General features: G+C 58.6%; 53 protein-coding genes, 5 tRNA genes and 2 riboswitches. Of the genes, 25 read left to right on the forward strand and 33 right to left on the reverse strand.

The features are described 5' to 3' along the window. Nucleotides 1-233 precede the first annotated feature (233 nt). A complete protein-coding gene (gene murA / locus HMPREF2787_RS10220; RefSeq protein ID WP_239272592.1) occupies nucleotides 234-1,496 on the reverse strand; it encodes a UDP-N-acetylglucosamine 1-carboxyvinyltransferase in 1,263 nt (420 codons plus the stop codon). A 47-nt stretch (nucleotides 1,497-1,543) separates the two neighbouring features. On the opposite strand from murA, the gene HMPREF2787_RS10225 reads away from it, so the two are divergent. Beyond that, the gene (locus HMPREF2787_RS10225; RefSeq protein ID WP_049173053.1) at nucleotides 1,544-2,143 is read left to right on the forward strand and encodes a cob(I)yrinic acid a,c-diamide adenosyltransferase; all 600 of its coding nucleotides are present in this window, start codon (nucleotides 1,544-1,546) and stop codon (nucleotides 2,141-2,143) included. Nucleotides 2,144-2,214: 71 nt separating this feature from the next. Here the strand turns inward: HMPREF2787_RS10225 and ramA are convergent, their stop codons facing one another. The 5 genes from ramA to HMPREF2787_RS10250 form a co-directional block, all read right to left on the reverse strand. Beyond that, the gene (gene ramA / locus HMPREF2787_RS10230; RefSeq protein ID WP_005511953.1) at nucleotides 2,215-3,051 is read right to left on the reverse strand and encodes an acetate metabolism transcriptional regulator RamA; all 837 of its coding nucleotides are present in this window, start codon (nucleotides 3,049-3,051) and stop codon (nucleotides 2,215-2,217) included. Between the two features lie 475 nt (nucleotides 3,052-3,526). Next, a riboswitch (cobalamin riboswitch) is annotated at nucleotides 3,527-3,784 on the forward strand. Between the two features lie 194 nt (nucleotides 3,785-3,978). Then, on the reverse strand, nucleotides 3,979-4,803 hold the full coding sequence (locus tag HMPREF2787_RS10235) for an energy-coupling factor ABC transporter ATP-binding protein (protein WP_070859185.1): 825 nt from the start codon (nucleotides 4,801-4,803) through the stop codon (nucleotides 3,979-3,981). Between the two features lie 2 nt (nucleotides 4,804-4,805). Beyond that, complete coding sequence (gene cbiQ / locus HMPREF2787_RS10240; RefSeq protein ID WP_070859186.1) at nucleotides 4,806-5,543, reverse strand: cobalt ECF transporter T component CbiQ; 738 nt, start codon at nucleotides 5,541-5,543, stop codon at nucleotides 4,806-4,808. Then, nucleotides 5,540-5,917 carry an energy-coupling factor ABC transporter substrate-binding protein gene (locus HMPREF2787_RS10245; protein WP_070859187.1) on the reverse strand — a complete coding sequence of 126 codons (378 nt, stop codon included), beginning with the start codon at nucleotides 5,915-5,917 and terminating at the stop codon, nucleotides 5,540-5,542. Before HMPREF2787_RS10245 ends, cbiQ begins: the two co-directional genes overlap by 4 nt. 38 nt (nucleotides 5,918-5,955) lie before the next feature. After that, nucleotides 5,956-6,738 (reverse strand): energy-coupling factor ABC transporter permease, encoded by a 783-nt coding sequence (locus tag HMPREF2787_RS10250; RefSeq protein WP_083326701.1) that lies wholly within the window; start codon nucleotides 6,736-6,738, stop codon nucleotides 5,956-5,958. 66 nt (nucleotides 6,739-6,804) lie between these two features. Further along, nucleotides 6,805-7,073: riboswitch (cobalamin riboswitch) on the reverse strand. Between the two features lie 303 nt (nucleotides 7,074-7,376). On the opposite strand from HMPREF2787_RS10250, the gene cysK reads away from it, so the two are divergent. Beyond that, complete coding sequence (cysK, locus tag HMPREF2787_RS10255) at nucleotides 7,377-8,309, forward strand: cysteine synthase A (protein WP_070859189.1); 933 nt, start codon at nucleotides 7,377-7,379, stop codon at nucleotides 8,307-8,309. Between the two features lie 115 nt (nucleotides 8,310-8,424). Beyond that, complete coding sequence (gene epsC / locus HMPREF2787_RS10260) at nucleotides 8,425-9,018, forward strand: serine O-acetyltransferase EpsC (protein ID WP_016421365.1); 594 nt, start codon at nucleotides 8,425-8,427, stop codon at nucleotides 9,016-9,018. A gap of 70 nt (nucleotides 9,019-9,088) precedes the next feature. On the opposite strand, the gene HMPREF2787_RS10265 is transcribed toward epsC, so the two are convergent. The 6 genes from HMPREF2787_RS10265 to HMPREF2787_RS10290 form a co-directional block, all read right to left on the reverse strand. Continuing rightward, on the reverse strand, nucleotides 9,089-9,370 hold the full coding sequence (locus HMPREF2787_RS10265) for a GNAT family N-acetyltransferase (protein WP_048733762.1): 282 nt from the start codon (nucleotides 9,368-9,370) through the stop codon (nucleotides 9,089-9,091). Nucleotides 9,371-9,477: 107 nt separating this feature from the next. Further along, complete coding sequence (locus HMPREF2787_RS10270; RefSeq protein ID WP_070603988.1) at nucleotides 9,478-9,933, reverse strand: hypothetical protein; 456 nt, start codon at nucleotides 9,931-9,933, stop codon at nucleotides 9,478-9,480. A 157-nt stretch (nucleotides 9,934-10,090) separates the two neighbouring features. Next, a tRNA-Phe gene (locus HMPREF2787_RS10275) sits at nucleotides 10,091-10,163 on the reverse strand. Between the two features lie 19 nt (nucleotides 10,164-10,182). Further along, a tRNA-Asp gene (locus HMPREF2787_RS10280) sits at nucleotides 10,183-10,259 on the reverse strand. A 484-nt stretch (nucleotides 10,260-10,743) separates the two neighbouring features. Next, a tRNA-Asp gene (locus tag HMPREF2787_RS10285) sits at nucleotides 10,744-10,817 on the reverse strand. Nucleotides 10,818-10,831: 14 nt separating this feature from the next. Next, nucleotides 10,832-10,907: transfer RNA gene (locus HMPREF2787_RS10290), tRNA-Glu, on the reverse strand. Between the two features lie 200 nt (nucleotides 10,908-11,107). On the opposite strand from HMPREF2787_RS10290, the gene HMPREF2787_RS10295 reads away from it, so the two are divergent. Continuing rightward, complete coding sequence (locus HMPREF2787_RS10295; RefSeq protein WP_070643090.1) at nucleotides 11,108-11,638, forward strand: NUDIX hydrolase; 531 nt, start codon at nucleotides 11,108-11,110, stop codon at nucleotides 11,636-11,638. A gap of 75 nt (nucleotides 11,639-11,713) precedes the next feature. Here the strand turns inward: HMPREF2787_RS10295 and HMPREF2787_RS10300 are convergent. After that, nucleotides 11,714-11,786: transfer RNA gene (locus tag HMPREF2787_RS10300), tRNA-Lys, on the reverse strand. Between the two features lie 216 nt (nucleotides 11,787-12,002). Here HMPREF2787_RS10300 and HMPREF2787_RS10305 point away from each other — a divergent pair. From HMPREF2787_RS10305 to phoU, 6 genes are all read left to right on the forward strand, one after another. Continuing rightward, complete coding sequence (locus tag HMPREF2787_RS10305; protein ID WP_070643088.1) at nucleotides 12,003-13,592, forward strand: cytochrome ubiquinol oxidase subunit I; 1,590 nt, start codon at nucleotides 12,003-12,005, stop codon at nucleotides 13,590-13,592. A gap of 19 nt (nucleotides 13,593-13,611) precedes the next feature. Beyond that, a complete protein-coding gene (cydB, locus tag HMPREF2787_RS10310; protein ID WP_016421374.1) occupies nucleotides 13,612-14,628 on the forward strand; it encodes a cytochrome d ubiquinol oxidase subunit II in 1,017 nt (338 codons plus the stop codon). A 29-nt stretch (nucleotides 14,629-14,657) separates the two neighbouring features. Beyond that, nucleotides 14,658-16,208 (forward strand): ABC transporter ATP-binding protein/permease, encoded by a 1,551-nt coding sequence (locus tag HMPREF2787_RS10315; RefSeq protein ID WP_016421375.1) that lies wholly within the window; start codon nucleotides 14,658-14,660, stop codon nucleotides 16,206-16,208. Further along, nucleotides 16,205-17,944: a thiol reductant ABC exporter subunit CydC gene (gene cydC / locus HMPREF2787_RS10320; protein ID WP_070859190.1), complete on the forward strand. Its 1,740-nt coding sequence runs from the start codon at nucleotides 16,205-16,207 to the stop codon at nucleotides 17,942-17,944. Before HMPREF2787_RS10315 ends, cydC begins: the two co-directional genes overlap by 4 nt. 132 nt (nucleotides 17,945-18,076) lie before the next feature. Then, on the forward strand, nucleotides 18,077-19,234 hold the full coding sequence (dusB, locus tag HMPREF2787_RS10325) for a tRNA dihydrouridine synthase DusB (RefSeq protein ID WP_042388893.1): 1,158 nt from the start codon (nucleotides 18,077-18,079) through the stop codon (nucleotides 19,232-19,234). Nucleotides 19,235-19,324: 90 nt separating this feature from the next. Further along, the gene (phoU, locus tag HMPREF2787_RS10330) at nucleotides 19,325-20,062 is read left to right on the forward strand and encodes a phosphate signaling complex protein PhoU (RefSeq protein ID WP_080969597.1); all 738 of its coding nucleotides are present in this window, start codon (nucleotides 19,325-19,327) and stop codon (nucleotides 20,060-20,062) included. A 436-nt stretch (nucleotides 20,063-20,498) separates the two neighbouring features. On the opposite strand, the gene pstB is transcribed toward phoU, so the two are convergent. The 5 genes from pstB to mshD all read right to left on the reverse strand — a co-directional run bounded on the left by pstB (nucleotide 20,499) and on the right by mshD (nucleotide 25,925). Further along, complete coding sequence (pstB, locus tag HMPREF2787_RS10335) at nucleotides 20,499-21,275, reverse strand: phosphate ABC transporter ATP-binding protein PstB (RefSeq protein ID WP_070859191.1); 777 nt, start codon at nucleotides 21,273-21,275, stop codon at nucleotides 20,499-20,501. 48 nt (nucleotides 21,276-21,323) lie between these two features. Next, a complete protein-coding gene (pstA, locus tag HMPREF2787_RS10340) occupies nucleotides 21,324-22,217 on the reverse strand; it encodes a phosphate ABC transporter permease PstA (RefSeq protein ID WP_048732128.1) in 894 nt (297 codons plus the stop codon). A gap of 77 nt (nucleotides 22,218-22,294) precedes the next feature. Then, complete coding sequence (gene pstC, locus HMPREF2787_RS10345) at nucleotides 22,295-23,338, reverse strand: phosphate ABC transporter permease subunit PstC (RefSeq protein WP_048732125.1); 1,044 nt, start codon at nucleotides 23,336-23,338, stop codon at nucleotides 22,295-22,297. Nucleotides 23,339-23,575: 237 nt separating this feature from the next. Continuing rightward, complete coding sequence (pstS, locus tag HMPREF2787_RS10350; protein WP_070859192.1) at nucleotides 23,576-24,673, reverse strand: phosphate ABC transporter substrate-binding protein PstS; 1,098 nt, start codon at nucleotides 24,671-24,673, stop codon at nucleotides 23,576-23,578. Nucleotides 24,674-25,016: 343 nt separating this feature from the next. After that, nucleotides 25,017-25,925, reverse strand: coding sequence for a mycothiol synthase (gene mshD / locus HMPREF2787_RS10355; RefSeq protein WP_070859193.1), 909 nt, complete (start codon nucleotides 25,923-25,925; stop codon nucleotides 25,017-25,019). A gap of 81 nt (nucleotides 25,926-26,006) precedes the next feature. On the opposite strand from mshD, the gene HMPREF2787_RS10360 reads away from it, so the two are divergent. Both HMPREF2787_RS10360 and HMPREF2787_RS10365 read left to right on the forward strand, forming a co-directional pair. After that, nucleotides 26,007-26,864, forward strand: a complete 858-nt coding sequence (locus HMPREF2787_RS10360; protein WP_070859194.1) for an LmeA family phospholipid-binding protein — start codon at nucleotides 26,007-26,009, stop codon at nucleotides 26,862-26,864. Nucleotides 26,865-26,965: 101 nt separating this feature from the next. Next, entirely contained in the window at nucleotides 26,966-27,646 is a 681-nt protein-coding gene (locus HMPREF2787_RS10365; protein WP_070859195.1) for a heme-binding beta-barrel domain-containing protein, read from the forward strand. 77 nt (nucleotides 27,647-27,723) lie between these two features. On the opposite strand, the gene HMPREF2787_RS10370 is transcribed toward HMPREF2787_RS10365, so the two are convergent. Next, a complete protein-coding gene (locus HMPREF2787_RS10370; protein WP_070859196.1) occupies nucleotides 27,724-28,611 on the reverse strand; it encodes an aminodeoxychorismate lyase in 888 nt (295 codons plus the stop codon). 80 nt (nucleotides 28,612-28,691) lie between these two features. Between HMPREF2787_RS10370 and HMPREF2787_RS10375 the strand changes: the two genes are divergently transcribed. Continuing rightward, nucleotides 28,692-29,846, forward strand: coding sequence for a CAF17-like 4Fe-4S cluster assembly/insertion protein YgfZ (locus HMPREF2787_RS10375; protein ID WP_049173066.1), 1,155 nt, complete (start codon nucleotides 28,692-28,694; stop codon nucleotides 29,844-29,846). A 260-nt stretch (nucleotides 29,847-30,106) separates the two neighbouring features. Then, the gene (locus tag HMPREF2787_RS10380) at nucleotides 30,107-30,289 is read left to right on the forward strand and encodes a DUF3073 domain-containing protein (RefSeq protein ID WP_005511943.1); all 183 of its coding nucleotides are present in this window, start codon (nucleotides 30,107-30,109) and stop codon (nucleotides 30,287-30,289) included. 374 nt (nucleotides 30,290-30,663) lie between these two features. Here the strand turns inward: HMPREF2787_RS10380 and purM are convergent, their stop codons facing one another. The 3 genes from purM to HMPREF2787_RS10395 all read right to left on the reverse strand — a co-directional run bounded on the left by purM (nucleotide 30,664) and on the right by HMPREF2787_RS10395 (nucleotide 33,946). Beyond that, nucleotides 30,664-31,728 carry a phosphoribosylformylglycinamidine cyclo-ligase gene (gene purM / locus HMPREF2787_RS10385; RefSeq protein WP_016421389.1) on the reverse strand — a complete coding sequence of 355 codons (1,065 nt, stop codon included), beginning with the start codon at nucleotides 31,726-31,728 and terminating at the stop codon, nucleotides 30,664-30,666. A 158-nt stretch (nucleotides 31,729-31,886) separates the two neighbouring features. After that, nucleotides 31,887-33,455 (reverse strand): amidophosphoribosyltransferase, encoded by a 1,569-nt coding sequence (gene purF, locus HMPREF2787_RS10390; RefSeq protein ID WP_048732111.1) that lies wholly within the window; start codon nucleotides 33,453-33,455, stop codon nucleotides 31,887-31,889. A 50-nt stretch (nucleotides 33,456-33,505) separates the two neighbouring features. Further along, nucleotides 33,506-33,946 (reverse strand): sterol carrier family protein, encoded by a 441-nt coding sequence (locus HMPREF2787_RS10395; protein ID WP_070859197.1) that lies wholly within the window; start codon nucleotides 33,944-33,946, stop codon nucleotides 33,506-33,508. A gap of 29 nt (nucleotides 33,947-33,975) precedes the next feature. Between HMPREF2787_RS10395 and HMPREF2787_RS10400 the strand changes: the two genes are divergently transcribed. Beyond that, complete coding sequence (locus HMPREF2787_RS10400) at nucleotides 33,976-34,983, forward strand: acyl-CoA thioesterase (RefSeq protein ID WP_016421392.1); 1,008 nt, start codon at nucleotides 33,976-33,978, stop codon at nucleotides 34,981-34,983. Here HMPREF2787_RS10400 and HMPREF2787_RS10405 read toward each other — a convergent pair. Then, entirely contained in the window at nucleotides 34,980-35,687 is a 708-nt protein-coding gene (locus tag HMPREF2787_RS10405) for a hypothetical protein (RefSeq protein ID WP_016421393.1), read from the reverse strand. The two genes, HMPREF2787_RS10400 and HMPREF2787_RS10405, sit on opposite strands and share 4 nt — an antisense overlap. A 119-nt stretch (nucleotides 35,688-35,806) precedes the next feature. Between HMPREF2787_RS10405 and HMPREF2787_RS10410 the strand changes: the two genes are divergently transcribed. Continuing rightward, a complete protein-coding gene (locus HMPREF2787_RS10410) occupies nucleotides 35,807-36,820 on the forward strand; it encodes a hypothetical protein (RefSeq protein ID WP_070859198.1) in 1,014 nt (337 codons plus the stop codon). Nucleotides 36,821-36,827: 7 nt separating this feature from the next. Here the strand turns inward: HMPREF2787_RS10410 and HMPREF2787_RS10415 are convergent, their stop codons facing one another. The 5 genes from HMPREF2787_RS10415 to HMPREF2787_RS10435 form a co-directional block, all read right to left on the reverse strand. Beyond that, nucleotides 36,828-37,319, reverse strand: a complete 492-nt coding sequence (locus HMPREF2787_RS10415; protein WP_070859199.1) for a glutathione peroxidase — start codon at nucleotides 37,317-37,319, stop codon at nucleotides 36,828-36,830. Nucleotides 37,320-37,365: 46 nt separating this feature from the next. Next, nucleotides 37,366-38,160, reverse strand: coding sequence for a polysaccharide deacetylase family protein (locus HMPREF2787_RS10420; RefSeq protein ID WP_070859208.1), 795 nt, complete (start codon nucleotides 38,158-38,160; stop codon nucleotides 37,366-37,368). Between the two features lie 149 nt (nucleotides 38,161-38,309). Next, nucleotides 38,310-38,981, reverse strand: coding sequence for a 5,6-dimethylbenzimidazole synthase (bluB, locus tag HMPREF2787_RS10425; protein WP_070859200.1), 672 nt, complete (start codon nucleotides 38,979-38,981; stop codon nucleotides 38,310-38,312). A gap of 4 nt (nucleotides 38,982-38,985) precedes the next feature. After that, a complete protein-coding gene (locus tag HMPREF2787_RS10430) occupies nucleotides 38,986-41,217 on the reverse strand; it encodes a S9 family peptidase (RefSeq protein WP_371441151.1) in 2,232 nt (743 codons plus the stop codon). 5 nt (nucleotides 41,218-41,222) lie between these two features. Next, nucleotides 41,223-42,116, reverse strand: coding sequence for a phosphoribosylaminoimidazolesuccinocarboxamide synthase (locus HMPREF2787_RS10435; protein ID WP_049173073.1), 894 nt, complete (start codon nucleotides 42,114-42,116; stop codon nucleotides 41,223-41,225). Nucleotides 42,117-42,412: 296 nt separating this feature from the next. Here HMPREF2787_RS10435 and HMPREF2787_RS10440 point away from each other — a divergent pair, with 296 nt between their 5' ends. The 7 genes from HMPREF2787_RS10440 (at nucleotide 42,413) to HMPREF2787_RS10470 (ending at nucleotide 49,404) form a co-directional block, all read left to right on the forward strand. Continuing rightward, on the forward strand, nucleotides 42,413-43,735 hold the full coding sequence (locus HMPREF2787_RS10440; RefSeq protein ID WP_016421400.1) for an acetyl-CoA C-acetyltransferase: 1,323 nt from the start codon (nucleotides 42,413-42,415) through the stop codon (nucleotides 43,733-43,735). 47 nt (nucleotides 43,736-43,782) lie between these two features. Continuing rightward, nucleotides 43,783-45,141, forward strand: a complete 1,359-nt coding sequence (locus HMPREF2787_RS10445; protein WP_070859201.1) for a 3-oxoacyl-ACP reductase — start codon at nucleotides 43,783-43,785, stop codon at nucleotides 45,139-45,141. Nucleotides 45,142-45,194: 53 nt separating this feature from the next. Next, nucleotides 45,195-46,157 (forward strand): MaoC/PaaZ C-terminal domain-containing protein, encoded by a 963-nt coding sequence (locus tag HMPREF2787_RS10450; RefSeq protein ID WP_070859202.1) that lies wholly within the window; start codon nucleotides 45,195-45,197, stop codon nucleotides 46,155-46,157. A 347-nt stretch (nucleotides 46,158-46,504) separates the two neighbouring features. Then, nucleotides 46,505-46,969 carry a class Ib ribonucleoside-diphosphate reductase assembly flavoprotein NrdI gene (gene nrdI / locus HMPREF2787_RS10455; protein WP_081451123.1) on the forward strand — a complete coding sequence of 155 codons (465 nt, stop codon included), beginning with the start codon at nucleotides 46,505-46,507 and terminating at the stop codon, nucleotides 46,967-46,969. Continuing rightward, a complete protein-coding gene (gene nrdF / locus HMPREF2787_RS10460) occupies nucleotides 46,966-47,970 on the forward strand; it encodes a class 1b ribonucleoside-diphosphate reductase subunit beta (RefSeq protein ID WP_083326700.1) in 1,005 nt (334 codons plus the stop codon). The genes nrdI and nrdF overlap by 4 nt, the downstream gene beginning before the upstream one ends. A 42-nt stretch (nucleotides 47,971-48,012) precedes the next feature. Further along, a complete protein-coding gene (locus HMPREF2787_RS10465; protein WP_070859203.1) occupies nucleotides 48,013-48,588 on the forward strand; it encodes an NADPH-dependent FMN reductase in 576 nt (191 codons plus the stop codon). A gap of 120 nt (nucleotides 48,589-48,708) precedes the next feature. After that, complete coding sequence (locus HMPREF2787_RS10470) at nucleotides 48,709-49,404, forward strand: VOC family protein (protein WP_070859204.1); 696 nt, start codon at nucleotides 48,709-48,711, stop codon at nucleotides 49,402-49,404. A 2-nt stretch (nucleotides 49,405-49,406) separates the two neighbouring features. Here the strand turns inward: HMPREF2787_RS10470 and HMPREF2787_RS10475 are convergent, their stop codons facing one another. Together HMPREF2787_RS10475 and HMPREF2787_RS11130 are read right to left on the reverse strand one after the other, a co-directional pair. Next, nucleotides 49,407-49,637 carry a hypothetical protein gene (locus HMPREF2787_RS10475; RefSeq protein ID WP_070859205.1) on the reverse strand — a complete coding sequence of 77 codons (231 nt, stop codon included), beginning with the start codon at nucleotides 49,635-49,637 and terminating at the stop codon, nucleotides 49,407-49,409. 336 nt (nucleotides 49,638-49,973) lie between these two features. Further along, a complete protein-coding gene (locus HMPREF2787_RS11130) occupies nucleotides 49,974-50,141 on the reverse strand; it encodes a hypothetical protein (RefSeq protein WP_168168062.1) in 168 nt (55 codons plus the stop codon). 49 nt (nucleotides 50,142-50,190) lie between these two features. On the opposite strand from HMPREF2787_RS11130, the gene HMPREF2787_RS11350 reads away from it, so the two are divergent. After that, a complete protein-coding gene (locus tag HMPREF2787_RS11350) occupies nucleotides 50,191-50,571 on the forward strand; it encodes a primase C-terminal domain-containing protein (RefSeq protein ID WP_246824306.1) in 381 nt (126 codons plus the stop codon). A 261-nt stretch (nucleotides 50,572-50,832) separates the two neighbouring features. Here HMPREF2787_RS11350 and HMPREF2787_RS10480 read toward each other — a convergent pair whose 3' ends face one another. Both HMPREF2787_RS10480 and HMPREF2787_RS10490 read right to left on the reverse strand, forming a co-directional pair. Beyond that, nucleotides 50,833-51,390 carry a hypothetical protein gene (locus tag HMPREF2787_RS10480; RefSeq protein ID WP_246824307.1) on the reverse strand — a complete coding sequence of 186 codons (558 nt, stop codon included), beginning with the start codon at nucleotides 51,388-51,390 and terminating at the stop codon, nucleotides 50,833-50,835. Between the two features lie 245 nt (nucleotides 51,391-51,635). Continuing rightward, nucleotides 51,636-51,911, reverse strand: a complete 276-nt coding sequence (locus HMPREF2787_RS10490) for a hypothetical protein (RefSeq protein WP_070859207.1) — start codon at nucleotides 51,909-51,911, stop codon at nucleotides 51,636-51,638. Nucleotides 51,912-52,312: 401 nt separating this feature from the next. On the opposite strand from HMPREF2787_RS10490, the gene HMPREF2787_RS10495 reads away from it, so the two are divergent. Next, nucleotides 52,313-52,744, forward strand: a complete 432-nt coding sequence (locus HMPREF2787_RS10495) for a replication initiation protein (RefSeq protein ID WP_083326702.1) — start codon at nucleotides 52,313-52,315, stop codon at nucleotides 52,742-52,744. Here the strand turns inward: HMPREF2787_RS10495 and HMPREF2787_RS10500 are convergent. Further along, the gene (locus tag HMPREF2787_RS10500) at nucleotides 52,702-54,012 is read right to left on the reverse strand and encodes a vWA domain-containing protein (protein ID WP_246824308.1); all 1,311 of its coding nucleotides are present in this window, start codon (nucleotides 54,010-54,012) and stop codon (nucleotides 52,702-52,704) included. The genes HMPREF2787_RS10495 and HMPREF2787_RS10500 overlap by 43 nt on opposite strands. Nucleotides 54,013-54,226 lie beyond the last annotated feature (214 nt).

Consider the following 54,226-nt stretch of genomic DNA (forward strand, 5'->3'; position numbering starts at 1 on the left):
CCAAACACATAAACTGCCTGGCCGCGCTGACCTCCAGATACATTACACACACCCCACCCAAAGACACAAAACCCCAGGTAAAATAGCGAAAACCACCACAAGCCACCACAGGAGAATCACTCCTTACGGTTCTGAAGCATCCAGAACCGAAGACTTGCGATGGTTTTCCGCACCGCGCGTTTAACTAGCACCGTGCGCTTAGCCGTTAGCCATTGACCAGAGGCCAACAATCACTAGCTAACCCGTTCAACAGAAGCGCCAAGAGAATTGAGTGTCTCTACGAAGCCCGGGTAACCACGGTCGATGTGATAAACATCGTGCACCTCAGTGACGTCACCTTCTTCAGTACACAGCCCAGCAAGCACTAGTCCCGCTCCGGCGCGAATGTCCGAAGACCACACAGGTGCGGAACTCAGCGTTTCCTTTCCGCGAATCATCACGTGGTGGCCATCGATAGTCGCGTCCGTGCCGAGGCGAATCATCTCGTCGACAAACCGGAAGCGCGACTCAAAAACGTTCTCGGTAAGCACTGACGTCCCTTCGGACACCGCGGACAGAGCAATGGCCATGGGCTGCATGTCCGTCGGAAAGCCTGGGTATGGCAGCGTTTGATAGTTCACACCCTGCGGACGCCTGTCCATACGCACGCGGAAGCCCTGCGGGTAGGTCTCGACCTGAGCGCCTGCGTTCTTCAGTTTTTCCAGAGGAAGGTGCAGGTACTTAGGGTTAATGCCAACGACCGTAATATCGCCGCCGGTCATCGCTGCAGCATAAGCCCAGGTCCCTGCGATAATTCGGTCGCCGACAACCTTGTGCTCAGTCGGGTGCAGCTTCTCTACGCCCTCAACCGTGATGGTGTTAGATCCCGCACCCGAAATCTTGGCGCCCATCTCCACGAGCATCTCGCACAGGTCGACAATTTCGGGCTCACGGGCGGCGTTATCCAGCACAGTCGTACCTTCCGCTAGTACGGCCGCGGTCAGAATATTCTCGGTCGCGCCGACGGACGGGAAGTCCAGCTTGATGTTCGCCCCCTTGAGTCGCCCCGCCTCAGCCACCACGCAACCGTGGTGAATATAGGTGCGTGCTCCCAATTTCTCCAGGCCAGCCTGATGCATGTCCAGCGGGCGGGAACCAATAGCGTCACCACCGGGCAGTGCGACAATCGCGTTACGGGTACGCGCCGTCAGCGGCCCGAGCACACAGACCGAAGCGCGGAACTGGCGCACGGCATCGAAATCGGCGTGATGCGAGAGTTCTTCGGGCACCGTGATTTCAATCCGGTCGCCCTCGCGCGTCACGGAGCAGCCGAGCCCTTCGAGGACCTTTTGCATCAATGGCACGTCGTCAATTTCAGGGCAGTTCGTCAGTACTGTCGTGCCCTCGGCGAGAAGCGCCGCACCCATCAGTTTCAGAACCGAGTTCTTCGCCCCGGAAATCTGAACCTGACCATTTAGCGTCGCTCCGCCTTTAACCAGAAATCGCTCATTTCCCACTCCCCCAGCCAACCACATTTCGCAATATCGCGCTTAGGCTTGAAGCTATGAGCGTTCATCTAACTCGCATTTACACTCGCACCGGCGACGACGGCACCACTGGATTATCCGATTTCAGCCGCGTTCCCAAGGATGATTCTCGCCTTATCGCCTACGCCACGTGCGAGGAGGCCAACGCCGCACTCGGCCAGGCGCTCAGTTTCGGCACGCTTGACGACGAAATCTCGGCTGTCATTCGCTACGTGCAGAATGACCTATTTGATGCCGGAGCCGACCTGGCAACACCTATTGAAGAAAACCCGAAGTACCCGCCGTTGCGTATCGAGCCGGATTACATCGAGCGACTCGAGCACTGGTGCGACCAATTCAATGAACAACTGCCGAAACTGGATTCCTTCATCCTCCCGGGAGGCACACCAGCCGCAGCACTGCTACACACAGCTCGGGTGATTACTCGCCGAGCCGAGCGTGCAGCATGGGCTGCCTGCCGCGAATTTCCCGAAACCACCTCAGTCCTACCGGCGAAGTATCTCAATCGCTTGTCTGACCTGTTGTTTATTCTTTCGAGAGTGGCCAATGACGGAAACGACGTTAAGTGGATCCCCGGTGGTGAGCGCGAAGCCCAGCGGCAAGCAGGGGGTAAGTAGCGGGTCAAGTAGCAGAACTGACTACCCCAATACCCGCGGGTTTGGGCGCAAAGGAACCGTCGTCAAGCGGTTTACGGCAGTGCGCCGATGCGACGGGCCGCGTTGACGGCCTCGTAGCGAGTGTGGGCGCCCAGCTTGCGCATCACGGAGCGGAGGTAGGACTTAACCGTCTCGGCACCGATGCCCATTTCCTCTGCGGCCTCGACGTTGGTGTGACCGAGGGCGACACAGGCGAGAACATCGAGCTCACGAGCCGACAGCTTGGTGGTCTGCTTGACGCGAACCGGGGTGACCATCTGATCGCAGAGCACCTCGAGCTCCTGGCGCAGCTTCTCATCATCCACACGGTTAGCGAGCATGCGCAGCTTGGAGTGCGTGGAGCGAACCTGCTCCCACTCAGCGCCATTCATGATGCGGCCGCCCTTACCGTTGCCCGAACGATCCATGTTGCGGCAGGCATCGACGACAGCGAGGTCCTGCTCCAGGCAACGGGCGGTCATTGTGACCTCTTCAAGAACCTTGTCCCCCAGGCGCACCGAGGAGTGCACGCCACCGTAGAGCACGCCACGGACAAGACGCGAAACGATCACCGGCACGGCGACCAGCGAGTGCAGGCCTTCGTCACGAATCTTGTCGTCATACTCATGGGTAATAACCTTGGCGCGCAGGTAGTCACTGACACCCACCGGGCGGCGCGTGGCCAACACGCGACCACCGACACCCGCACCCGATTCCACAGTCAGATTCTGCAGGGCCGGAGTACGCAGGCCAACCCAGTTGTTGATCTGCATCTTAGAGTTATCGGTGACTTCCGCATACATTGTGACCGGAATACCAGTCGCATTCTTTAGGGCGACCAAGGACGACTTAATAACCTCATTGTCGTCCAGAATGCGGTGGGGATCCATCTCGCGTCCTCCTGCGTAACGGGCAAATTGCTTCACTGGCACCCACAGAGGCACCATCAGCCTGTGACTTCGCGCCGACTTACACTCCTACGAAATGGCCAACTACCGCTCAGCGGCCACTGACCCTTTCGGGGGCTGTAAACCGTACAAAGTAGATAGTACCCTCCGAACGGGTACACCTGCATTAAGGCATCCGTCACACAATCTTAGGAAACAACTAGGTTTCTCTACAAGTACGTAAAGAAAATACCAGGATAAATCCTGTCATTAGCCCCGCCTCGGCCGAATAAATACAAGGCAGGGGGTAGCTATTTTTCCGCTAACAAACTGCGTGAATGTTGATAACAGAGGGTAATGAACGGCGTTTTACCCCCAATGCGGACATTTTCGAAAAAGACCTTCGCTTATTTTGCATCGTGCGCTATTGTCATACATGCAACAGGTTTTGTTGAGTTCCACTTTCAATGCTACGTCCTCCACGTGGTTGTCCGAAGGTGGTGCACAGCAAACGCAAGAGGGAATCCGGTGCAATTCCGGAACTGTCCCGCAGCGGTAATCTGGAACAAAATTCGCCAACGGCACTGAGGTTATTTCAACCTTGGGAAGCGGCGAAAAGTAGGAAAATTGATAATAAGGATCTGCACGTAAGCATTGAAGCTTGCGGCAGTCGTCATCCCCTTATTGTCGGTCACGCCAGAAAGTCCGAATACCTGCCTGATGCGCCGAGGGCACTGCAAAGTGCCACGGCCACGGAGATCGCCCGCGGACAGGTGTGACGTGAAATGGAAGCGAAGAAATGCGACAGCTTCGCCTATATTTCTAGGCCTATTTTCATAGGCATTACGCCCTGCCCGCGGGCGCTTTTCTCATTTTTATCGTGGTTTAGCTGCACATATCGATGAGCTATTCACCAACCAAACCGCTCGCCTAAACATCCTCTGGATGGCACACATCTCGCCCAATCGCCTTGGAGACCACGGGCGCCCAGGGCAAAGCCAATCGAGCATGTTCGACCAACCGTCGATCGGCCAAAATTTCCTCTTTGGAGCCAACTCGCAGTTTGCCGTCGGCAAGCACTGCTGCCCTATCGGCGAAATTCCACGCGAAGTCGATGTCGTGCGTGGCGACGACGACGGCAGTGCTCTGATCGCGCAATTGATTGAGCGTGTGTGCAAGCTTTCGGGTCGCCTGCGGATCGAGGCCGGCGGAGGGCTCGTCGAGAAGCAGCACACGCGGATGCATCGCCAGCGCACCAGCGAGAGCGACGCGCTTGCGCTGACCATAGGAAAGCTGGTGCGGAACGCGTTCGGCGAGATCGGTGATCTCGGCGGTACCTAGAGCCTGCCGGACGCGCCGTTCGACTTCCTCGTTCTTAAGCCCCAGGTTGACGGGACCGAACGAGACGTCTGCAAACACGCTAGCCGCGAAGATTTGCTCATCCGGATCCTGCGTGACCATCTGCACTGAGCGACGGACCGCATTGCGGCCGTGCCGGGAGTACGTGTAGACGGTGCCGTCAAGGCGGACCTCACCACTATTGGGCTTAGACGCTCCCGCGAGCATACGCAACAGCGTGGACTTGCCAGAACCGTTTGCGCCCAACAGCGCTAGGCGCTCGCCGCCCGAAATTGCCAAATCCACGCCTTTCAGGACGTGGGTTTCGTCGTAAGCGTATGTAACGGCAGCTGCTTCCACAATGGCACCGCTGGCACCATGCGGGTGATCAGCGGTATTTTTCCTGCTGATCGACATCCCTATACACCCCATTTCAGCAGCGCCCAGGCCGCGATCAACGACAACAGTAATGCACTGGATATCACGATGAACTTCGGCTGCCTGGGTCGCGAAATCACTAGTACTTTCATTGCGCTCGGGTCGGCGCGAAGCTCGATTCCCTCTTGCATCTTGCGGGCACGGGTAAAGGCAATGACAAAGAGGCTGGCGGACTGTGCCGCTGCATCTCGGATCATCGCCCGGCGCGTGGAGTGCCCCAGACGTCGTGCTTGGGCCTCAGTCATTGAACGCGCAGAGTGAATCAGCACGCCGGTCATCCGATAAATCACCTCAGCGAGATAAGTGAGGTAGCGCGGCATGCCGTGCTTGTCGAGCCAGGCAATGAGCTCCGAAATCGGAGTGGTCAGCGCAAAGACCATCGTGCAGCTGATACCCGCAAACGAACGCATCACAACCTGCGTCATTCGCTGCGGGCCATCCGGCGACCACGCGAGACCGTCGGGAGTAAGCGCTACCAAAAGCGGAAACGCGCCGACGAGCACAAAAGCCGCCGGCGCCAGCACCATTGCCGCATACAGCTTGCGGGGCACTCGGGCTATGTACGCAATAGACCAAGCAATGACCGCGATGACCGGTGCAAAGGGAATTGGCGGTAGCGCAACCGCCAGAATCAGCAGCCCACCGAGCAGCAGAATCTTTTCACCCACGTTGCGGCGTGCCCAAGCGCTGCGCGCCGCTGCGGCTTCTAGCGCATTCACTGCTCTTTCTCGCGCTTGTCTGAACGCGCAGCAGCCTTCCCTCGGTAGAAGCCAATAACGTAGAACAGGACGCCAGCTCCGATAACGGCCTGGAGCGCGAACAGACCCGACTCAACCTCACCCGGCAGCTCGCCGACGAGTGGCTCGAACCACGGCTCGTAGTTCGGGTCGATTTCCTGAATTGTCTCCGTAGCGGTGGCATCAGTGCCGGCGAACGGCTCCTCGGCGTCGTCGTCCCCGTAGTTGAAGAACAGCGGGAACATGGCAATTACGACTACCAGGACAATGAGACCAACGCTGACCCACACGGAGTTCTTCTTCGGCTGGCTCACTGCCTGTGCGTCGACAATCTGCGCGTTGTTTTTTGCATTCATAATCGTGCTCTCTTTCGCTTCTTTTCGCTTGACGACGGCTACCGCTTCTGGCCGGATACGGATGCAGCTGCCGCATTCTGCGAAGTGGCAGATCCTGCGACAGCGTCGGTCGTGGTGTCTGCAGCCTTTGCGTCCAGCGCCGGTGCTGGCGCATCACCGAAGCGGGACAGGAAGCCGAGATCGAGGAGCTCAGAATGTGCCACGGCCAGCAGGGTGCGCATGAGAATGACGGTGACCAGAGCCTCGATGATTGCCAGCGGAATCTGCGTGATAGCGAACAGGCCGAGGAATGTAGCCAGAGCGCCGCCGACACCGCCCGGGTTTGCCGGGTGTGCAAGAGCGAGCTGCATGGAGGTCACCACGTAGGTGGAGAGGTCAGCGAAGAACGCTGCCATAAACACACCTGGTAGTAGGCCTCCGCCGAGCTTTCGAGTCAATACGTAGAAGGCGTAGCCAACCCACGGGCCGACGATTGCCATGGAGAAGATGTTCGCACCGAGCGTCGTAATGCCGCCGTGAGCGAGCAAGATTGCTTGGAAGAGCAACACGATGGAGCCAAGCAGCGCCATCACCGGAGGTTTGAAGATTACAGCACCAAAACCTGTACCTGTCGGGTGCGAAGTGGAACCCGTCACAGATGGAATCTTGATTGCGGAGAGCACGAAGGTAAACGCACCAGCAGCACCGAGCAGCATGCCGCTACCGGGATGTTCTTTCATAGTGCGCTTGACTTGAATTGCGCCGTGAATGACAAAGGGAGCGGCAGCTACACCCCACCCAATGCAATGAGTAACTGGGAGAAATCCCTCAGCAATATGCATGATGTAAATCATCTTTCTACGGCGCTATTCACCTCGACAGCACCGCTCGACCGCCAATCCGCGGACGCGAATTGGATGATTTACAGTCGGTCTCCTGGCTGATGGGCTGAGGAAAGCTTCACACTTCTATTAATGCCTCGCCTCCTTCCCCAAAGGTTTGAGTCCCTCTGAGTGGCTTCGACGAAGCACCGCAATCGCTGAGTCCATTGTCTGCGTTTTCGGTTATCACATATAACCGCTGTGCAGATAAGGGCCGCAATCGCGCCCAATCACAGTGGCGAGGGCCGCTGCCTATTCACAAGGCATTCCCGTGCACTGTAAATCACGTCTCAGAATAGTGGATTCTAAGAAACTTTAATGCTCTTTACCCTCACAATGGAGGTAAGGACGAGCGAGGCAATGAGACAGCGTTAACGTGGCAATAGCAGGGGCATTGCGAAAATAGCGGTGCGACTGCGACGGCGCCGGCCGCGGCGACTATGACGGTGGCGGCACCGGAACTGACAGCTTCCACTTCCCTACGCAAGCCATAAAATAGACGAACTGGTCTGTACTAATTGCAGGATCAGGCGTACACTACGGCTACACGCGAAAACTCATTAGGAAGTCCTCTGTGATTTCCGGAATGGATAAGATTAATGACTATTTATAACGATGTCACTGAACTGATCGGCAACACCCCGCTGGTTAAGCTCAACCGTGTTACCGAGGGCCTGCCGGGCAACGTGATTGCCAAGCTGGAGTTTTACAACCCTGCCAACTCGGTCAAGGACCGCATCGGCAACGCAATTATCGATGCCGCCGAGCGCTCTGGCGAGCTCAAGCCGGGCGGAACCATCGTCGAGGGTACCTCGGGCAACACCGGTATCGCGCTGGCAATGGTCGGCGCAGCCCGCGGTTACAAGGTCATTCTCACTATGCCGGACACCATGAGCCAGGAGCGCCGCGTCGTTCTGCGCGCATTTGGCGCTGAGCTTGTACTCACCCCGGGCGCGGATGGCATGCGCGGTGCTGTCGATAAGGCCAACGAAATCGTGGCTAACACCGACAATGCAATCCTGGCTTCCCAGTTCGCCAACCCGGCCAACCCGGCTATCCACGAGGCAACCACTGGTGAAGAAATCTGGGAAGCTACCGACGGCAAGGTTGATTACTTCGTGGCTGGTGTCGGCACCGGCGGCACCATTACCGGTGCTGGTCGCACGCTGAAGAAGCACAACTCGGACATCAAGCTGGTTGCCGTTGAGCCGAAGGCCTCCCCGCTGCTGACCGAGGGCACCGCCGGCCCGCACAAGATTCAGGGTCTGGGCGCAAACTTCGTCCCAGAGGTTCTCGATCAGGAGCTTCTCGACGAGATCATTGCGGTTACCAACGAGGACGCTATTGAGGTCTCCCGCAAGGTTGCTGCAGCCGAGGGCATCCTCGGCGGCATTTCCGCCGGTGCAAACATCAAGGCTGCTCTCGAGATTGCAGCCCGCCCGGAGGCTGAGGGCAAGAACATCGTCGTGATTGTCCCTGACTTCGGCGAGCGCTACGTCTCCTCCATCCTGTACGAGGACCTGCGCGACTAAAACCAAGCGCTATAAGCGCCCGTAACCTTCTCTGCAGAGCCCGCTAGCTGGCACTTTCCGTCGGCAAGCGGGTTTTTGCATTGCCCACACTTCCGACCAGATAGAATTGACGCCCATGAGTGACTTTTTCCGAATCCTCAAAGAGGATCTGGACAATGCCCGTGCGCATGACCCAGCTGCGCGCAGTGATGTAGAAAATGCCATTGTCTACTCCGGCCTACACGCAATCTGGATTCACCGATTCTCGCACCGCCTCTGGAAACGAGGCGGGATTTTCAAGGGCATTGCACGAGTACTCGCACAGTTTTCCCGTTGGCTGACTGGTATTGAGATTCACCCGGGCGCTCAAATTGGCCGAAGGTTCTTCATCGACCACGGCATGGGCATCGTCATTGGTGAAACCGCAGAGATCGGTGACGGCTGCATGCTCTACCACGGTGTGACACTCGGCGGCCGCTCACTGGAGAAGGTAAAACGCCACCCAACTCTGGAGGACAACGTCACCGTCGGGGCAGGTGCGAAAGTCCTTGGCCCGATCACAATTGGTGCGGGTTCATCGATTGGCGCCAACTCCGTGGTCACCCACAGCTGCCCACCCGATTCCATCGTGATAGGGATTCCGGGCCGCGTACGCCCTGCCAAGCCCGGCGAACACAAGCCGTTGTGCGATCCGGCGGTGTACGTCCAGGGTGACGGAGACTTCATCTAGCCCCGCCCTAAAACTAGCTCTACATACAAAAGCCGGCCGGCTTCTTTGTGCGTTCTTCGCCCTTCAGCGACTAGCCAGCCAGTAGATCCTGGTATTCCGGGTTTTTCTCCACGAAGTTGGCAACAGCGGAGCAGCTGGTGCGAATCTTTCGGTTGTTCTTCCGAACATCATCCAGCGCGCCTGCGATAAGCGGCTTGGACAGGCCTTGTCCACGGAATTTGCCATCTACAACCGTGTGGTCAAAGTCCAGGGCACCTTCCACCGGGGTGTAAGCGGCAAAGCCGGCCTCTTCTCCCTCTACGGTGAGAACATAGCGCTGACCGGCCTCATCATGCGAAATAGTGTGTGCCATTTTCGGAATCACTTCCCTCTCATGGTTGTGAAGCGTCGTCATTGCAAACGACTCTTAGGATGTAACCCAGATAACAGCTCTCGCTTCGGATTAATTCCGAATTCTGGTTAATTCTGCACTAGCGGGGGTTCGCCCGGGTGCTCGTCGGCACGCCCGACAGCGACACGGCACGGGACATCGCCCTTCGCGACCTTAGTCGCAGCCTCCCCCTCTGCCCACCCCGGGCTGACGGCCTCAGCGAGCGGGCCTGCCAGGTCCGCCATTTCGCAGTGAGACAGCCCCGGAGCCACCACACTGATGCGGTAACGCTTCCGATCCCCCGGATCCATGCCCGGGTTGGCCTCCGCCCACAAATCAGCGAGCGAAGAGGTGCGCCCCACATCGGGCATGACATCCTCGTAGACGTTGACGTCCTGATCCGGAATCAGTTCCGCGAGCACCCCACGAACCTTCTCAGCAGCCGATTGGCTGCCCTCAGCATCCGTGTAGACGAAGATGCGCACGACCCACGGCAGCGTCTTATCGTCGGACAGCGTTCCTGCTGAGGCGAATTCCTTACTCATGCACAACATCCTATCCGCTAGGGTGTGTACGCGGTTTAATTTCCCCCACTTTAAGGTTTTCGCACGGCTCGATGCACTTTGCTTTACGACGATCCCCGCGACAAACACCTGGTAAAACAAAGAATCCCCAGCCCGTTTCCGGACTGGGGATTAATTGTGGCCAGAAGCGGGATCGAACCGCTGACCTTCCACTTTTCAGGCGGACGCTCTACCGACTGAGCTATCTGGCCAGACTTGAAATTAATCAAGTGGCGACCCTGACGGGACTTGAACCCGCGACCTCCGCCGTGACAGGGCGGCGCGCTAACCAACTGCGCCACAGGGCCTTAAATGCCGTGCTCAACTTACTGGGTTACCAGCGCTGTGCACGAGTTGTTACTCTACAGAACAGCGCTGAACATAAGCAAATCGCCAGTTCATGGCAGTTATTTTAAGTTGAAAGCTGACATCCAGCCCCGGGTCTCGGGGCAACCTAGACTGTGGCAAAAGCTCTCCCCACCAAACCCGGGTAAAGCCCCCCCCCTCTCCCCCAGTGTCACTGATGCGAGTTACTGACTACGTTTATGGCTGGCGGCGTTGGGGCGATGCGAGTTACTGACTACGTTTATGACAAAAATGGCCCGAAAAATGGCTTGAAAGTGTCATAAACTCATAAAGTTTCACATTTGCAGCCCGTAGTTTTTGGCTTCTCACCAGTCACCATCTTGAGAGTCAGACACACTTTTTGTCCATTACCCACGCCGACGCCCAGCGCACCACTAACCAAAAGCAAAAAACGCCAGCTCCAACCGGAACTGGCGTTTAGAATTGCGACCCTGACGGGACTTGAACCCGCGACCTCCGCCGTGACAGGGCGGCGCGCTAACCAACTGCGCCACAGGGCCATCATGATTTTTAGTGGTACTCCCAACGGGATTCGAACCCGTGTTGCCGCCGTGAAAGGGCGGAGTCCTAGGCCTCTAGACGATGGGAGCCCGACTTAACGCTGCAAAGAGTTGCCCACTCAGTGGCACACTCCGCGTACACCTGCAGTGTATGAACATTGCATTTGCGCGCGCTCTTGGCAACGTAAAGAACTATAGAGGATAAGTACCCTTTTCCCAAAATCCACGGTTGAACTGGAGTTTCTTACTATTTCCGCGGACGCTACTAGTACTCAGATAAGCTCGCAACTATGGCAATTCCGGATTTCATTGTTCAGCTCCGTGAAAAAGTGGGCCACGCTCCGCTCTGGCTCCCCGGTGTCACGGCTATCGTCATTCGCGATGTTCCGCCGAATGCACCGATGTACGCCTTGCCCGAGGTCTTGCTGGTTCGTCGCTCCGATAATGGTGAATGGACCCCAGTCACCGGAATTATCGACCCGGACGAGCAGCCTCACGACGCCGCCGTGCGAGAGGTAAAGGAAGAAACGGGACTCGATGTCACAGTTGAGGCCCTGCTTGGAACTGGCGCCGTTGGCCCTATCGAACACCTCAACGGCGATGTTTCCTCATATCTGGATATCTCCATGCGCTGCAGTGTTGTTGGCGACGACGTCCCCTATGTCGCTGATGATGAATCCACTGATGTCGGATGGTTCCAGATCTCACAGATGCCACCGATGAAGCCACGCTTCCGCTTGATAGTCGCCGATGCAGTGGCGCAGCTTAAGCACCCGGCGGGCTTCAAGCCACGGATGGGCTACCACAAGCGGGAGAAGTAGGTGCCACAGAGGGCAAATACAGGCAAGATACTACAAAACCCCAGGCTGTTGATGACCTGGGGTTTTGCGTGCTTGTGGGCCCTGCGGGGCTCGAACCCGCGACCTGCGGATTAAAAGTCCGTAGCTCTACCAGCTGAGCTAAAGGCCCGCGCAACAAAATAGCCTAGCAATTACGCGCTTGTTTTTAATAATTGCCCTCCGGAGTTTTGCCCTGCCCGCGTCGATAAGTTCACGCCCCGGAACTTTTTACCCCTCCTGTCCGACTGAATTAATAAGCAGGAATACTGCGGGCACTTGATGCAGGCTTCGACAAATCCGTCGGAGTACACGCATCGTTTATGTCTACTTTTTCAGTCGAGGAAACATGGATGTCGTCGATATATCTCGTTGGCAATTTGGCATAACCACCGTCTACCACTTCATTTTTGTCCCGCTGACAATTGGTCTAGCTCCGCTCGTCGCGCTCATGCAGACACTGTGGGCCACGACGAAAAATGACCTTTGGTACCGAGCGACGCGGCTTTTCGGCACCATCTTCATTATTAACTTCGCCATGGGCGTAGCCACGGGTATCGTCCAGGAATTCCAGTTCGGTATGAACTGGTCGGAGTACTCCCGCATGATCGGTGATGTCTTCGGCGGCCCGCTGGCTCTTGAAGGCCTCATCGCATTCTTCCTGGAATCCACTTTCCTGGGACTGTGGATTTTCGGCTGGGGGCGTATTCCCACCTGGATGCACACGCTCTCGATTTGGATTGTCGCTATTGCGGTGAATATCTCGGCGTATTTCATCATCGTCGCCAATTCGTTCATGCAGCATCCTGTAGGCGCGGTCTACAACCCGGAAACCGGCCGCGCAGAGCTTACAGACTTTGGCGCACTGTTGACCAACTCCACTGCCTTGGCAGCTTTCCCGCATGCCGTGGCCAGCTCTTTCCTTACCGCCGGCACGCTCGTTGTCGGCGTCAGTGGCTGGTGGCTGGTTCAGAGCCGCCGCGGTGGCCAGAGCAATACTGTTCACGAACGGACGTTTCACAAGTCCATGAAGGTCGGGCTCTGGACAACTGTGCTCAGCTCGCTGGCGGTGTTTATCACCGGCGATATCCAGGCCAAGCTTATGTTCGAGCAGCAGCCGATGAAGATGGCATCGGCCGAGTCCCTGTGCCACACGCAGACAGATCCAATGTTCTCGATTCTGACCGTCGGTACGCACAACAATTGCGACTCGGTGCTGCATCTCATCGAGGTGCCATGGGTGCTGCCTTTCCTGGCCGAGGGCAAGTTCAGTGGCGTCACGCTCCAGGGCGTGCAGGACCTGCAAGAAAAAGCTGAGGCGGTCTTCGGCCCAGGCAATTACTCTCCGAATCTGTTCGTCACATACTGGTCTTTCCGCGCCATGATTGGGCTCATGGTCGGTTCTCTGGCTATCGCGTTTTTCGCTTGGCTATTTACTCGCAAGGGGCGCGTGCCGACGGGCAAGCGAGCCCGCATTTTCGCCGCTTGCAGTATCCTCGCGATTCCGTTCCCGTTCTTGGCCAGCAGCGCTGGCTGGATCTTTACGGAGATGGGCCGTCAGCCCTGGATTGTGCACCCGAACCCGGATCACGCGGGCGACCCGCGCACCGAGCTGATTCGCATGACCGTCGATATGGGTGTGTCCGACCACGCACCGGCCACGGTGATTATCACCCTGGTGGGCTTTACCCTGCTCTACCTGATTTTGGCAGTGGTGTGGTTCTGGTTGATTCGCCGCGCAGTTATTGCCGGACCTCCGACCGAATCCGCTGAGGCTATCAACGCCATCGGCAATGACCCCGAGCACGCTGGCCCGTCGTCACCAATCGCTACCAATCTGGGCGCGATCATCTCGTCTCCGGTTCGATTCAACAAGGTCCATGCCCAGTCCGCTGCCAGCCCCGACTCCGAAGTCTCCGCGACTGAGGACACAAAGTAGATAAGGATGTATCTCTGACATGTTCGGATTAGATCTTCCCGTTTTGTGGTTTGTCCTGATCGCGTTCCTGTTCGCCGGCTACTTCCTTCTCGAGGGCTTTGACTTCGGCGTCGGAATGCTGCTGCCGTTCGTTGGCCGCGATGAACCGCGTCGTAAAGCGATGCTCGGAACTATCGGGCCGGTATGGGACGGCAACGAAGTGTGGCTAATTACCGCTGGCGGCGCGCTCTTCGCGGCGTTTCCGGAATGGTATGCGTCTATGTTTTCCGGCTTCTACCTGCCGCTCTTCCTGATTCTGGTGGCGTTGATTGTCCGTATCGTCGGGCTGGAATGGCGCTTCAAAGTCAACGATGAGCACTGGCGCGCCTGGTGCGACCGCGCGATTATCTTCGGCTCCTGGCTGCCTCCAATTCTGTGGGGCGTAGCGGTCGCGAACCTGGTGCGCGGTGTCCCGCTGAATGCCGACAAGAACTTGGACTCCGGCTTTAGTACCCTGCTCGGGTTGCTGAACCCGTACGCTCTGGTCGGCGGGATTGCGTTTGCGGCTGTGTTCGCTCTTCACGCAGTTACGTTCCTGCGGCTGAAGACCGCCGGCAAGCTACGCGACGAGGTCGGCAACGCCGCTCGAATTCCGGCACTGTCGGCGCTGATTTTTGGCGGCGTGTTCCTCATCTGGACACAGTTGGGATACGGAAAGACCTGGCTGTGGGCTGTTGTCGTTATCGCCGTCGCGGGGCTGGTCATTGCCATCTCCGCAACCGTAGGCAACCGCGACGGCATCGCTTTTTCCGCAACCGCCGTCACCGTGACTGCCGTCACCACCGTTGTCTTCGGCGCCATGTACCCGTACCTGATGCCGACGACGCTTGCCGACGGCGTCTCCCTCGATATCTGGAATTCCGCCTCTAACCCTTACACGCTGAAAATCATGACCTGGACCGCGCTGGTGATTACCCCACTGGTGATTGCCTACCAGGCGTGGACATACTGGGTATTCCGCAAGCGGTTGATGGCTGAGCGTAAGGTCTCGCAGTAGACCGTCCGTTGGAGGTTAGTTTCTAAAAAGTGGCACCTGTCGATCCGAAACTATTCAAGCTGTCGGCCCCAGCCTGGCGTTGGGTCATTTTCGCGGGCGCACTGACCGCCGCGAGCACAGGTGCCACAATCGCGTTGGGGCTGGCAATCGGCACTATTACGGCGCAGGTTCTGGGTGAGGCAACTCCTAATTGGACATTATTCGCGCTGATAGCCACGGCCGCTGTACTCGTTCGGGTGGCCTGCTCCTACGCGCTCGTGCGTTTCGGCCAATCTGCGGGTGCACGCGTGGCCACAGACCTGCGCAGCCGGGCACTGCGAGCCCTGGCTCTGCGCGATCCTCGCACTGTCGACACCGCGCACTGGCGCGCATTGCTTTCGGTCGGGCTCGATGGTGTGGCCGTCTACGTGGCGGAATTCCTCCCCGCACTGGTGGCCGCAGCGCTGGCTACCCCGATGGCACTGGTCGCAGTCGCATGGTTGGACCTCCCATCGGTTGCCATCGCGGTTGTCACGCTGCCACTCATTCCACTGTTCATGTGGCTGGTAGGTCGCCTCACTGAGGGCCACACAGAACGCCGTCTGGCCGACATCGGCACGGTGCGTGGTCAGATTCTCGACCTGGTCATCGGCCTGCCAACGCTCAAAGCGCACAACATGGCCGACACCCCCAGCGAGGAAATCAAGCGCCTGTCGACCCGCCACCGGAAATCCACCATGGAGGTCCTGCGCATCGCTTTCCTATCCGCGTCGGTCCTGGAATTCCTCACCACCCTGTCAATCGCCCTCATCGCCGTCGGCATCGGTTTCCGACTTCTGGGAGGCCACATGACGCTGGCAACCGGCCTGGCAGTGCTCATCATCGCCCCAGAAATCTATGGCCCGGTGCGCCAGGTTGGCCAGAAATTCCACGCCGCCCAGGACGGTGTGGTCGCTGCCACCGAAGTCACGGAACTGTTAGACAAGGACGCTGGCCAGACTCCAAACTCCACAGACACCACCTCTGAAACTGTGGAAGAGGTGGCCGAAGGAACGTCGTCAAGCAGTGTCCACAGCGCCCCCACGGTCGTGTTCGAACGCCTTTCCGCGCCGGGGCGAGACGGCGTGCGGCCAAGTGAATTAAGCGCCATCGCGCAGCCAGGCACAGTGACGGTGCTGGCGGGGCCGAACGGCGTGGGCAAGACGACAGCGCTGCTTGCGGTCGCCGGCATCGTGCACGAGGGGTTGGAAGGCTCCGTAACTATTCGCGACGGCCAGCGCATTCTCCGTGACCAGGATCTGCTGCGGCGCATCGCGTGGCTGCCCCAGCGCCCAGTGTTGGACGCAGCGACGGTGGGAGACAATTCGCGGCGCTCGCTCGGGCAACGTCAGCGGGAGGCGCTTCGGCGCGAGCTTGCCGACGACACCCGCGACCTCGTCCTCCTCGATGAACCGACAGCTCACCTGGATGCCGACAGTGCGCAGTCCGTGATTAGGCTCCTGCACGCACGTGCCCGGCGCGGAGCCACAGTGATTGCCACCAGCCATGATCCGCTGTTGATTGCGGCCGCCGACGGCGTGGTGGAGGTGCAGTCGCGATGACTACTCTGCAAGCGCTTCGTCGCCTGGTGAAACCCCGCGACCTGGTGTGGCCGGTGTTGGCGGGCATCATCACGCTGCTGTCCGCGCTGAGTCTGACCGTGGTGTCGGCGTGGCTGATTACGCGTTCTTGGCAGATGCCACCGCTGATGGACATCACCTTGGCGGTGACGTCTGTGCGCGCGCTGGGTATTTCGCGAGCTGCGTTTCGATACCTCGACCGGTTGGTCTCCCACGATGTGGCGTTGCGCACCGCCGAGCGCTCGCGCGTGAAGCTATGGGAGCATTTCGTGGCCGACCGTACGCTGGCGCTGCGTGAGCGTTCCGATATTGTCACAGCGCTTGGGGCGAATATTGACGCACTTGCCGATGCCGTCGTGCGATCAATAGTGCCCGCATTGGTGGCGCTGATGACCTCTCTCATCGCCGTCATTTTTGTGGCTCTACTCTCGCCTGCCGCTGCGGTTCTCCTGGCGGTGGGACTGCTTCTGGCCGGCGGTGTTGCTCCTTACCTGACGTATCGCACCACTGCGCGCTCAAGTCAGCGTCGCGCGGCCGCGCTTCAGTCGCATGCCGCTGCCGTCGAAGCGCTGCTTTCCGACGCCGCCGGCCTGCGTATCCACGGCCAGTTGGATGAGGCAGTCTCTGCCGCGTCATCCTCCAGCAAAACGGTTGCGGCCATCGATGACGCCGCAGGTCGAGCAAATGCCCGCGCCTCCGCACTGAGCACCGCGGCTAGCGTGTTGACCGCTGTCCTGACCGTGGTCGTAGCGTCGTGGTTAGTGACGGATTCGGCCGGGGGCGCTGGCGGCGGTTTGCTGCACTCTCCCGAGTGGCTGACGGTTCTGGTTCTGGTGCCGCTGGCGGCTTTTGAGTCGGTTGGTCCGCTGCCAGCTGCTGCGCAAACACTGGCGCAATCGAGGGAAGCCTTGCTGACGCTCGCGTCAAGTGCGAGTGAATCAGGGGAAGCGGATGCCATGCGCTCAGCCCCAGTCCCCACAGCGCCAATCCACACGTCCCCGCTCGCTCAGAACCACCTGACAGTTCGGCCAACTCTGCAGGTTCAAGACTTAATCGTGGGCTACCCCGACGACAACAGTTCGAATACTGCGGAAGAGCCCGCTGCCCAGCCAGCTCAACTGCCGATGCAAAACTTCGAGGTCACCTTTGGCGACTACCGGGAGATCACGGCGCCGTCGGGAAGCGGAAAGACCACGCTGCTGAAAACAATCGCCGGACAAATCCCGCCGGTTGCGGGCACGGTGACTATCATTGACGGAGACGGACGTGAGCTGTGGCGCAGTGCGGCAAGTGCCGGAGAGCCCCACGTAAACACGGAGCAGTGCGACCTGGTGCGCTTCGTCGCCGAGGATGAGCATATCTTCGCCACGACGGTGCGGGACAACATCTCTATTGGTAACCCGCAGGTCAGCGACGAGGACATTTACTCCGTACTGGACGCCGTGGGCCTGCGCGATTGGGTCGATGCCGCACCCGACGGCCTGGACACGATTCTGGACAGCGGCGCGGACAGTCTCTCGGGTGGTCAGCGGCGCAGGCTCATTCTCACCCGTGCGCTTGTCAGCACAGCGCCAATCCTGCTTCTCGACGAACCCACCGAACACCTCGACGAAGAGTCGAACCACATCCTGGAAATTCTCCGCAATACCACCGACCTGCCCGGTGGGAGGGGTCGCCGAACGGTGATCGTCGTCAGGCATCCGCGGACGAAGCGCTAACCGGGGCGATCCGATCCGCCAGATAAAACAGATTCGAAAACGGCAGTTCAGCGTGACACAATACTGTACGTGTTAGATACCTCCTCGAGTCCACTCAGCGCCGCCAAACCCGCCGATGCCACGTCCGCGCACATGCACATCGGCCCCTTTGAGCTCGCTTCCCCCGTGGTACTCGCTCCGATGGCCGGTGTCACCAACGTGGCATTCCGCACGCTGTGCCGCGAGCAGGAGCTGCAGCGTACAGGCACGGTCTCGGGCCTCTATGTCTGCGAGATGGTCACCGCGCGAGCACTGGTCGAGCACAACGAGAAGACCATGCACATGACCACCTTCGCGCCTGACGAAAACCCGCGCAGCCTGCAGCTCTACACCACTGACCCGAAGTGGACCTACGAGGCCGCAAAGATGATTGTCGACGAAAACCTCGCCGACCACATCGATATGAACTTCGGCTGCCCGGTACCGAAGGTCACTCGCAAGGGCGGCGGCTCGGCACTGCCGTATAAGCGCCGTCTCTTCGGCAACATCGTCGCCGCAGCGGTAAAAGCCACTGAGGGCACGGACATCCCGGTGACCGTGAAATTCCGCGTCGGTATCGACGACGAGCACCACACGCATCTCGATGCCGGCCGCATCGCCGCTGAGATGGGCGCCCAGGCTGTGGCTCTGCATGCCCGCACCGCAGCGCAGCGCTACTCCGGCCACGCTGACTGGTCGCAGATCGCGCGGCTGAAGGAGCACATGGTCGACTCCGGCTACAGCGATATCCCGGTGCTTGGCAACGGCGACATCTTTGCCTCCACCGATGCCCGCAAAATGCTCGACGAGACCGGCTGCGACGGTGTCGTCGTCGGTCGCGGCTGCCTTGGCCGCCCGTGGCTGTTCGCGCAGTTGTCCGCCGAGCTGCGTGGCGAAGAAGTGCCGCCGGCACCAACATTTGGTGAGGTCGCGGGGATTATCCGTCGTCACGCGGAACTGCTCGTGGAGCACGAGGGCGAACGTAAGGGCTGCCGCGACCTGCGCAAGCACATCGCCTGGTACCTGCGCGGTTACCCTGCCGGCAGTGAGGTGCGGAAGTCTCTTGCGCGCGTCGATTCGCTGGCAACGCTCGACGAGATTCTCGCACCGCTTTACGACGGCCCCAGCGCCCACGCCCGCCCGGAGGACGCCGACGGCGCCCGCGGCCGACAGGGGTCCCCTGCAAAGGTGGTCTTGCCGGAGGGCTGGCTGGACGACCCGGAGGACGACACCGTGCCCGAGGGCGCGGAGATTATGCACTCCGGTGGCTAAGCTTCGGTTCTGAGCGAGTGTTTACATAACTTTACGAGGGGTAATTGGGGGCTCCCCACTAACGCGCGACGTTGTTGAGGATTGCCTACTATGGAACGCATGCGCACTGTCTACCGAGAACAAATGGACAACTTGGCCCACAGCCTGATTGTGATGTGTGACCGAGTTGGCTCCATGCACAAGCTTGCGAACAAGGCCCTCTTCGAGGCTGATTTGGTCTCGGCTGAAACAGTTCTTTCCCAGATTGATTCTCTCGAGGACCTGCGCCAGGATGCGGAGCAGCGAGCCTTCGAGCTGTTGGCCCGCGAAGCTCCTGTGGCTGGTGACCTCCGACAGATTGTCAGTGGCCTCTACATTGTCGAGGACATCTCCCGCATGGGCGCATTGAGTGTGCATATTGCCAACGTTGCCCGGCGTCGCCACCCGAACAAGGCACTACCAGAGCCCGTGGAGGGGTTCTTCCGCGAGATGGCCTCCGTATCTGAACAGATGACGCACGAAACCCGTCAGGTGCTCATCGACTACGACGTTGACCAGGCATTGGCCTTGGATAAGACCGATGACAGCATCGATGACATTCACCAGCACCTGTTTACGCTGACCAACGACGATAATTGGCCGCACTCCCCTGCGCAGACAGTGGATGTCACTCTGCTGAGCCGCTTCTACGAGCGCTACGCGGATCACGCCGTCGAGGTTGCCGCCCGAATTATTTACCTGGCCACCGGTTACAAGCGCGATGTCTACCTGGACAAGCTTGAGGACGAACGCGACCAGCGCAGCTTTAACCAACGCCTGCAGGCCTTGGAGCGTCACCTGCGGATGTAGGTTCGTGAAGCTGCAGGCTGTTGGGAGGCTGGGTGTTGGGGGGGTGTTTGGGCTGCGCTGAAGGGATGTTGGGGGTGGCTGCTGGCCTGGGGCGCGGGTTTTTAGGCCGGAGTGGAGCCGTTTTTAAGCCACACCAGGCTAAACACCTCCCCAGCCACAACACCGCCTCAAACCGAGAAACTGACTAGGTTTATGACACTTTACTGTGAGTAAACGCTATTCATCTGACATAAACCTAGTCAGTAACTGCTTGATCCCGCCACAAAAACTGTTTTCCCCGGCACAAATCACCTACGCGGCTAGGTATTCAGTCAGCAAAACGTGTGCGCGACTCAGCAATCAAATAAACCACAACAACAAAAAGAGCCCAGTACCTCGCATGTACACGCGTGAGGTACGGGGCTCTTTTTGGTTATTACGGCATATGCAGAAGCGTTTAACCGAAGCGACCGGAGATGTAGTCCTCGGTTTCCTTCTTATCTGGGTTCTCGAAGATCTTCTTGGTCGGGCCAACCTCTACCAGGCGCCCCGGCTTACCGGTTGCCTCGAGGGAGAAGAATGCGGTCTGATCGGACACGCGAGCTGCCTGCTGCATGTTGTGGGTCACGATGACAATGGTGAATTCTTCCTTCAGCTCGTGAATCAAGTCCTCGATTGCCAAGGTGGAAATCGGATCCAGAGCCGAACACGGCTCGTCCATCAGCAGAACTTCCGGCTCGACTGCAATTGCGCGCGCGATGCACAGACGCTGCTGCTGACCACCGGAGAGGCCTCCGCCCGGCTTGTCCAGGCGATCCTTGACCTCATCCCAGAGGTTGGCGCCGCGCAGGGACTTCTCGGCAACTTCCTTAAGGTGAGCCTTGTTCTTAACACCGGCCAACTTCAGGCCAGCCACGACATTGTCCTCGATGGACATGGTCGGGAACGGGTTCGGACGCTGGAACACCATACCGATGGTGTTACGAACGGAGACCGGGTCGATCTTCGGGCCATAGATGTTTTCGCCGTCGAGAAGCACCTCGCCAGTGACGTAGGCGCCCGGAATGACCTCGTGCATACGGTTCAGTGAACGGAGCACGGTGGACTTACCACAGCCGGACGGGCCAATGAATGCGGTAACGGAACGTGGCGGGACGTGCAGGTTGACGTTCTGCACAGCGTGGAAATCGCCGTAGTAGATGTTGACATCGTTAAGGTCTAGGCGCTTAGCCATGGTCTTTCAAAAACCTTCCTTGAAATAGCGGACGTTAGGCGCCCAGAATTAACTGCTCTTGACGGAGAACTTGGCGGATACGAAGCGCGCCAGAATATTGATGAGGGCAATGATGAGAACCAGTGTGAGCGCTGCGCCCCACATCTTGTCGAATGCCGCACCGGTATTACCGGCCTTATACATGTCCAGCATGAACAGTGGCAGTGAGGACTGCGACTGGCCGAACGGGTTGTAGGTGATGATTCGCGAGGTTGCAACCAGGATCAGCATCGGCGCAGACTCACCCATGACGCGGGCGACGGCCAGCATGACACCGGTGACGATGCCCGACAGTGCAGTCGGGAGCACGATCTTCAAAATGGTCTTCCACTTTGGGACACCCAGAGCGTAGGAGGCTTCACGCAACTCGTGCGGAACGATGCGCAACATTTCCTCCGTGTTGCGGACGACAATGGGCAGCATCAGCAGAACCAGCGCCAGGGAGACGGCGAAACCGGAGCGGCTCATGCCGAACATGACCACCCACATCGAGTAGATGAACAGCGACGCGACGATCGACGGCACGCCGGAGAGGATGTCGACCATGAAAGTGGTGACCTTGCCGAGGCGGGAGTTACCTGCGTACTCGACCAAGTAGATGGCGACGAAGATACCGAACGGCACGGTAATGAGAGTCGTAACCAGAGCCTGAACCAAGGTACCGACGATTGCGTGAGCAACACCACCGGCATCTGTACCAACGGTGACACCGCGCTGGGAAGCAGTCCACCACTCACCACTTAGCAGTGACGGGGTGCCTCGGACGACAAGCTCGAAGAGAACCCACACTAGCGGAATCAAGGCAAGAGCCATGCAGAAGTAAATGAGGACCGTGGAGACCTTGTCCGCCACCTTGCGGGAACCCTTAATTTGGGTGAATGCCGACTCCGTAGTGGGGACCATGTCTGCAGGGCCGTGAGGCGAAGAATCAGTAGTTGAACTAGTCATTGTTACTTCTCGTTTCTTTTCCTACGACCTTGCTACTTCTTCGCAATCATTCGGGCTGCGGAGTTGACCACGAAGGTCAGCAAGAACAGCACCAAACCTGCGGACATGTATGCGCCGGCCTTGAGGTTGTCATTGAATTCCGGTGCCGCATTAGCAATTGCGGTTGCGAAGGTGGTACCACCATCGAAAAACGAACCACGGAATGCCGAAGACGGAGAGATTACGAGGTACAGAGCCATCGTCTCACCGAGGGCACGTCCCAGACCCAGCATCGAGCCGGAGATAAAGCCTGAACGTCCGAATGGCAGAATAGCGAGCTTGACCATTTCCCAACGGGTCGCACCGAGAGCCAGCGATGCCTCAATGTGACCACGCGGGGTCTGAACAAAGACCTCACGGGTGGTAGCCGCGATAACCGGCAGAATCATAATTGCTAGCACAATGCCACCGGTGAAGAGATTTCGACCAGTCTCGAATGCCGGCGAGTTTGGGTATAGGGCGAACATCGGGATAAAACCCAGTGTCTTAGCCAACCACCCGTACAGGCCAGCCAACGCCGGACCGAGAGCCATGAAGCCCCACAGGCCGTAGACAATCGACGGCACTGCCGCCAGCAAGTCCACGAGGTACCCCAGCGGCTTGACCATCTTCTTTGGAGCATAGGCAGTCAGGAAGATAGCGATACCCAACGCAACCGGCATAGCCAGAACCAGCGCCAGGATGGAGACCGCGACGGTCACCAGAAACATGTTCGGAATACCGAAGTACATGGCGGAGGTATCCGCCAGGTTCCATCGTTCGGTGTAGGTGAAGAAGTTCGCTTCGTTACGGGACAGTGCCGGGACTGCGCGCAGGAGCAGGAACACTGCAATTGCGATGATGAAAGCAGTCACCAAGGCGGAAGATCCCACCGCCAGAATCTTGAAGATTCGGTCACCAGGACGAACAACACCAGCCTGAATGGCTTGCTCTTCCGAGCTCTCGTCGCCGGAGGAATCCACCTGCGGTGCTGAGGACTGCAACAGACTGCTGTCTACAGCCTCCTGCTTCCCTTCAATGGGAGTCGAGGAACTCATGATCTCATTTCCTAAGTAGAAGTGATTTGTGCTTCAACGCACATGAAGACCGATTGGCCTCAGTACCTCTCTACGAGCGGTACCCAATCAACTGGGTTGTCGATATATAAAGCCAACCGGTCTACGTCAGGTTTTTCGGCCTACAGCTCAAATCTGCGTGGCCGGCTGAAGTTATCCGCGCGCCAACTGGGTAATAACAGAGCCAACTCTGCTTTCACCCGCGTTGCACGCAACGAATTACTTGATGGCGTCAACCGCTGCGGACAGCTTGTCCTTGAACTCACCCTGAACCGGGATGTAACCCAGCTCTTCGAGCTCTGGGCCCTGGCCCTCTTCCAGAACAACCTTCAGGAAGTTCTTAACCAGGTCACGAGTCTGCTCGTCGTAACCAGCGGAACAGACAATTTCGTAAGTGGTCAGAACCAGCGGGTAAGCGCCTTCCTCATCCATTGCGAACAGAGCGTCGGTGTCAACAACCATGTCGTGACCCTCAGTCTTGAACTTGACGGAATCCAGAGCCTTGCCGACGGTGTCGTTGTTCAGCTCAACCGGGCCATGGCCGAAGTCCATCTTGGCGATGCCCAGGCCCTTGTCCTTAGCGAAGCCAGCCTCGACGTAGGTGATAGCACCATCGATGTTGGAGACCTCGTTGACAACACCAGCCGAGCCGTTAGCGCCCTGGCCAGTAGCGGTCGGGAAGGACTTGGAAGCCTCGTGCTGCCACTGCTCCGGAGCAGCTGCGCTCAGGAACTTCATGAAGTTGTCGGTAGTACCGGACTCCTCAGAGCGGTAGACAACCTTGATGTCCTTCTCCGGCAGCTTCGCGTCCTTGTTGACCTCAGCAATCTTCGGGTCATTCCACTTGGTGATCTTGCCGTCGAAGATCTCAGCAACCAGAGCCGGGGTCAGAGCGACGTCAACGCCCTCGAGGTTGTAGGCAACGGCAACCGGACCAATAACCATCGGCAGGTGCCATGCGTCGTTACCATCGCAGCGCTTCTTAGCCTCTGCGATCTGGTCCTTGCCGTCCTTCTCCTTCAGCGGGGAGTCGGAGCCAGCGAAAGCAACGGTGCCGGCAATGAACTGAGTCTGACCGGAACCAGAACCAGATGCGTTGTAAGACAGCGTCGAGCCGGTCTCTTCAAACTTGGTGGCAAACAGGTCCATGGCGCGCTGCTGCGAGGTAGCACCCTCACCCTGCAGCTCACCGGTGACGTCAGCCAGACCCTCAACGTTAGAAGCGCCTTCGCCGCCCTCTTCAGAGCAAGCAGCCAGGGTAAGGCTTGCAACAGCGGCCAGACCAATGACGGATGCCGCACGGTTCTTCTTCAGCACAGTAAATCCTCCGGGTTTTACACAATGAGTGAAACAGTTCACGTGGAACCGCCACACTCCGGTCCACTGCGCTGAACCTATCTACCGATAGTGACCGGAACCTGTTCAGAACATTAACAATTGGTGAACGGCGCAAGTAATTCTTTATTTATCCTCATTTTCCCTGCAAGAGACCCTAAAATGCGCCCCTGAAACACTGAGGATTGGACAGCATCTCCCCAAAATCACAAGGACCATTGCCCCGCGACAAAGGAAAACCACCTAAAACTGAGATAAAGCTAAGCTCGCCCCCCCAAAAAAAACTCGCCTTCAATAACTCCCCCAATAAACCGAACCGTCACATCTATGCGCCGTACATCACATCACGGCGGGCCACCTCAAAACCGACCGCACGGTACGTGCGCACTGCCGGCGCATTGTCGCCTTCCACATAGAGAATTACCTTTTCCGCTCCCCGGTTCCGGAGATGGGAAAGCCCGACATTGGTCAGCCATCGCCCGAGACCACGTCCGCGTGCCTTCGAGCTCAGCCCAATCACATACACCTCACCAGTTGGCACAGATTCCTCGGCGTGCCACTTCGTCCAGTGGAAACCGCAAATCTCCTCCGCACTGTCGCGCGCCCCGGCCACATCCGCAGCAAAGAACACGCCCTCCGGGTCGAACCACTGCACGTTCCGAGCGCGATCGAGTTGTGGCTGCGACCAACCACCCTGCTCCGGATGCCAGTCAAACGCCTCGTTATTCACAGCCAACCACGCCTCATCCACGGCAGCCTCACCCCACTTTGCACGTGCCGCAGTCAGGGTCAGAGCTTCAACATCATCACGCTTATCGACGTCCCCCGCCGCCTTCTCCAACGCTGAGCCCGAAATGGACATCTGCAACAGCTCGCGGACGACCTTGCGTCCCGTCAACTCTGCCAAACGACTGGCACCGGCAACATCACCGTGAGCCCAGATAGGCAGGCGCTCGCCGACCTCAGCATCGATGTGCGCAAGCAGCTTCGCCCCCACTCCTTGCCTACGAAACTCCGGATCAACAACCATCTCCACTGCATCCGGCGCAACGGCTGCCAGGCCCAAGTAACGGTTGTTCTCAATAATCGCAAAGTGTCGATGTCCGAAAGAGTCGTCGTCAAGCCCTCGGACGAAAGCCTCGCCGAACGCCTCCACGCCGTCGGTGGAGTGGGCGTGCTGCAGCAGCGTACTGGCGGCGGTGGTGTCTACGTCAAGCAGTTCGGTTACGTTCATACGCCCCACCCTATACACAGCAGCGAATTCAACACTTCCCCGATGTCGTCTGGGCCAAAAGCGATGGGGTACTAATAGAGTGTGTCCATTTCCCGACGACAGAAGAAGATCGGTGGCTCCATCCTCGCCGTTGCCGCGCTGGTGATCGCCACCGACATGGGCTTCGCCAGCCATGCGGAGTACAAGCTCTCTGAGCATATTCAGGAGACTGCGCAGCTGGAGATGACCCCATACGTCGCCATTGGCGGCAAGGCCTACTTGTCCTCTTTTGTTACGGGTAAGTGGAGCTCCGTAACTTCGCGCATCCGCGATGTGGAGGTACCCGACTTCGGCTTGGTATCTCTGGAGTACGGAGCGTCCAACGTTAAGGTCCCAGCATCGGCAGTGCTCAGCGGAGATTTCCCAGAGTCGCCGACGAAGCAGTACTTCACCAAGCTCTCGCTCGACGGAGTCTCTCTGGGAAACAAGCTGGGACTGACGGACTTGAGTATCCAGAGCCTGAAGGACTCCTCCCCCACCGGCGGCTGGGAGACCGAGGCTATTTTCGAGGCCACGCCAGCCGGATGGCAGGGAAAAACCCAGGTCACGGCGAAGTTGCGCATTGTCAGCCGCGACGTGGTCATTACGCCGATGGAGATTATTTCTGCGCCCTCGTCCCCAACGGATTCTAAAAACCACATCAAACCTGAGCTGTCTGAGGCTGATACGCAGCACATCATGGACACCTTCGCTCTGACACTGCGGGATTCAGATATACCGATGGGCATGCCGGCGACTCGCGTGTACGTGTCGGGCGGTTCTATCACCATCGAAGGCGAACAGATTCTGTGCACCGTGTCGCCAACAAACTTCATGCCGCCGACATCCCAGCAGGATGCCGAGGCATCAGCTCAATCCACGGAGAAGCTGCCGGAGAAAAACTGTCGGGTGCGCCGCTAAGGCCGTCGTCAAGCATCGCCGTTAAGCGTCGTTGCAGCGTTGGCCCCGTGCGCCAACAGCCCATACATGGCCGCAAGAGCTTCAGCGGTAGAGTGTGAAGCATGACCGAGAACAATGGCAGCAACCAGACAGACGCCGCTGCACAGGAGCCTGCAGCTGCGGAAGCCCCTCGCCTCGACGGTAACGAGGCCATCAACCGCGCGGCCGAGCAGGCCAAGAGCACCGCTACGCGCAACATCACTGACCTTGAGGGGCTCCCAATCCCCGACGAGACCGCGAATCTGCGTTTCGGCCCGAATATTCACGACGGCCTGCTGGCACTACTGCCGCTGGTCGGCGTGTGGCGCGGTGAGGGGCAGGCGAACACTGTCGTCGACGGCGAGTACAACTTCGGCCAGCAGGTTATCTTCAGCCACGATGGCGAGAACTACCTGAAGTATGAGTCGCGTATCTGGAAGCTGGACGAAGAAGGCAAGCCGACCGGCCCTGACCAGCGCGAAACAGGGTTTTGGCGCATTAACAACGAGGACGAGATTGAGTTCATCTGTGTCCACTCCACCGGCGTCACTGAGATTTACTACGGCAAGCCGGTCTCCGAGCGCGCATGGGAGCTGCAAGCAGCCTCCACAATGGTCACTGCTACCGGCCCTGCATCCCTTGGCCCGGGCAAGCGCCTCTACGGCCTAATGCCGAACAACGATCTCGGGTGGGTAGACGAGCGCCTGCGGGATGAAGAATTCGCTCCCCGCATGTCCGCGCAGCTCAAGCGCTACGCGGGCTAGGTTCTCCCCGCTTTACGACGGGCGTTGTGTGGCCATACTGCGGGGCCCTACTGAGTCAAGCCCTACTGTTTGGGGCCCTACTGCGTCGCCAGCGCCTTGTCACACAGGTCGCGGAATTCTTTTTCCGCGATTGCATCCGGCTGCCGGATGGGTTCACCATCGATGGACTTAACCATGACCGCGATACGCACCGAAGACACTAGCCACACCGCATCGGCGGTGAATAGGTCCCCGGGTACCAGGACCGTCGGGGTGACTTTCCAGCCGCAGTTGGCGGCTGTTTCAAACAGCGCTGCCTGAGTCGTGCCCGGCAGCACTCCTTCACCGGGGTTGGGAGTCAGCAGCTCATTGCCGCGCTGAACGATGATGGTCGATGTTGGGCCTTCCAAGAGCTTGCCCTCTGCGGAGGTGAAGATGACATCGTCAAACCCCTTGGACTTGGCATAGCGCAAAGCAGCCATATTAGCTGCGTATGACAACGTTTTCGCGCCGATGAGCGCCCACGGTGCACGGGAGCCAAGGTCGAGCGAGAAACCGCGCTCTGCAAGCATGACCGATACCGGCTTCAGACGGTTTTCCGCCACCTTTTCCGCGGAGCTAGCCAAAACGTAGCCAGTCGGCTCTCCGGTGGACTCGCGACCACGCGAGTACACCCACCGCAACGTCGCATCCCCCTCAATTGACCTATCGCGCAACTCCTGTAGTGCGACCTCGGTAGCCGCCCGCCACTGCTGCAGATCTGGGGTTGGCAAATCCAGCATTAGCGCTGACGATGCGAATCGCTTCTCATGCCGGTCGGTATTACAGGTATGACCACCCCTGACCAGGAGTGTTTCAAAAACTCCGTCGCCGCGAATAGCTCCGAGATCATCCGCGTAGAGGAACGGCTGTCCTGCCTCGACAGCAATCGGGCCGCCGTCTGCGAAGACGTCGATAAGCACTAGAGAAGAAAGCGAATCCGTCATACACACAAGCTTAATCCATGCTTAATTTGAGGATTTCTGGTTAACATGAGGGAGTGAGTGTTGAGTATGTAAGTCCTTTGATGTCTCACGTGGCTGGCGCCGCTGCCCTCGAACTGGGCGGACAGATGGAAGGTTTGGAGAAGGCCTCAGAGAACGCCCCAGACGGAAACTCAGCGAAAAACGTTGAGCAAACCGCAGGGCAAGCTAGCGTGGCATGGCACTACGGCCGTCCGCTGGTAGAGCAACGTCATCTGCAGGAGGACTGCGGCGTAGTAGATCGCTCGTACTACCGCGTTATTGAGGTCACTGGCGAGGATCGCCTGACCTACCTCAACACACTTTTTTCGCAGAAGGTCGACGAAGCCGCTCCCGGCACTGTCACTGAAGCACTGAACCTGGATGCAAACGGTCATGTTCTCCATCACATGACGTTGACTGTTTTGGACGATTCCGTGCTTATCGACGTGCCCCCTGCTGGCTTCGACTCCCTGTTGAAGTACCTGAACATGATGGTGTTCTGGTCCAAGGTGGAAATTGCTGAAGTAGAACGGGCGATTATTTCCGTCATGGGGCCGAATGCCCCTGAGGTACTGGTAGCCGCTGGCCTCGCATTCCCGCAGGTGGGCAAAGCTACGACTGTGGGACATTCCTACGTCCGGCACCTGCCGTGGCCACGCGGCGGGCGTGTGGATGTGCTCGTGCGCCGACAGGATGTAGTCGGCGCTTGGGACGCGTTGGTAGCTGCTGGCGCTTCCCCCGTTGGTCTGATGGGCTGGGAGGCCGAACGCGTAGTCTCCTTGCGCCCAGAGCTGGGAATCGACGTAGACGAGAAGATGATTCCGCATGAGGCTCCGCGCTGGATCGCCTCTGAATTCGACACGGCTGCCGTGCACTTGGACAAGGGCTGCTATCGCGGCCAAGAGACGGTATCACGTGTCCACAATGTTGGTCGCTCCCCACGAGTTTTGGTGATGCTGCAGCTCGACGGCTCGGCCACGCTGCCGGAAACCGGCGATCCAGTGATGATGGGCAAGCGCGCCGTGGGCCGCGTGGGCACCGTCGTGCAACATGCCGATTACGGCCCGATTGCATTGGCGCTGCTTAAACGCTCAGCTCAGGAGCGCGAGGGCCTTGTGGTGGGTGACTGCGCCGTGGCCGTCGACCCCTCCTCCATCGACCGCGTTGAGCAGCTGCCGCCGGGCCGTGTGGCCATCAACCGCCTGCGAGGGAAATAGGTAACAGGAAATAGGTAAAGCCACCAGACAGAGTGGTGAAAAAATAACTTTTTCCATTCTTTTTCAGAAAGGATATTTCCCCAGGTCACTACACATATTGAGTTGCCTGAGCGCGAGGACACAACCCACTATGGGCCTCCCCGCGTAACCCCTTCGTCTAAAAATCGGCTATGGTGTCTTACAGGAATTAACGCAATAAGACATAAGTGGGTCGGCCGTATCCCCGTGCCGTCCCACGGATTACACAAGGGGGTCAGGCCATGGGTCGCGGCCGTGCGAAAGCAAAGCAGGCGAAGGTTGCCCGTCAGCTCAAGTACGATTCACCAGAAATGGATTTGGAACGTCTGCAGCGGGAACTCGTCGGCAAGTCGAACGAGTCCGATCGAGACGACTATTACTCTGACTGGGAGGAATGGGCCTCAGGCGCTGGTCGCGACAGCTAGCGCAAGCTAACCGCTGTCGTATTTTCCGCAAAGCGTTTCTATTTCAATAAAGCAAGCACCCACCAACGATTCCGTTGGTGGGTGCTTGCTTTTGCTTAGTCGACTGCGTTTATGTTCCGCCGATTATGTTCGGCGGTGGCGGATCAATCCGAGTTACTGACTGCGTTTATGACAAAAATCGCCCGAAAAACGGCTCGAAAGTGTCATAAAGTCATACAGTTTCACATTTGCAGCCCGTGTTTTTTGGGGGGGGATCTCCGTTGTGCAACCCAGAATCTAGACCGCCCCGTCGCAGCAGTAGGCCGCCCTCCACGGCAGACCAGCCGGCCCAGTCCCCGGCCGCCCGTCGCAGTAAACCGACGGCCGGCCGACGCTTAGAAGCGCGGGTGGCTGCCGCGCAAAACAGCCCCGTCCTCGCCAGCCTCGCTCTTGCGAACAGTACCCAGCTCCCAAGCGTTGATGTGGCGGGCAGTCAGCAGAGCCAGGGCACGATCGCGGTCTTCTGCAGACACAATCGCAACCATGCCGACACCCATGTTGAAGGTCTTCTCCATCTCCTCGCGGGAGACGTTGCCGAGCTCAGCAATGGTCTTGAAAATCGGACCCGGGGTCCAAGTTGCGCGGCTCATGTCGGCGGTCAGGCCTTCCGGCATGATGCGAACCATGTTGCCAGCCAATCCACCACCGGTGACGTGGCAGAAAGTGCGGACCTCGGCCTCGTTCATGAGAGCCAGGCAGTCCTTCGCATAAATCTTGGTTGGCTCCAGCAGCTCCTCACCGAGGGTGCGCCCGAAGTCCTCGACATAACCGTCGAGCTCCAGACCGGCCTTCTCCAGGAGAACGTAGCGAGCCAGCGAGTAGCCATTGGAGTGAAGTCCAGAGGACTCCATGGCGATAATGACATCGCCCTCACGCACGCGGTCCGGGCCGAGAAGCTTGTCCTCTTCCACGACACCGACGCCGGTAGCGGAGACATCGTACTCACCCGGTTCCATCACACCCGGGTGCTCTGCAGTCTCGCCGCCCAGGAGGGCGCAACCCGCCTGGACGCATCCCTCGGCGATGCCGGAAACGATTTCGGCGACGTGCTCCGGCACGACCTTGCCAATTGCAATGTAGTCCTGCAGGAACAGCGGCTCGGCACCGCACACGACCAGGTCATCGACGACCATGGCGACCAGGTCCAGGCCAATGGTGTCGTGCTTGCCGACGGCCTGCGCCACGGCCAACTTGGTCCCCACACCATCGGAGGATGCGGCCAGCAGCGGCTTTTCGTAGTTGCCCAGTGCAAACAGGCCGGCAAAACCGCCGAGCCCACCACGGACCTCTGGGCGAGTGGCCTTCTTGGCAATCGGGGCGAATAGTTCAACAGCGCGGTCGCCGGCTTCGATGTCGACACCGGCTGCAGCGTAGGAAGCACCAGAAACGTTCTCGGTCATTAGAGGCTCTCGCTTTAAACTTTCTCCCCCGGGCGGCGTTACTGCCGTATCCGGGAGTATTGGCGGACCGGGAACAAAGCAACGGCTGCAATCCACGGCACCGCTTGCGCTTCGTTCTCGGTTCAGTTCTCGTAGTTCATTCTAAGGAGGTTTCGAGGCTAATTGCTCGTTGCGGCTTTGGCAGCCTGGGCTGCCTGCATCCTCTCCACAGCTGCCGCATTCGGATTGCCCTCCGGCAGACCCAGCGGGTACTTGCCATCGAAGCACGCACAACAGACTTCGGTCTTTGCCTGCTCGGAAGCCGCGACCATGCCATCGATGGAGACAAATCCCAGGCTGTCGGCGCCGATCGCGGTTGCGATACCGGCGACAATGTCATTTTCATCCACGCCGTTGGCCAACAGCTCGCCCGGAGAGGCGAAGTCAATGCCGTAGAAGCACGGCCATTTCACCGGCGGCGCGGCGATGCGCACGTGCACTTCCTTCGCACCAGCCTCACGCAGCATGCGAATCAGGGCACGCTGAGTGTTGCCGCGGACGATGGAGTCATCGACCACGACTAAGCGCTTACCGGCGATAACTTCCTTCAGCGGGTTCAGCTTCAGTCGGATGCCCAGCTGACGAATCGTCTGCGAAGGCTGAATGAAGGTACGCCCCACGTAACCGTTTTTGGTCAGCCCCTGACCAAACGGAATGCCCGATTCCTGGGCGTAGCCAACAGCAGCCGGGGTACCGGATTCCGGAACCGGCATCACCAGGTCGCCGTCAGCCGGGAACTCACGGGCCAACTGGCGGCCCAGCTCAAGACGTACGGCGTTGACGGAGCGACCACGGATGTTGGAGTCCGGGCGCGCCAGGTAGACGTACTCAAAAATGCATCCAGCGTGGGTGGTCTCGGCAAAACGCTGCGAACGCACACCGGAAGCATCAATGGTCACCATCTCGCCTGGCTCGATTTCGCGGACGAACGATGCACCGACGATATCCAGCGCGCACGTCTCGGACGCAACTACCCAGCCACCGGACAGGCGCCCCAGGCACAGCGGGCGCACACCGTATGGGTCACGCGCGGCGTACAGCGTCTCGCCATCGGTGAAAGTAAGACAGAAAGCACCCTTCAAACGCGGCAGCAGTGCCATCGCGGCCGCTTCTACATTGGTGCTGCAGCCGTAATCTTCGGGGTGGTCAATCTTGCCGGTTTCGTCGGCAAGCAAAGTGGTCATGATGGCGGAGTCACTGGGCAGCTCGCCCTCTTCACGCAGTAAGCCCTTGTCGACCGCCTCCTGGAACAGCGTGAGGTGGTTGGTCAGGTTGCCGTTGTGCCCCAGTGCGATGTCCGTGCCATCAGAGGCCATCTGGAACATCGGCTGTGCATTCTCCCACGCAGGAGCGCCAGCGGTGGTGTAGCGCGTGTGCCCCACCGCTACGTGCCCCTTCAGAGCGTCGAGCGTCTGCTCATCAAAGACCTGGGAAACAAGGCCCAGGTCCTTGAATACGAGAATTTGGTCGCCGTCGCCGACTGCGATACCGGCGGCTTCCTGGCCGCGATGCTGCAGGGCAAACAGGCCATAGTAGGTGAGTTTGGACACGTCTTCGCCAGGTGCCCAAACGCCAAAAACGCCACATTCTTCGCGCGGGGATGTCTCCCCCAGATCGTCGTAAGGCGAAATTGGCAAAAGTTTGGTCTTTGGTGCACCTGAAATGTTGGTATCGGCCACGACATTCACACTAATAGCCCCACCCGCCTGGGCACCAATTCAGCATCCCCCCACGGTTTTTAAGAAATGCGCGCCACTGGCAGATGATTCCCAATTTCCGCCGCGCGCGTGCCCGACATATCGATGTGCGCCTGCACCTGCTCTAACGTGATCATTCCGCACGCGAGTCCCAGCCAAATCTCCGGCGACATCTCCACGACATTGGGCGGTGTACCGCGAGTGTGCCTGGGCCCCTCAATGCACTGGACCGCGACGAAGGGCGGCACGCGCACCTCGACGCTATGCCCCGGAGCCTCTTGGGCGAGCATCCGCACGGACAGACGCACCGCTTTGGCAAGGCTCGCACGGCTTAACGACGGTCCTTGCGCCCCATCCGGCCCGGTGAAGGAGACAGCCTCGTGGTCAGATAGCAATTCGCGGCCGAGAAGCCGTTGCGCCGCCCAGGGTGCAGCGGAGGAAAGAGCGCTGCGGACGTCAAAAGGCGAGATTTTGGATACCATAACCTCATCCTAGAGTTATGCTTTCATATATGGATACGCAGTCAACTGAAAAAGCTGAACAGGTGCATGCTCCAGCGTCACCATCTCTTGTACTCCGTTTTATGGCCTCACCGACCGATGTCATTATGGCCGGAACCAATTCCGTCCACGGTGGCCGTGTCTTGCAGTGGATAGACAAGGCCGCATACGCCTGCGCGACCGGCTGGTCGGGACGGTACTGCGTGACTGCGTACTTCGGTCACATTCACTTCACTCGTCCGATTCCCAGCGGCCACATCGTAGAGGTGCGCTCCAAGATCGCGCACACCGGTCGCAGTTCCATGCACATCGTCAACGAGGTGCTCTCGGCTGATCCGCGCGAGGGCAAGTTCACCCGCGCAGCTGACTGCCTGGTGATCTTCGTGGCCATGGATGAAAACGGTAAGTCGACTCCAGTGCCGAAGTGGGTGCCGCAAACGGAGGAAGAAGAGCGCGTTGAGAAGGCCGCTCTTTCCCGTTTTGAGCTCCGCCGTGACATCGAGGCCAGCATGCGCGCGCAGACCTACTCTGCGGACTCTTCCGCACCCGAGCTGACCACACGTTTCCTGGCAAAGCCGACCGATGTCAACTGGGGCGGAAACGTCCACGGCGGCACCGCCATGGAGTGGATCGATGAGGCTGCGACGGCAGTTACCACCAACTGGGCAGGGCGCCAGACCATTTCTGTCTACGCAGGTGGCATTCGCTTCTACAGCCCAATCCACATTGGCGACCTGGTTGAGGTGCGCGCACGCATCCTGCGTACAGGCACGACCTCGATGCACCTGTCGGTGCAGGTCTACTGCTGTGAGCCCCGCAAGGGTGTCGGCGGACTGCGCAAGGCACTGCACTCGACCATGACTTATGTCGCCATTGATGACGATTTCAACCCGCAGCCGGTACCGCATTTCCAACCGACGACGGATGAGGACAAGCGCCTGCACGCCCACGATCTGTCACTGAAGGCGTTGCGTGACAAGTACAGCCCACTGCCGCTGATTGAGCGCGAACAAGATTAAGCCGCCTGGCCGCCCGGCTTCCTGTTTTTCCACCAGATGGATAGGAACATCCAGCCAATCAGCGCGAAGGTGATGTAGGTGACGTACCTGTCAATCGTCTGCAGGGAACCCTGGATGCTTGGGCCAAACTTCAGGCCCAAGTACAGGTAGAAGCACTTGAGCATCGCGGCGCAGAGGAAGAGATACACACCTACTACCCAGCCGCGCACCTTCGCAATACCACCGATGGCCACGACAATCGTGGCCGGAATCGGCGAGAATGGCACAAACGATGCCAGCACACTCAGCCCGATGCGTTCATAGATGAAGTTCTCCATCTTCTTAAACCATCGCGGTGGATGGCCGCCGAAACTCATCGTGATGAATTCCGTGCCCCACTTCTTGCCCATCCAGTAGAAGAACGGCATGAACTTGATTGTCGATAGCGCCGCAATCACCACAACAGCGAAGAGGAAGAGCGGCCTATCCTCGTTTTCCGACGCGAGAATCAGCACCGAGAGATTCGAGCCCGTCAGCCACGTATGCAAAAAGGTGTACTTGAGCAGCAAAACCGCGCGGAACGGGATAATTGCAAAGCCGTACACGGCAACCAGCATCAGCGATGCATAGAGAAGCTTGTCTATTTTGTCCGGCTCACGCAGGAAGCTCGGCAGATCCTCACGAGGGTCGTGCTCGGCCTCGTTACGCATGTCGGGTGAAGTCATGAATCACAGTCTAACTGCACGACTCCTTCCGCAGCAGGAGCCGCAGACTATGCCATTACGTACGGCTCAGACGCACTCGCCAAGGACGACCGCAGCGCCGCCTACTATCCTGGGAAGATATGACCACCGATTCACCCGCGTCTGTGCCCGCACAGCAGCCTCACGCACCACGGTCTGAGTCTTCCTCACCATCGCTTGACGACGGCCAGGAGAACGCATCCTCACCGAGCATGCTGCAACGTGTTCGCGCCGCTATCCCGCCTGTGTCCATCCTGGTACTGACGGCGGTATTCCTCTTCGCCGGGTGGTTCACGCTCTTCGGTCCTATCAATGTTCTGGCTTGGCGTGGTGGCACGTTCCCCCGCACCGAGGCAGACCGCCCCTACTATCAGCAGGCTCTGAAGGATGTTGCGCGCTATCAGTACGAGGAGCAACCCTCCCCTGAGGTTTACTTCGGCCTGGCGTGTGGCGCTACTGATGCCGACATCCGCAGCGTTATCCCCAAGGTCGGCGAGCACCCGAATTCAGACGCAGACCCGACTACTGATGAAGATGCCGTCGCCGCCGCTGCTGCCACCAGGCCGGGTTCTGCACACGGGGCTGCGAGCCAGGCCTCGAAGCTGAATCCAAACCTTGACGCATTTGGCGACACGGTCGACTGCTCCGGTTCCTGGACTGCTCCATTTTTGTCATTCCTGCTCGCGTCCGCGGGTGTTCCGGTCTTTGATACGCCTGAGAATTCGACTGCCAATAGTGCCACCGACAACAACAGCACAGAGCAGTACAACACTGCGCAGAACAGAACAGCGCAGAACAGCACTGCCACAACCGAGAACCCATGGCTGGTTACGGATGTCGAACAGCTCATGGATGCCTACAAGGCACATGATGCTTTCGTCACCGACAAGGACTTCTCTCCTCAGGTGGGTGACATCATTTTCTACCGCTACCCCGCAGGCCTTGGGGTGCACGCCAACATGGTTGTCGCGGTTCAGGGTGACTGGGTCACCATCGGTGGCGATGAACTTGGCAAGGTCGGCCTAGCTAGTATGACCCTGCGCAACCGAGGTGGCATCGTGGGCTACGGTGCCACGGGCTACTTCGAGCAAGCACCGCTGGAAGCCACCAAATAGCCCAAGTTTAAATAGGCAGGTTTTCCTCGATAAGGTCGCGCAGAGCGTCATCGTCAGGCGAGACCTTGGAGCGGAAACGGCCGATGACCTCGCCCTGGGGCGAGACGACGAACTTTTCGAAGTTCCACTTCACATCTCCGGCCTCGCCGTCGGCGTCCGGAGCTTCCTTCAGCAACTTGAACAGTGGGTGAGCATTGTCGCCGTTGACCTCCGTCTTTTGGAACAGGGGGAAGGTAACGCCGAATTCGCGCTGGCAGAACTGCTTAATCTCCTCGGCACTGCCGGGCTCTTGCCCGCCAAACTGGTTGCAGGGAAAACCGAGGACGAAGAATCCGCGGGGTGCGAGTTCGTCGAAAAGCCCTTGCAAATCGTCGTACTGATCTGTGAAACCGCACTCCGAGGCGGTGTTGACGATAAGCAGAACGTGGCCTGCCCAGTCGTTCATCGTTGCTTCGTTGCCGTCGATAGTGGTCACTGGGATGTCGAAGAGATTGCTCATAAACCCCACACTAGGGCAGTCCCACGATAGCCGTCAGAGGTAGCGACTAGCCGACCTGCTCCATGCCTTCAAAGAGCTCGCGGCCCAGCGGCACCGAAGAGTGGTTGACCGGCTGCGCACCCCCATCGACCGCCTGGTCAATGATGTCGACAACATCCTGGCGCAGCTTGTGCTCCCGCAGTTTCGAAGCGTTGACGGAGATGCGCACTGCGCGGCCCTTCTCCAGCGAGCGCTGCACCGAGGAGCGCACGGCGCGGCGCCACCAACCGGCGCCGCCGAAGCCCTCGCCGATAGCCAGCACGCGAGTTGGATCAACAGCACCAGTGGTCAGGTCGCGGACACCATTTCGGTCCGCTGCAACACGGAAGCCCAGCTCCGGCAGCACGTTCATGGTCTCTGGCGACATGGTCCACTTCGGTGGTGCAAAGACATCCGTCTCAAACCCCATCGCACGCATCTGGCGCGTTGCGGCAGTCAGGCGCAAGCGCGCTTCATGTTCGCTTAACGACGCGAATTCCGCGCCCCGGCCTCGAACTGACTGATCGAACCCCGCGAGAACAATCTCGATGCCGTCATCACTACGACGGCGGAGCCAATCCAGCACCGCCGGAGCTTCCCGCAACGACCAGTTCTTACCCGCATGCGGCGCTACCAGCAGAGACGGCGTAATACCGCGCTGTTCCATCGCTGCCACGAAACGAGCGACGTCGAGCAACGTGCCATCGCGCAAACCCGACACCGACACCAAAAGCGGCGACCCGACCACACCACCGTCAACAGCTACGAGCTCTTTGCCCGCTGGACGAATGACCTGGCCGGTCGTCCGAATCTGTTCTTGCACCCCACTGCCTGCCATGGATTCAACAAAAACAGGCGTATGTAAATTTTCGGTAACGGAGAGGACAAGGCTTGGAGAATACTCAGAGGCCTTTCAAGTAGGAGTTCCGAAAAGCGCCATCGCAGGGCATCAATTCGCGTCTGCAGCGCGGCTTATCCCCAATGCACAACTTCATCGAGTGCCAGGCCCTTGCGCCAACCGAACTTCTCCAAGTCACGCTCCTCGGCCAGGTGCGTTACCGGACCAATGCATAGCCAGGCCACCGGGCGCACGGGTGCCTCGACACCGACAAAGTCGGCTAGGAAATCCTCATGGTAGAAACTGACCCAGCCGACGCCGAGCCCCTCTGCCGTAGCGGCCAGCCACAGATTCTGAATAGCCAGCGCGACTGACATGAGGCCGGTGTCATCGACAGTGTCGCGGCCGAGAATGTTCTTGCCGCCACGGGTCGGATCATAGGTGACGACGATACCCGTTCCCGAGTCCACAATTCCTTCAATCTGAATCGGATTGAAGGTCTCACGCCGCTCACCTTCGAGCTTGGCCGCGAATTCAGCGCGACGTCCGGCTACGTGTTCGGCAAACTGCCGCAAGCGGTCCGGGTTCTGAATGATATGAAAGTCCCATGGTTGGGACAGCCCCACCGATGGGGCGGCGTGGGCCGCCGCCAACACGCGCATCAATCGCTCCCTGTCCGCCACGTCTCCAGCGAATTCGCGGCGCACATCCCGCCGCCGAAAAAGGGTGTGGTAGACGGCCAACTGATCATCGGAAAGCGAATCGGTGTCAAAACCCTGCGCGGACAGCAGCGTGCGCATATCCATGCCGTTACTCCACCGCACCAGCAGTGTGAACAATCCAGGCGTACTCGAAGGCAGTCTGACGCCAGCGCTCGTAACGGCCTGAAACACCACCATGGCCAGCGGACATCTCGGTCTTGAGCAGGAACTGCCCCGGCTCGCCGCCAACAACCTCACGCAGCTTGGCGATCCACTTTGCCGGCTCCACGTAGAGCACGCGAGTGTCGTTCAAACTAGTAATCGCGAGAATCTGCGGGTACTTCGCATCGGGCGAGATGTTCTCGTACGGCGCGTAGGAGGCCATGTAGTCGTAGACCTCCGGGTCGTGGAACGGATCGCCCCACTCATCCCACTCCACCACGGTCAGCGGCAGCTCTGGCATCAGCATGGATGTCAGGCAGTCGACAAACGGGACCACGGCCTGAATGCCCGCGAACCTATCGCCAGCAATGTTTGCGACCACACCCATCAGCATGCCGCCCGCCGAACCGCCGAGCGCTACCAGCTGCTCGCGCGTGGTCCAACCGGAATCCAGCAGGTAGTCAGCGACGGCGACGAAGTCAGTAAATGTGTTCTTCTTCGTGGTTGCGCGACCGTTCTCCCACCAGCCACGGCCCATCTCGCCACCACCGCGAACGTGTGCAATGACAAAAATCATCCCACGATCCAGCAGCGACAGCCGCGCGATGGAAAAGCCCGGATCCATCGAGGATTCGTAGGAACCGTAGCCGTAGAGCAGTGTCGGATTCGGCGCATCCAAATCTAAATCCGCGCGGTGAATAATCGACACCGGAATCTGGGCGCCATCACTTGCACTCACCCATTCACGCTTGGCGACGTAATCACCGCGATTAAACTCCCCGCGAATCTTCTGCTCCTTGAGCAGGACCCGCTTGCCCGAGGCAATATCAATCTGCCAGAGCTGCGATGGCGTGGTGAAGGAGCCGTAAGCGTAGCGCAACACCGGGGTGTCCCATTCAGCGTTGCCGGTAGTGCCTGCGGAGTAGAGCTCTTCGTCGAATTCGAGCTCGACGAAGTTGACAGCGGAGGCTGGCACTGGGTCGGCAGCATCGCTTGTATCAGAGGCATCACCAGCGGAGCCAGCACCATCCTCATCGTGATCCAATACCGCCAGCGCCACACGCCCAATACCGCCGCGACGGTATCCAAACGCAATGTGCCCAGCGAAGCAGTCGACGCCCTCAACACGGACATCTTCGCGGTGAGGAACCAGCTCAGTGAGATCCGAAATCCTGTCGAAAGACCCCACCGGCGCCATGGCCAGTGCGAAGTTCGAGCCAGTCATATTGTGTGTAATCAGCCACATATCCTGGCCGCTGATGACGGCGTGGTCGATGTCGTATTCAACACCGGCCTCGCGCGGGCGCACGCAGGTGAACTCACCATTCGGGTCACTGGCGTCCAGGTACCAAACCTCGGAAGTAATCTTCGAGGAGCTCTCAATAATCAGGTACTTTTCGCTGCGTACCGTGCCGACTCCAACCCAGTAGGCCTCATCGGGCTCATGGAAGACACAGACATCATCCTCGGTGGAGGTGCCCACGCGGTGACGCCACACGGAATCTGGCCGCCAGGCTTCGTCGACCTTCTGATAGAAAATCCACTCGGAGCCAACCCAGGTAGCACCTGCGGCGATACCCGCAATTTCGTCGTCAAGCAGTTCGCCCGTGCGCAAATCCTTTACGCGCAGCGTGTAGCGCTCGTCGCCTGTGACGTCGGTGGAGTAGGCCAGCAGATTGCCGTCCGCGGAGACGCTCGCTGCGCCAAGGGCGAAGAAGTCGTGGCCTTCGGCCAGCTCATTGGCATCCAGGATGACCTGTTCTCCTGGTGCCGGGGAGTCGTCCGCAATGGCCGGTGGCGTCCACGCGGCAAGACCGTCACCGGCCTCCGCGCGCACGCGACAGCTCATCCCGTAGGACTTGCCCTCCTGTGTGCGTGAGTAGTACCACCAGCCATTAAGGCGAGTTGGGACCGACATGTCGGTCTCCTGCACGCGCGACTTGATTTCCTTAAAAATCGCGTCCGCGGTGCCATTGAGATTGGAGGTAAAAGCCTCCGTATAGGCATTCTCAGCCTCTAGGTATTCGATAACTTCGGGGTCTTCTTTATCGCGGAGCCACTCGAAGTTATCGGTGAAGTCCCTTCCGTGGAAGGACCGAGTCACCGGCTTCCGCTGTGCACGGGGTGCTGGCAAATCCTTTTTTGCAGGCTTGCCGAGGGATGCCGAGTCCAAGGTCACTTCGCTCACGCAGGTTCTCCAATCCAGTCCGAGAAGCGGCGGCCCGACAGTCGTTCGTAGGCCTCGACGTACCGCTCGCGAGTTGCTTCCACAACACTACCCGGCAGCGCCGGCGGCGGAGTTCCCTCATCCTTCTTCCAACCGGACTTGGAGCAGGTCAGCCAGTTTCGGACGTACTGCTTGTCGAAGCTCGGGTTAACCGAACCCTCCTGGTAGGAGTCGGCTGGCCAGTAGCGGGAGGAGTCCGGGGTGAGAACCTCGTCGGCCAGCACCAGGTTGCCGTCGGAGTCAAGGCCGAACTCGAACTTGGTGTCGGCCAGGATGATGCCGCGCTTAGCAGCCAGTTCAGCAGCCTGGGAGTAGATACGCAGGGTGGCATCGCGCAGCTCTTCGGCGCGCTTCTGCCCCAGGGACTCCACAACGGCGTCGAAGGAGACATTCTCGTCGTGCTCGCCCAGCTCCGCCTTGGTGGCCGGGGTGAAGATTGGCTCTGGCAGCTTGGACCCCTCGACGAGGCCCTCTGGCAGCTCAATGCCACAGACAGTGCCATTTTCCTTGTACTCGACGAGACCCGAGCCGGTTAGGTAGCCACGTGCGACACACTCGAATGGCAGCATGTCCAGCTTCTTGCACACCAGCGCACGGCCGAGGCACTCTTCCGGAATGCGCTCATCGTCAGCCGGGCCAGCCATGTGGTTCGGGAAGTCAATCTCATCGAAGAAGAACACGCTCATCGCGGTGAGCACACGACCCTTGTCAGGAATCGGGGTCTCCAGAATGTGGTCGAAGGCAGAAATACGGTCACTGACCACAAGCAGCAGAGTCTCAGGGTCAATCTCGTAGATTTCCCGGACCTTGCCCGCGGAAAGATGGTTATACGAGGAAAGTTCAGGTCGCATGGCGATAAAGTCTAAACCCCTATACGCCTTTGCACTCTATTGATACCTCCGGCCGCCACCCCAACTAGTGGGGATTGACGCAATCACCGTCGTCAAGCGGGAAAACTTTTGAGATTCCGGAGTGCTGCCCATCGAATTTTTCACAGGTGGACGACGGTGTTTACCCCTCACCTCCCCCGCTCGGTAGATGACTGGGCAAAAATATTTCTAAAAACGTGACAGAAAACACCGATACCAGTATTGTCTAAATTTAGTAATTCACGTCACACTTCAAGGATTTTGAAGGGAACAATCACATGGCAGCTCAGGCCAACAATAACTCTCTGCGCCGCGCGGTCGTCGTCGGCGGTAACCGCATTCCGTTCGCTCGTTCTAATAAGGAATACGCTAACGAGTCGAACCAGGACATGCTGACCGCCGCAATCGACGGTCTCGTCGCCCGCTTCGGTATCGGCGGCGAGCGCCTCGGCGCAGTCTCCGCCGGCGCTGTGCTGAAGCACTCCCGTGACTTTAACCTCACCCGTGAGTGTGTCCTCGGCTCCGCACTGGCGCCGGACACCCCGGCTTTCGACATTCAGATGGCATGTGCCACCGGCATGGAGGCCCTCAACTCTGTCTCCAACATGATTAAGCTGGGCCAGATTGACTCCGCTATCGCCGGCGGCGTGGACACCACCTCCGACGCTCCGATTGCTGTCAACGACCGTCTGCGCAAGATCCTGCTGGAGGCCAGCCGCCAGAAGTCCACTCTGGACATGGCAAAGGTCTTCCTGAAGGCTCGTCCGTCCGACCTGGCTCCGGACACCCCGTCGACCGGCGAGCCGCGCACTGGCCTGTCCATGGGTGAGCACCAGGCAATCACCACCGCCAAGTGGGGCGTTACCCGCGCCGAGCAGGACGAGCTCGCCGCCGCTTCCCACCAGAACATGGCAAACGCTTACGACGAGGGCTTCTTCACTGACCTCGTCACCCCGTACAAGGGCGTTTCCCGCGACACCAACATGCGCCCGGACTCCACCCCGGAGAAGCTGGCCAAGCTCAAGCCAGTCTTCGGCCGCGGTCTGGAAGCAGAGCCGACCATGACCGCCGGTAACTCCACTCCGCTTACCGACGGCGCCTCCGCCGTCCTCGTCTCCACCCCGGAGTGGGCCGCTGAGCGTGGTCTGCCAGTGCTTGCCGACGTCGTCGATTCCGAGGCAGCCGCAGTTGACTTCGTCCACGGCGACGAGGGCCTGCTGATGGCTCCGGCTTACGCCACCCCGCGCCTGCTGGCCCGCAACGGCTGGACCTTCGACGACTTCGACTTCTTCGAGATTCACGAGGCCTTCGCCGGCACGGTCCTGTCCACCATGAAGGCATGGGAGGACGAGGAGTTCTGCCGCACCAAGCTCGGACTGGAAGGCCCGCTAGGCTCCATCCCGCGCGAGAAGCTCAACGTCAAGGGCTCTTCCCTGGCAGCCGGCCACCCATTCGCCGCTACCGGCGGCCGCATTGTGGCAGCCCTCGCCAAGATGCTTCGCCAGAAGGCAGATGAGACCGGCAAGACCACTCGCGGCCTGATTTCCGTTTGTGCCGCTGGCGGCCAGGGTGTTGTCGCAGTTCTCGAGGCTCGCGTCTAATAGCGCACCACCGATAAAGACACTTTTACTTTCAAGGAGAGTTTTCCATGACCGATAAGTACCAGGAACTCGTCAACGGTGGTCCGCTCACTGGGCTGGCTAAGGCCGCTGGCCTGCCACAGCCACCGTTCCTGCGCCGCCACAAGCCGGGCGGTCCGCTGCTGAACAACGACAAGGTGCTCGTCACCGGCGAGGGTGCAGATGCAGACGCAGTTGCAGCTCAGCTGGCTGAGTGGGGCCTGCAGGTCCGTCGTGGCAACGCCGCTGACGACAAGATTGGTGCCATTGTCCTCGTCGCCACCGAGGCTAAGCGCCCGGCAGAGCTGCAGGACCCAGTGCTCGCTGCTGCAAAGCACATGCGCAAGCTGGACAAGGGGGGCCGCATCGTAACCGTCTCCCGCGCCAAGGATGCTCACCACAACGCAACCCCGGCCGAGATCGCCGAGAACGCTGTCGCTGGTGGTATCGAGGGCCTGATTCGCTCCCTCGGCCACGAGGTTCGTGGCGGCTCCACCGCCAACGGCATCCTCGTTGCTCCGGGCGTCTCGGTCACCGCACCGTCCGTCATCTCCTCCCTGCACTTCTTCCTCTCCGGCCGCTCGGCCTTCATCGACGGCCAGTTCCTCCGCGTCTCCTCCGACGCTGGTGAGGTCCCGGCCGACTGGGATAAGCCGCTGGCTGGCAAGGTTGCCGCTGTCACCGGTTCCGCCCGTGGTATCGGTGCCGCTATCGCTCGCCAGCTCAAGGCTGACGGCGCAGAAGTTATCGTCATCGACGTTCCGCAGGCTGGAGAGGCTCTGTCCAAGGTTGCCAACGAGCTCGGTGGCCTGGCTCTACAGCAGGACATCACGGCCGACGACGCCGGCAACGCCATTGCCGATGCCGCTGTAGCTCGCTACGGCCGCCTGGACATCGTCATCCACAATGCAGGCATCACCCGCGACAAGATGTTCGCCAACATGGACGACGCCAAGTGGGGCTCGGTCATCGCCGTCAACATCGAGTCCCAGCTGAAGATGAACGAGCAGCTGCTGAACCACAAGGCCTTCGAGAAGGCTCCGCGTATTGCCACCATGGCTTCCACCTCCGGTATCGCAGGTAACCGCGGTCAGACCAACTACGCCACCTCCAAGGCCGGTGTTATCGCAATGGTCGAGGCTTACGCTGAGGAGTTCGCTAAGCGCGGCGGCAACATCAACGCTGTTGCTCCAGGCTTCATCGAGACCGACATGACCGCTGCTATTCCGTTCGTCAACCGCCAGGTTGCTCGACGCGTGAACTCGCTGCAGCAGGGCGGCCAGCCGGGCGATGTCGCCCAGGCAATCGCCTTCTTGGTCTCCGACCGCGCTCTCGGCGTCAATGGCCACGTCCTGCGCGTCTGTGGTCAGAACATCGTCGGCGCCTAAGCGAAGCCACGGCTTCCGCATAGGCTCCCGATAAGGAGGAAAGAGGAAAACTTATGGCTAAGACCCTGGATGCCATTCCCAATCTGGTTCCGCTCTACGCCAAGGCAGCTGCTGGTTCGGCGAAGAAGCGCCCGAACTCCACCGAAATCAAGGTCGATGAACTAGTGGTCAAGGGCGTCACTGTCGATGCCGACCGTGACCAGGACTTCCGCGAGGTCGTTGGTGCCCCGAAGTCTGAGCAGGCCTTCTTCGGCCATGTTCACGCCCTAATCATGCCCATTCAGATGGAGCTGATGGCTGCGGATGACTTCCCGCTGCCGATGATGGGCCTGGTCCACACCGAGAACACCTATCGCGAAATCTCGCCTGTCACACTTGGTGGCAAGGTTGATATCTCGGTGAAGGTTGCCGCATTCCGCGCTCACCGCTCGGGCACTGAGGTCATTCTGGAGTCGACTGTTGTATCGTCCACATCCGGCGCCACCCTGGTCGAGGAGCAGTCGGTGTACCTGGCCAAGGGCGTTCGCCTGAAGGATGCCGAGGGTTTCGAAGAGGTCCAGGCACAGCGTGAGGCCATCAAGTCCGGCGCTGAGACCATCAAGCGCGAGCAGTTCAAGGTCCCCTTCCCCACCGCTCAGTGGAAGCTGGCTGGCAACATTGGCCGCCAGTGGGCCAAGGTTTCCGGCGATTGGAACCCGATCCACATCACCTCTGTTTCGGCGAAGGCTCTGGGCATGCCGGCAGCGATTGCACACGGCATGTACACCGCCTCCCGCGCGCTGGCTGAGGCACAGGTTTTGCCGGGCCAGTCATACGAGTTCCAGATTTCCTTCGGTGCGCCGGTCGTTCTGCCGACTACCATCAATGTCGCACTCACCCACACCGGTGACGGTGCAGGTGCTGCTCACAACCTGACTGAGGGCAGCTCCAATATCGGCCGTGCCGTCAACATCGTCGCGTGGGATCGCAAGAAGAAGCGTCCGCACTTCACCGGAAGTGTTCGCCCGCTGAAATAGTTGACGCGAAAGCGCTGTAGAAAACGTCGCGTTTTGGAAAACCAGTCTCCTCAATGACTGGGCCTTTCCAAAGCGCGGCGTTTTTGTTTTCTCAGTTGTGCTCTTGCCGAGGGCACGTCTGGCACGCCCCTCCGAGAGACACCGCTCTCCCCCCCCCCGCCGACAACCCCGCCGCTTTCCCGCCTTGAAAATCAGCTGCTGGATTTTTCCGCCGTTAATACAGAGTCGCGGCTTTACTTCGCAATTGCGTAACTAAACGCTTTCAGCCGCACGTAGGCAACGCCTTGTTGACATTCCATTCACTCCTCTATTTTATGTTCAACCCATTGAACATAGGAGGTAATTGAGTGTCTTCATCATCGAAGACGCCGCTGACTTTCACGGAACTCCCACCGGAGGAGTCACCCCGAATCGTGTACTTCTCCAGTGCTTCTGAAAACACTCACCGGTTCGTCCAAAAGCTGGCTCAACCAGCAGCACGCATCCCGTTACATCCGCGAAAAGACGGAATGATTCGCGTTTGCAGCCCATTTGTCCTGATCACACCGACTTATGGCGGCGGATGTCGGCGCCGCGCGGTGCCTAAGCAAGTCATCGCTTTTCTCAACGACGAAACCAACAGGAGTTTCATCCGCGGTGTCATCACCTCGGGCAACACAAATTTCGGCACTGACTTTTGCATTGCCGGAGCCATCATTTCTGCAAAATGCCAGGTCCCGGAGCTATACCACTACGAGTTACTGGGGACAGACCACGATGTGGAAAACGTCAGAGAGGGCCTGGAAAAATTCTGGAGGAGCGCTACTTCTTGAACATCTACAGCTATTCAACTACGCCACCGTCTTTTCGAAAGGACCCAGCTGCCCGCCTTCGGCCGATCAACTGGAACCGAGTGCAAGATGACAAAGATCTCGAAGTGTGGAATCGCCTGACGGCAAATTTTTGGCTACCCGAAAAAGTCCCGCTGTCCAATGACCTTGCAGACTGGCGACGTCTCACCGATCTAGAACGCGAGCTGACCATGAAGGTCTTCACCGGACTGACCATGCTCGACACAGTCCAGGCGTCTGTTGGGGAGATTTCCCAAATTCAAGATGCCCGCACAGAGCATGAAGAGGCGGTCTATACGAATATCGCTTTCATGCAAGCAGTGCATGCAAAGTCCTATTCTTCAGTATTTTCTACGCTGTCCAATACCCCTGACATCGACGCTGCCTACCAATGGGCAGTCGCCAATGACATCCTGCAGGCTCGGTCAAAAGCTGTGCTCAAACACTATTACGGCGACGTTCCACTCAAGCGAAAGGCAGCAGCAACGCTTCTTTCGTCCTTCTCGCTCTACGCCGGTTTCTACCTCCCGCTGCACTTCGCATCACGAGGAATCCTCACCAATACCGCCGACATGGTGCGCCTGATTCTGCGTGACAAAGCTGTTCACGGCTATTACTCCGGCTACAAATTCCAGCGAGGCGTAGAAACCTATGACACCGCCACGCAAACGCAGATGAAGGCTTTCGTCTTCGAGCTTCTCGACGAGCTATACCAGCTCGAACTGAGGTACTCCGAAGCCCTATACCAACCACTCGGGCTTTACGACGACGTTGCCAACTTCATTCGATACAACGCCAACAAAGCGCTCATGAACTTGGGATACCCGCAGCGGTTTAACCATGAAGAGACCGCCTTCAAGCCCGAAATTCTCGCTGCCCTCACCCCGGGGTCAGATGAAAACCACGACTTTTTCTCCGGTTCTGGCTCCGCATATGTCATCGGAAAAGCCGAAGACACCGCAGATGAAGACTGGGATTTCTAAATCCGCGTCTTTCCCCATACATCCTAAGAAAGGAACATTCGCATGACTGCACAGATTTCTATCCTGGTAGGAAGCTTGCGTCGAGCCTCCTATGCACGAAAGATTGCACTCAAGGCAGCCACGTACTTCCCCGATGACTTCAAAGTCGACATCGTCGAGATCCGTGACCTCCCTCTCTACAACTTCGACTACGACGACCCCGCAGTGTCCGATATTGCGACTCCCGCGGAATACACCAGTTTCCGGGAAACCATTAAAGCCAGCGATGGCATCCTATTTGTCACCCCAGAAAACAACCGCACAATTCCTGCAGCTCTGAAGAATGCCGTTGACATCGGATCTAAGCCCAACGGTGATGTGGCATGGAAGAACCTGCCCGCGGGAATTATCAGCCACTCCGTCGGCCGTATGGGAGGTTATAGCTCTCAGAAGAACTTGCGACTCGCGCTGTCGTACTTCGACATGCCGATGCTCGGTCAGCCAGAGGTCTTCCTGGGACAATCGCCAACACTCATTGACGAACAAGGAGAATTCACGTCGTCAAGCACTGAGGACTTTGTTCGCGACTACATCAACAGATTTGCAAACCTAGTTCGCGAGCAGAGCCCACGCCACTAACTGAAATCCCCTAATCAGCGCAGCGTTACTGGGGATATCACCGTATGAAGATTCTTCACTGACTAGGATCAAACGCTGCGTTCTCTGCGCGGTTGGGTGCTCGCCGTTAGGCTCGTTTTCATGACTGTTTCTATCTCGGCCGTGATCGCGCTTAACGACGACCCCTGTGCCGCTGCGCGGTTTTACGCCGAAGGTTTTAACTCCAACATCAAGTCCAATTCCACCACGCTCACCATCGGCGGGATGGACTTCGAACTCATTGAGAACGGGAACCGCCGATTAACCCCCGCTGTGTCTTTTATGGTGCGATTTGCCCCTGGTCAGGAAAACCAGCTACGCAGCCTGTGGGAGCATCTGATGGCGGGTGATGAAACCATCAGCGGTGGTGCTGCACTCATGCCCCTGACCAGCTACGATTTCTCGCCGCTCTTTGGCTGGTTGGTCGACGGCAATGGGGTCAACTGGCAACTGATGATTAATTCCTTAACCAGCGGGGCTGCAAGCACGGACTCTGCCGCAAAGACAGCGAATCCCGCCGTTATTCCCTACTTCATGTGGACAGGCGACGAACCACAGGCTGCCGCCGCCACCGAGGTATACAACCAACTTTTCGGGTCAGAGAATTTCATGACGCTCGACTCGCCGGGCATGCACAATTTCACCTTCGGCGACGGTGTGGCGATGCGTCTCTCCAGCGATTCTGCCGAAGAGGTCGAAAGCGCCTGCCAAGCGCTTGGCCTTACAGGCGCTGAGGTTGCCGAGGGCACGGAAGCCGTCGTCAAGCCTGACCGATTCGGCGTGTACTGGACGCTCTAGCGTTACTTACGGGTCAACGCGATTGTCGCGCCGATGACCAAGACTAGAAGCACTGTCCCCATAGAGAACCACATCATCTTCGAGGAGCCGTCATCCTCGTTTTCTTCGGTGGTCTTCGGATTCTGCTGGCTACTAGTCGGGGCTTCGCTTCTTGGCGACTTGTGCGCGACCTGTTCAAAACTTGGGCCCGGAATCTTCTTGCCGACCATCTCCGTGGTCAGCTGGTAAGTCACCGGGACGTTTTGACCATCCGCGACATCGTGGGATTTACCGGCGCCCCAGCTGTTGTTGAAGAAGACAATGATGTACTGGTCACTATCCAGCCACGCTCTTTCATCCTCGTAATCGCCTGATGTTTCACCATCTTCGCTAATCCGATTGCGGTAGTTAATCCGGGCCGAGTTACCAAATGTTGTCTCTTCGCCAATCTGATGTTCATTTACAGGACGGTTTTTCTAACTACCGGCGAGCTGACGCGCCGAATTCAGTGTCTTAATGTCCAGGCCGGAGATTTGTGCAAGCTTGTCCGCTTCTGGGGCGTCGATGAGCTTGACGGCGCCGCGGAGCTGCTACCCATACTCGGACTTAATCTTGTACACATGCGTCTCACCAGGAACGATGTCGGCCGTGACGCTGCTGATGTTGTCAGCAGTAAGTTTGGTGGCGTCATCGAACCACGAACCTGGGGTGACCTTGTTAGCCTGATCTGCCTCCGGTGTCGCGGGCGGAGGGTTCAAGCTCTACACACTCGACGAGCTGAACTTCTGGCTAACCGAAACCGGCTTCATGCCGCCACCATCGTGGAAGCGCACCCGCCGCAAAAACCCCGTCGGACTAGGGCGCAACTGCGCCCTATTCGAATCAGCACACACCTGGGCATACCGCGAAATCCGCCACCACTTCGGCAACCCCGACGGACTCGGCCGCGCAATCCAAACCACCGCACAAGCCATGAACCAACAACTCTTCAGCGAACCACTGTCTACACGCGAAGTCGACCAAATCGCCCGCTCCATCCACCGATGGGTCACCACCAAATCCCGCATGCGGGCAGACGGCCCCGCCGTCTACGAAGCAACCTTCAGCACCATCCAAAGCGCACGAGACCGCAAAAGCGGAGCGGTTAGGCGTAAAGCTGCTCAAGAGAACTGGAGAAGTGCCCTATGAGTGAGGTTTATGCTCGCTATCCGCGTAACGGAAAAACAGCTCGCGCTCTTGCCGAGAAAATGGGCGCGTCTGTTAGAACCGCTCAACGATGGACTAGTGAATCGCGCGAAGACTACCTCGCACGCGCTAACGAGAAGCGTCGCCGCGTCCGAGAGTTACGTGCTCGTGGGCTAAGCATCAGGGCGATAGCAAAACAAACTGGGTACTCCGTGGGAACAGTCCACCGCTACGTATCAGAGTAAAGCCAGATGCTACGTTCTTCTACTCATCATCAGAGTGATTCTCCTTGAGAAAACCCATGAAACTGAAGTATGGGACATCTTCTGTAGCTCGTTGAACGGCTTCGAAAACAGCATCACTAATAGGGTCAATTACCTTGTCACTTAGGTTTAAGACTTCCAGGAAGAAATGCTGAGTAATCATGTACGGACGAAAATTCTCCTGATTACTACCTGGGTCTAATTCTTCAGCAAGCTGATACTCGTCTTCATCGCACTCATCAACTGTGAAATCAGGAAGATCGTCAATTTCGGGAAAAGAAACTTTGAGTTCCTTCTTGAAACGCTCGGCAACCTGGTAAGAGTCTTTTTCAGAACAATAAACGTAAAGGTCTTCGTAAAAGCCTTGCAGCTCACCATTTGACAAGGAAGAAGGATTGGTCATGCGAAAGTCACTCCGTTCATTAGTAGTCGGGATAGTAAGCCTAGCTTTAACGGGGGCAGCAATCTCTGTTGCGCCGAGTGCTAGTGCGTATGCACCGAAGCCAGCATCGGAAGTCTTCCTAGCGAAGAAAAAGCCCCCACGAGGAAAAGGCGTCACGCTGAAGTGCGCTGTCGTAAATCTTCGGAATGAAGCAACTGGGCAATACATCTTTGGCAAAGGCAAGGACAGGGGCGCCGCTCAGCGAGATGCAAATAATAAACTGGGGAGGATGAAAGGAAAAGGATTCAAGCTCAAGCACTGCCGAGCAATCTAGCGCTCAACCTACGTTCCGCTTTCATCGAAAGAATCCGGCGCTTCGTTCCATGTGTTACCTCGCCGGCGACATCGCGCGAGCCAACGGCTTAACCGTCGCGCTTGCGCTCTGGCCGCGGCGCACCGCGCTTCCTGCGCGGGCGCACACCAAAAACAACTCCCGCGCTGTCAGCGACAGCCTCAGCCCCAAGCACACGACGAGGATGCGACTGCACCGAGCCTTGATCGCGATCAGCGCCCCGTAGAGCGTTCAAAGCATCCTCCACGCCTTGGAGTGCCAACTCGCGCTGTGAGGCGCTCAGCGTCGCGCCTGAGGCGATTTCTGAGCCAATTTCACGCAACCGCTCGATGTACGAACCACTCACACGCCCAAACCTCCCAAAAACCGGTCAATAGCCCCATCCTGCACGCCGCCCGCGCCACACACGCACCCAGTCCCGACGCTGCCAAGTAACGAAAGTGACCCGCCAGGGTCGACACACCTCTTGCAGATGAGCATCTGCGGCTTTTTAGGGACTGCCGCGGTGGTGGGACCGCCTTGCCGAGGGGCCGGTTTAGTGGTCGATGAAGTCGGGGTGCGTAGTGCGCGTTGGGGGGCCTCTCGGGGCGCCCAGGGGGAGGAACTCGCTTCGCTCGTGCAGTGAGAAAAGTTCTCCAGGGGATCCCCCTGGAACCCCGGAAATATCTGACTTGGTTCGCGACGTACTTTGAACACGCTGGGGAGAAATCCCCGAGCACAAAACACCCCTGTGCAAGGATGAGCACCATGACAGCTCCCACCGACCGGCCAGACGGCAAATTCGAGCAGCTATGGCTGCCACTATGGCCGCTAGCGTCGGATAATCTGCGCGACGGAATCTACCGCACCAGCAGGCAAAAAGCACTCGGGAAACGATTCATCGAAGCCAACCCCGATGCGATTTCCAACCTGCTTGTCGTCGACATCGACCACGACGACGCACTCATCCGCGCCATGTGGGATCGCGAACAGTGGCGACCCAACGCAGTCGTCGAAAACCCCACCAACGGCCACGCACACGCCGTATGGGCGCTAGAAGCCCCATTCGCACGCACCGAGTACGCCCACCGCGCACCACTGGCCTACGCTGCCGCAGTCACCGAAGGACTACGCCGCAGCGTCGACGGCGACACCGCCTACTCCGGGCTGATGACCAAAAACCCCGAGCACACCTGCTGAACAAGCCACTGGGTCACCAACCACCTCTCCTTGTCGGACGGGAACGCCTCCGGCACATCAGTCAGGTTTTCGTTGGCGAAGCGCTTGATAGTCACTTCTGCAGGAATGTCTTGGCCTTCGAAGGGGCCTCCTTTTCGAGCCACGGAGAACACCATATTGCCCGGCTTACAGTCTCCCTCAGCTCCCCCAGACTGCTTGGTTGTTATCGATGCGAAAAAGGGACCGTTGGAGTCGATGACGCCATTACCGAAATCATTGGCAAGGAAGCAACTGTTGTCGTCCAAATGCATAGTGAGCGCGAAGTTGCGCACATCAAGGTCCATCAGAGTCGCGCCTGACGACGCTCCCGGCACCGTAGCCGCACTAATTGCAAGCCGCTCTCCCTCAGCAACCGGGACGGAGAAGTACTCAGCACCGTCGCCCTCCTGATTACCAAGTCGACGTTCGGACTCCGGTGTCTTTTCCCGCAGCTTGGTCGAAAACGTTTCCACGTCGGCAGGCACCTGGGTAGCGCTCGTAGGAGCGTCGCCGCCCTGTATCTCTTGCGCGCTGGACTGCGCGGTGCGTGCGGTGCGGGTCGCCAGCGTCTTCATGGACTCAGCCAGGGAATCGGAGTCCTGGGCGTCCAGGTACTCGCCGCCGGTGGCCTCAGCAATGCACTCGAGTTCAGCACGTGCGCCTGCGTCAACGAGAAAACCAACTGTGTTGATGACCAGGTCAATGCCCTGTTGCTTGAGTTCCTTAGCTACTTCGCACACCGGTGGCGGAGCACAGGTGTCCTCACCATCGGAGACCAACACAATCGAACGTTGCCCTTCTTTCGGCAACTTATCGGCAGCCTGACGCAGCGCAGGCCCCATCGGGGTGTGGCCGGATGCTTGAATCTTACCTACTTCAGCAGGAATCTTCGCCGAGTTGCCAGCCTGCACGGGTAGCAGCGTGGTGATGTCCTGACAGCCAGCTTCCCGCTCCTCCGGCGAATTTCCGACTTCCGTGCCGTAGACCATGAACCCAATTTCGGAGTCCTCTGACACCGATTCCGCGAACTTGCTCGTGGCAGTCTTCGCTGCCTCCATTCGGGTTTGATCACCCGCATCGTCGGCAAGCATTGACCCTGAAGCATCCAGGATCACCATGGTTGGCGATATAGTACTCGCGGCCTCTTGCGCCTGTGCACGCTCTGCTGTGATTCCCGCGAAAGAGCCTACGATCACCAGCAACATGGAGATGGTGAGCACGACCGCCGAGAGTTGTCTTCTTCTGATCATGTGGTCGGTTCCTTTTCTTCAAGCGTAAATCTTCAAGCGTAAAAAGAACGTTACATGACAAAAGTATGTCTGATTCCCGAGATAATGTCTGGGCAGACCCCAAAAATTACGGGCTGAACGGGTGAATATGGGCTGCAAATGTGAAACTGTGCGAGTTTATAGCACTTTCAGGCCATTTTTCAGGCGGTAGGGTCAGGCGGTCATTGCATCATGG

The organism is Corynebacterium sp. HMSC061H03 (genome assembly GCF_001838215.1).
Lineage (GTDB): Bacteria > Actinomycetota > Actinomycetes > Mycobacteriales > Mycobacteriaceae > Corynebacterium > Corynebacterium jeikeium_D.

What these genes read in the sequence shown, in the direction of transcription:
- HMPREF2787_RS10225 (WP_049173053.1), top strand. Translation starts at nt 1,544, where the DNA reads ATGAGCGTTCATCTAACTCGCATTTACACTCGCACCGGCGACGACGGC.
- ramA (WP_005511953.1), bottom strand. Translation starts at nt 3,051, where the DNA reads ATGGATCCCCACCGCATTCTGGACGACAATGAGGTTATTAAGTCGTCC.
- HMPREF2787_RS10235 (WP_070859185.1), bottom strand. Translation starts at nt 4,803, where the DNA reads ATGTCGATCAGCAGGAAAAATACCGCTGATCACCCGCATGGTGCCAGC.
- HMPREF2787_RS10245 (WP_070859187.1), bottom strand. Translation starts at nt 5,917, where the DNA reads ATGAATGCAAAAAACAACGCGCAGATTGTCGACGCACAGGCAGTGAGC.
- HMPREF2787_RS10250 (WP_083326701.1), bottom strand. Translation starts at nt 6,738, where the DNA reads ATGCATATTGCTGAGGGATTTCTCCCAGTTACTCATTGCATTGGGTGG.
- cysK (WP_070859189.1), top strand. Translation starts at nt 7,377, where the DNA reads ATGACTATTTATAACGATGTCACTGAACTGATCGGCAACACCCCGCTG.
- epsC (WP_016421365.1), top strand. Translation starts at nt 8,425, where the DNA reads ATGAGTGACTTTTTCCGAATCCTCAAAGAGGATCTGGACAATGCCCGT.
- HMPREF2787_RS10265 (WP_048733762.1), bottom strand. Translation starts at nt 9,370, where the DNA reads ATGGCACACACTATTTCGCATGATGAGGCCGGTCAGCGCTATGTTCTC.
- HMPREF2787_RS10270 (WP_070603988.1), bottom strand. Translation starts at nt 9,933, where the DNA reads ATGAGTAAGGAATTCGCCTCAGCAGGAACGCTGTCCGACGATAAGACG.
- HMPREF2787_RS10295 (WP_070643090.1), top strand. Translation starts at nt 11,108, where the DNA reads ATGGCAATTCCGGATTTCATTGTTCAGCTCCGTGAAAAAGTGGGCCAC.
- HMPREF2787_RS10305 (WP_070643088.1), top strand. Translation starts at nt 12,003, where the DNA reads ATGGATGTCGTCGATATATCTCGTTGGCAATTTGGCATAACCACCGTC.
- cydB (WP_016421374.1), top strand. Translation starts at nt 13,612, where the DNA reads ATGTTCGGATTAGATCTTCCCGTTTTGTGGTTTGTCCTGATCGCGTTC.
- cydC (WP_070859190.1), top strand. Translation starts at nt 16,205, where the DNA reads ATGACTACTCTGCAAGCGCTTCGTCGCCTGGTGAAACCCCGCGACCTG.
- dusB (WP_042388893.1), top strand. Translation starts at nt 18,077, where the DNA reads ATGCACATCGGCCCCTTTGAGCTCGCTTCCCCCGTGGTACTCGCTCCG.
- phoU (WP_080969597.1), top strand. Translation starts at nt 19,325, where the DNA reads ATGGAACGCATGCGCACTGTCTACCGAGAACAAATGGACAACTTGGCC.
- pstB (WP_070859191.1), bottom strand. Translation starts at nt 21,275, where the DNA reads ATGGCTAAGCGCCTAGACCTTAACGATGTCAACATCTACTACGGCGAT.
- pstA (WP_048732128.1), bottom strand. Translation starts at nt 22,217, where the DNA reads ATGGTCCCCACTACGGAGTCGGCATTCACCCAAATTAAGGGTTCCCGC.
- pstC (WP_048732125.1), bottom strand. Translation starts at nt 23,338, where the DNA reads ATGAGTTCCTCGACTCCCATTGAAGGGAAGCAGGAGGCTGTAGACAGC.
- mshD (WP_070859193.1), bottom strand. Translation starts at nt 25,925, where the DNA reads ATGAACGTAACCGAACTGCTTGACGTAGACACCACCGCCGCCAGTACG.
- HMPREF2787_RS10365 (WP_070859195.1), top strand. Translation starts at nt 26,966, where the DNA reads ATGACCGAGAACAATGGCAGCAACCAGACAGACGCCGCTGCACAGGAG.
- HMPREF2787_RS10370 (WP_070859196.1), bottom strand. Translation starts at nt 28,611, where the DNA reads ATGACGGATTCGCTTTCTTCTCTAGTGCTTATCGACGTCTTCGCAGAC.
- HMPREF2787_RS10375 (WP_049173066.1), top strand. Translation starts at nt 28,692, where the DNA reads ATGTCTCACGTGGCTGGCGCCGCTGCCCTCGAACTGGGCGGACAGATG.
- HMPREF2787_RS10380 (WP_005511943.1), top strand. Translation starts at nt 30,107, where the DNA reads ATGGGTCGCGGCCGTGCGAAAGCAAAGCAGGCGAAGGTTGCCCGTCAG.
- purM (WP_016421389.1), bottom strand. Translation starts at nt 31,728, where the DNA reads ATGACCGAGAACGTTTCTGGTGCTTCCTACGCTGCAGCCGGTGTCGAC.
- HMPREF2787_RS10395 (WP_070859197.1), bottom strand. Translation starts at nt 33,946, where the DNA reads ATGGTATCCAAAATCTCGCCTTTTGACGTCCGCAGCGCTCTTTCCTCC.
- HMPREF2787_RS10400 (WP_016421392.1), top strand. Translation starts at nt 33,976, where the DNA reads ATGGATACGCAGTCAACTGAAAAAGCTGAACAGGTGCATGCTCCAGCG.
- HMPREF2787_RS10405 (WP_016421393.1), bottom strand. Translation starts at nt 35,687, where the DNA reads ATGACTTCACCCGACATGCGTAACGAGGCCGAGCACGACCCTCGTGAG.
- HMPREF2787_RS10410 (WP_070859198.1), top strand. Translation starts at nt 35,807, where the DNA reads ATGACCACCGATTCACCCGCGTCTGTGCCCGCACAGCAGCCTCACGCA.
- HMPREF2787_RS10415 (WP_070859199.1), bottom strand. Translation starts at nt 37,319, where the DNA reads ATGAGCAATCTCTTCGACATCCCAGTGACCACTATCGACGGCAACGAA.
- bluB (WP_070859200.1), bottom strand. Translation starts at nt 38,981, where the DNA reads ATGGATATGCGCACGCTGCTGTCCGCGCAGGGTTTTGACACCGATTCG.
- HMPREF2787_RS10435 (WP_049173073.1), bottom strand. Translation starts at nt 42,116, where the DNA reads ATGCGACCTGAACTTTCCTCGTATAACCATCTTTCCGCGGGCAAGGTC.
- HMPREF2787_RS10440 (WP_016421400.1), top strand. Translation starts at nt 42,413, where the DNA reads ATGGCAGCTCAGGCCAACAATAACTCTCTGCGCCGCGCGGTCGTCGTC.
- HMPREF2787_RS10445 (WP_070859201.1), top strand. Translation starts at nt 43,783, where the DNA reads ATGACCGATAAGTACCAGGAACTCGTCAACGGTGGTCCGCTCACTGGG.
- HMPREF2787_RS10450 (WP_070859202.1), top strand. Translation starts at nt 45,195, where the DNA reads ATGGCTAAGACCCTGGATGCCATTCCCAATCTGGTTCCGCTCTACGCC.
- HMPREF2787_RS10465 (WP_070859203.1), top strand. Translation starts at nt 48,013, where the DNA reads ATGACTGCACAGATTTCTATCCTGGTAGGAAGCTTGCGTCGAGCCTCC.
- HMPREF2787_RS10470 (WP_070859204.1), top strand. Translation starts at nt 48,709, where the DNA reads ATGACTGTTTCTATCTCGGCCGTGATCGCGCTTAACGACGACCCCTGT.
- HMPREF2787_RS11350 (WP_246824306.1), top strand. Translation starts at nt 50,191, where the DNA reads ATGCCGCCACCATCGTGGAAGCGCACCCGCCGCAAAAACCCCGTCGGA.
- HMPREF2787_RS10495 (WP_083326702.1), top strand. Translation starts at nt 52,313, where the DNA reads ATGACAGCTCCCACCGACCGGCCAGACGGCAAATTCGAGCAGCTATGG.
- HMPREF2787_RS10500 (WP_246824308.1), bottom strand. Translation starts at nt 54,012, where the DNA reads ATGATCAGAAGAAGACAACTCTCGGCGGTCGTGCTCACCATCTCCATG.